General features: G+C 27.5%; 51 protein-coding genes, 1 tRNA gene, 1 pseudogene and 1 other annotated feature (1 of these 54 running past the window's edge). Of the genes and pseudogenes, 13 read left to right on the top strand and 40 right to left on the bottom strand.

The window, feature by feature from the left end; all coding sequences use genetic code 11:
- The 3 genes from GSH19_RS05585 to GSH19_RS05575 form a co-directional block, all read right to left on the bottom strand.
- Positions 1 to 33, bottom strand: partial view of a hypothetical protein gene (locus GSH19_RS05585; protein WP_237027120.1) — the start only. Its footprint begins 402 nt before the window's first position; 33 of the gene's 435 nt are visible here — the first part of the coding sequence; the start codon lies at positions 31 to 33; its stop codon lies beyond the left edge, outside the window.
- 135 nt (positions 34 to 168) lie between these two features.
- On the bottom strand, positions 169 to 822 hold the full coding sequence (locus GSH19_RS05580; RefSeq protein ID WP_237027119.1) for an NAD(P)-binding oxidoreductase: 654 nt from the start codon (positions 820 to 822) through the stop codon (positions 169 to 171).
- Positions 823 to 889: 67 nt separating this feature from the next.
- The gene (locus GSH19_RS05575) at positions 890 to 1,537 is read right to left on the bottom strand and encodes an HAD family phosphatase (RefSeq protein WP_237027118.1); all 648 of its coding nucleotides are present in this window, start codon (positions 1,535 to 1,537) and stop codon (positions 890 to 892) included.
- 258 nt (positions 1,538 to 1,795) lie between these two features.
- On the opposite strand from GSH19_RS05575, the gene GSH19_RS05570 reads away from it, so the two are divergent.
- Complete coding sequence (locus GSH19_RS05570; RefSeq protein WP_237027117.1) at positions 1,796 to 2,965, top strand: amidohydrolase; 1,170 nt, start codon at positions 1,796 to 1,798, stop codon at positions 2,963 to 2,965.
- 62 nt (positions 2,966 to 3,027) lie between these two features.
- On the opposite strand, the gene GSH19_RS05565 is transcribed toward GSH19_RS05570, so the two are convergent.
- Positions 3,028 to 5,352 carry an MMPL family transporter gene (locus GSH19_RS05565; RefSeq protein ID WP_237027116.1) on the bottom strand — a complete coding sequence of 775 codons (2,325 nt, stop codon included), beginning with the start codon at positions 5,350 to 5,352 and terminating at the stop codon, positions 3,028 to 3,030.
- 121 nt (positions 5,353 to 5,473) lie between these two features.
- Here GSH19_RS05565 and GSH19_RS05560 point away from each other — a divergent pair, with 121 nt between their 5' ends.
- Positions 5,474 to 5,977, top strand: coding sequence for a hypothetical protein (locus GSH19_RS05560; protein ID WP_237027115.1), 504 nt, complete (start codon positions 5,474 to 5,476; stop codon positions 5,975 to 5,977).
- 23 nt (positions 5,978 to 6,000) lie between these two features.
- Here GSH19_RS05560 and GSH19_RS05555 read toward each other — a convergent pair whose 3' ends face one another.
- From GSH19_RS05555 to GSH19_RS05470, 18 genes are all read right to left on the bottom strand, one after another.
- Positions 6,001 to 7,323: a uracil-xanthine permease family protein gene (locus GSH19_RS05555; protein ID WP_237027114.1), complete on the bottom strand. Its 1,323-nt coding sequence runs from the start codon at positions 7,321 to 7,323 to the stop codon at positions 6,001 to 6,003.
- Between the two features lie 7 nt (positions 7,324 to 7,330).
- A complete protein-coding gene (locus GSH19_RS05550) occupies positions 7,331 to 8,467 on the bottom strand; it encodes an amidohydrolase family protein (RefSeq protein WP_237027113.1) in 1,137 nt (378 codons plus the stop codon).
- A gap of 35 nt (positions 8,468 to 8,502) precedes the next feature.
- On the bottom strand, positions 8,503 to 8,664 hold the full coding sequence (locus GSH19_RS05545; protein ID WP_237027112.1) for a hypothetical protein: 162 nt from the start codon (positions 8,662 to 8,664) through the stop codon (positions 8,503 to 8,505).
- 140 nt (positions 8,665 to 8,804) lie between these two features.
- The gene (locus tag GSH19_RS05540; protein ID WP_237027111.1) at positions 8,805 to 12,149 is read right to left on the bottom strand and encodes a pectate lyase-like adhesive domain-containing protein; all 3,345 of its coding nucleotides are present in this window, start codon (positions 12,147 to 12,149) and stop codon (positions 8,805 to 8,807) included.
- Positions 12,150 to 12,174: 25 nt separating this feature from the next.
- Positions 12,175 to 13,104 carry a WxL protein peptidoglycan domain-containing protein gene (locus GSH19_RS05535; RefSeq protein ID WP_237027110.1) on the bottom strand — a complete coding sequence of 310 codons (930 nt, stop codon included), beginning with the start codon at positions 13,102 to 13,104 and terminating at the stop codon, positions 12,175 to 12,177.
- A gap of 148 nt (positions 13,105 to 13,252) precedes the next feature.
- The gene (locus GSH19_RS05530; protein ID WP_237027109.1) at positions 13,253 to 15,286 is read right to left on the bottom strand and encodes a DUF5776 domain-containing protein; all 2,034 of its coding nucleotides are present in this window, start codon (positions 15,284 to 15,286) and stop codon (positions 13,253 to 13,255) included.
- A gap of 5 nt (positions 15,287 to 15,291) precedes the next feature.
- On the bottom strand, positions 15,292 to 15,528 hold the full coding sequence (locus tag GSH19_RS05525) for a hypothetical protein (RefSeq protein WP_237027108.1): 237 nt from the start codon (positions 15,526 to 15,528) through the stop codon (positions 15,292 to 15,294).
- A 259-nt stretch (positions 15,529 to 15,787) separates the two neighbouring features.
- Positions 15,788 to 15,958, bottom strand: a complete 171-nt coding sequence (locus GSH19_RS05520; RefSeq protein WP_237027107.1) for a hypothetical protein — start codon at positions 15,956 to 15,958, stop codon at positions 15,788 to 15,790.
- Between the two features lie 36 nt (positions 15,959 to 15,994).
- Positions 15,995 to 16,687: an ABC transporter permease subunit gene (locus tag GSH19_RS05515; protein ID WP_237027106.1), complete on the bottom strand. Its 693-nt coding sequence runs from the start codon at positions 16,685 to 16,687 to the stop codon at positions 15,995 to 15,997.
- 6 nt (positions 16,688 to 16,693) lie between these two features.
- On the bottom strand, positions 16,694 to 17,275 hold the full coding sequence (locus GSH19_RS05510) for a transporter substrate-binding domain-containing protein (protein WP_237027105.1): 582 nt from the start codon (positions 17,273 to 17,275) through the stop codon (positions 16,694 to 16,696).
- Positions 17,276 to 17,677: 402 nt separating this feature from the next.
- On the bottom strand, positions 17,678 to 18,418 hold the full coding sequence (locus tag GSH19_RS05505; RefSeq protein ID WP_237027104.1) for an amino acid ABC transporter ATP-binding protein: 741 nt from the start codon (positions 18,416 to 18,418) through the stop codon (positions 17,678 to 17,680).
- Entirely contained in the window at positions 18,411 to 19,901 is a 1,491-nt protein-coding gene (locus GSH19_RS05500) for an ABC transporter substrate-binding protein/permease (protein WP_237027103.1), read from the bottom strand. Before GSH19_RS05500 ends, GSH19_RS05505 begins: the two co-directional genes overlap by 8 nt.
- 493 nt (positions 19,902 to 20,394) lie before the next feature.
- Positions 20,395 to 23,502: a pectate lyase-like adhesive domain-containing protein gene (locus tag GSH19_RS05495; RefSeq protein ID WP_237027102.1), complete on the bottom strand. Its 3,108-nt coding sequence runs from the start codon at positions 23,500 to 23,502 to the stop codon at positions 20,395 to 20,397.
- 116 nt (positions 23,503 to 23,618) lie between these two features.
- Positions 23,619 to 24,452 (bottom strand): WxL protein peptidoglycan domain-containing protein, encoded by an 834-nt coding sequence (locus GSH19_RS05490; RefSeq protein WP_237027101.1) that lies wholly within the window; start codon positions 24,450 to 24,452, stop codon positions 23,619 to 23,621.
- A 589-nt stretch (positions 24,453 to 25,041) separates the two neighbouring features.
- Positions 25,042 to 26,058 carry a DUF3324 domain-containing protein gene (locus GSH19_RS05485; RefSeq protein WP_237027100.1) on the bottom strand — a complete coding sequence of 339 codons (1,017 nt, stop codon included), beginning with the start codon at positions 26,056 to 26,058 and terminating at the stop codon, positions 25,042 to 25,044.
- 80 nt (positions 26,059 to 26,138) lie between these two features.
- A complete protein-coding gene (locus GSH19_RS05480; protein ID WP_237027099.1) occupies positions 26,139 to 26,975 on the bottom strand; it encodes a WxL domain-containing protein in 837 nt (278 codons plus the stop codon).
- A 168-nt stretch (positions 26,976 to 27,143) separates the two neighbouring features.
- On the bottom strand, positions 27,144 to 27,431 hold the full coding sequence (locus GSH19_RS05475; protein ID WP_237027098.1) for a hypothetical protein: 288 nt from the start codon (positions 27,429 to 27,431) through the stop codon (positions 27,144 to 27,146).
- A gap of 179 nt (positions 27,432 to 27,610) precedes the next feature.
- Complete coding sequence (locus GSH19_RS05470) at positions 27,611 to 28,504, bottom strand: hypothetical protein (protein WP_237027097.1); 894 nt, start codon at positions 28,502 to 28,504, stop codon at positions 27,611 to 27,613.
- A 158-nt stretch (positions 28,505 to 28,662) separates the two neighbouring features.
- Here GSH19_RS05470 and GSH19_RS05465 point away from each other — a divergent pair, with 158 nt between their 5' ends.
- Positions 28,663 to 29,169, top strand: a complete 507-nt coding sequence (locus GSH19_RS05465; protein WP_237027096.1) for a hypothetical protein — start codon at positions 28,663 to 28,665, stop codon at positions 29,167 to 29,169.
- A gap of 39 nt (positions 29,170 to 29,208) precedes the next feature.
- On the opposite strand, the gene GSH19_RS05460 is transcribed toward GSH19_RS05465, so the two are convergent.
- Positions 29,209 to 29,703 (bottom strand): GNAT family N-acetyltransferase, encoded by a 495-nt coding sequence (locus tag GSH19_RS05460; RefSeq protein WP_237027095.1) that lies wholly within the window; start codon positions 29,701 to 29,703, stop codon positions 29,209 to 29,211.
- A gap of 116 nt (positions 29,704 to 29,819) precedes the next feature.
- On the opposite strand from GSH19_RS05460, the gene GSH19_RS05455 reads away from it, so the two are divergent.
- Complete coding sequence (locus GSH19_RS05455) at positions 29,820 to 30,326, top strand: hypothetical protein (RefSeq protein ID WP_237027094.1); 507 nt, start codon at positions 29,820 to 29,822, stop codon at positions 30,324 to 30,326.
- Between the two features lie 28 nt (positions 30,327 to 30,354).
- On the opposite strand, the gene GSH19_RS05450 is transcribed toward GSH19_RS05455, so the two are convergent.
- The gene (locus tag GSH19_RS05450; RefSeq protein ID WP_237027093.1) at positions 30,355 to 31,155 is read right to left on the bottom strand and encodes a helix-turn-helix domain-containing protein; all 801 of its coding nucleotides are present in this window, start codon (positions 31,153 to 31,155) and stop codon (positions 30,355 to 30,357) included.
- A 169-nt stretch (positions 31,156 to 31,324) separates the two neighbouring features.
- Here GSH19_RS05450 and GSH19_RS05445 point away from each other — a divergent pair, with 169 nt between their 5' ends.
- The 5 genes from GSH19_RS05445 to GSH19_RS05425 all read left to right on the top strand — a co-directional run bounded on the left by GSH19_RS05445 (position 31,325) and on the right by GSH19_RS05425 (position 36,225).
- Complete coding sequence (locus tag GSH19_RS05445; RefSeq protein ID WP_237027092.1) at positions 31,325 to 32,155, top strand: aldo/keto reductase; 831 nt, start codon at positions 31,325 to 31,327, stop codon at positions 32,153 to 32,155.
- Between the two features lie 143 nt (positions 32,156 to 32,298).
- The gene (locus GSH19_RS05440; protein WP_237027091.1) at positions 32,299 to 33,264 is read left to right on the top strand and encodes an FUSC family protein; all 966 of its coding nucleotides are present in this window, start codon (positions 32,299 to 32,301) and stop codon (positions 33,262 to 33,264) included.
- A 74-nt stretch (positions 33,265 to 33,338) separates the two neighbouring features.
- Entirely contained in the window at positions 33,339 to 35,198 is a 1,860-nt protein-coding gene (locus GSH19_RS05435) for a heavy metal translocating P-type ATPase (RefSeq protein WP_237027090.1), read from the top strand.
- 68 nt (positions 35,199 to 35,266) lie between these two features.
- Entirely contained in the window at positions 35,267 to 35,482 is a 216-nt protein-coding gene (locus GSH19_RS05430; protein ID WP_237027089.1) for a heavy-metal-associated domain-containing protein, read from the top strand.
- Positions 35,483 to 35,553: 71 nt separating this feature from the next.
- Complete coding sequence (locus GSH19_RS05425) at positions 35,554 to 36,225, top strand: Crp/Fnr family transcriptional regulator (RefSeq protein ID WP_237027088.1); 672 nt, start codon at positions 35,554 to 35,556, stop codon at positions 36,223 to 36,225.
- A gap of 457 nt (positions 36,226 to 36,682) precedes the next feature.
- On the opposite strand, the gene GSH19_RS05420 is transcribed toward GSH19_RS05425, so the two are convergent.
- From GSH19_RS05420 to yycF, 6 genes are all read right to left on the bottom strand, one after another.
- Positions 36,683 to 37,945, bottom strand: coding sequence for a S1C family serine protease (locus GSH19_RS05420; protein ID WP_237027087.1), 1,263 nt, complete (start codon positions 37,943 to 37,945; stop codon positions 36,683 to 36,685).
- Between the two features lie 70 nt (positions 37,946 to 38,015).
- Complete coding sequence (locus GSH19_RS05415; protein WP_237027125.1) at positions 38,016 to 38,807, bottom strand: MBL fold metallo-hydrolase; 792 nt, start codon at positions 38,805 to 38,807, stop codon at positions 38,016 to 38,018.
- 39 nt (positions 38,808 to 38,846) lie between these two features.
- Positions 38,847 to 39,644, bottom strand: a complete 798-nt coding sequence (locus GSH19_RS05410; RefSeq protein WP_237027086.1) for a two-component system regulatory protein YycI — start codon at positions 39,642 to 39,644, stop codon at positions 38,847 to 38,849.
- Positions 39,634 to 40,953, bottom strand: coding sequence for a YycH family regulatory protein (locus tag GSH19_RS05405; RefSeq protein WP_237027085.1), 1,320 nt, complete (start codon positions 40,951 to 40,953; stop codon positions 39,634 to 39,636). The genes GSH19_RS05410 and GSH19_RS05405 overlap by 11 nt, the downstream gene beginning before the upstream one ends.
- Positions 40,937 to 42,790 (bottom strand): cell wall metabolism sensor histidine kinase WalK, encoded by a 1,854-nt coding sequence (walK, locus tag GSH19_RS05400; protein ID WP_237027084.1) that lies wholly within the window; start codon positions 42,788 to 42,790, stop codon positions 40,937 to 40,939. The genes GSH19_RS05405 and walK overlap by 17 nt, the downstream gene beginning before the upstream one ends.
- 32 nt (positions 42,791 to 42,822) lie before the next feature.
- Entirely contained in the window at positions 42,823 to 43,533 is a 711-nt protein-coding gene (gene yycF / locus GSH19_RS05395) for a response regulator YycF (RefSeq protein WP_237027083.1), read from the bottom strand.
- A 220-nt stretch (positions 43,534 to 43,753) separates the two neighbouring features.
- Between yycF and GSH19_RS05390 the strand changes: the two genes are divergently transcribed.
- Both GSH19_RS05390 and GSH19_RS05385 read left to right on the top strand, forming a co-directional pair.
- Positions 43,754 to 43,826 (top strand) — tRNA-Lys (locus GSH19_RS05390).
- A 131-nt stretch (positions 43,827 to 43,957) separates the two neighbouring features.
- Positions 43,958 to 44,329 carry a TM2 domain-containing protein gene (locus GSH19_RS05385; protein WP_237027082.1) on the top strand — a complete coding sequence of 124 codons (372 nt, stop codon included), beginning with the start codon at positions 43,958 to 43,960 and terminating at the stop codon, positions 44,327 to 44,329.
- A 39-nt stretch (positions 44,330 to 44,368) separates the two neighbouring features.
- Here the strand turns inward: GSH19_RS05385 and asnA are convergent, their stop codons facing one another.
- Entirely contained in the window at positions 44,369 to 45,379 is a 1,011-nt protein-coding gene (gene asnA, locus GSH19_RS05380; RefSeq protein WP_237027081.1) for an aspartate--ammonia ligase, read from the bottom strand.
- 411 nt (positions 45,380 to 45,790) lie between these two features.
- Positions 45,791 to 46,027 (top strand) — a binding site (T-box leader).
- Positions 46,028 to 46,112: 85 nt separating this feature from the next.
- On the opposite strand from asnA, the gene GSH19_RS05375 reads away from it, so the two are divergent.
- On the top strand, positions 46,113 to 47,459 hold the full coding sequence (locus GSH19_RS05375; RefSeq protein ID WP_237027124.1) for an amino acid permease: 1,347 nt from the start codon (positions 46,113 to 46,115) through the stop codon (positions 47,457 to 47,459).
- On the top strand, positions 47,440 to 48,381 hold the full coding sequence (gene mmuM, locus GSH19_RS05370; RefSeq protein WP_237027080.1) for a homocysteine S-methyltransferase: 942 nt from the start codon (positions 47,440 to 47,442) through the stop codon (positions 48,379 to 48,381). Before GSH19_RS05375 ends, mmuM begins: the two co-directional genes overlap by 20 nt.
- Here the strand turns inward: mmuM and GSH19_RS05365 are convergent.
- From GSH19_RS05365 to GSH19_RS05325, 9 genes and pseudogenes are all read right to left on the bottom strand, one after another.
- Positions 48,378 to 49,352: a biotin--[acetyl-CoA-carboxylase] ligase gene (locus tag GSH19_RS05365; protein ID WP_237027079.1), complete on the bottom strand. Its 975-nt coding sequence runs from the start codon at positions 49,350 to 49,352 to the stop codon at positions 48,378 to 48,380. The two genes, mmuM and GSH19_RS05365, sit on opposite strands and share 4 nt — an antisense overlap.
- A gap of 12 nt (positions 49,353 to 49,364) precedes the next feature.
- Positions 49,365 to 49,910, bottom strand: coding sequence for a biotin transporter BioY (locus GSH19_RS05360; protein ID WP_237027078.1), 546 nt, complete (start codon positions 49,908 to 49,910; stop codon positions 49,365 to 49,367).
- Between the two features lie 142 nt (positions 49,911 to 50,052).
- Positions 50,053 to 50,268, bottom strand: a complete 216-nt coding sequence (locus GSH19_RS05355; protein WP_237027077.1) for a hypothetical protein — start codon at positions 50,266 to 50,268, stop codon at positions 50,053 to 50,055.
- Positions 50,269 to 50,663: 395 nt separating this feature from the next.
- A complete protein-coding gene (locus GSH19_RS05350) occupies positions 50,664 to 52,025 on the bottom strand; it encodes an FAD-dependent oxidoreductase (protein ID WP_237027076.1) in 1,362 nt (453 codons plus the stop codon).
- 148 nt (positions 52,026 to 52,173) lie between these two features.
- Positions 52,174 to 53,145, bottom strand: coding sequence for a GMP reductase (locus GSH19_RS05345; protein ID WP_237027075.1), 972 nt, complete (start codon positions 53,143 to 53,145; stop codon positions 52,174 to 52,176).
- A 162-nt stretch (positions 53,146 to 53,307) separates the two neighbouring features.
- A complete protein-coding gene (gene dnaB, locus GSH19_RS05340) occupies positions 53,308 to 54,681 on the bottom strand; it encodes a replicative DNA helicase (RefSeq protein WP_237027074.1) in 1,374 nt (457 codons plus the stop codon).
- A 56-nt stretch (positions 54,682 to 54,737) separates the two neighbouring features.
- A complete protein-coding gene (gene rplI / locus GSH19_RS05335; RefSeq protein WP_237027073.1) occupies positions 54,738 to 55,190 on the bottom strand; it encodes a 50S ribosomal protein L9 in 453 nt (150 codons plus the stop codon).
- Between the two features lie 25 nt (positions 55,191 to 55,215).
- Positions 55,216 to 57,252: a DHH family phosphoesterase gene (locus GSH19_RS05330; protein ID WP_237027072.1), complete on the bottom strand. Its 2,037-nt coding sequence runs from the start codon at positions 57,250 to 57,252 to the stop codon at positions 55,216 to 55,218.
- 202 nt (positions 57,253 to 57,454) lie between these two features.
- Positions 57,455 to 57,671 (bottom strand): annotated as a pseudogene (locus GSH19_RS05325) (hypothetical protein); the annotation flags it as partial.

Below are 57,671 nucleotides of genomic sequence, written 5' to 3'. Positions count from 1 at the left end.
AACAGCAAAACGATTAATCTTTAAAGTTTTCATAGTAAAATCTCCTTTAATAAATACTATTCAAATGTTACGTAAATGTAACATTTGTAATATTTTGTAATACGATTATATAACATACTTTTTTGTTTTACAACAAAAATAACTCAATTTATAAAAATATAATTATCTTTATAAATTATTAAGTTCTTCTTGAATTGTAGACTTCCCAGAATGCATTGTAATTACCTTATTTGAATCATTTTTATTATTAATAACTTCTTTTAATACTTCTGCTACATCAGTAATAGAATTTTCACCTGGAGTTTCAATATTAAATTGTACTTTACCAGTTCCTGATGTTTCAGTTAGTGTACTAGGTTGTAAAATTGTATAGTCTAAATCAGTATTATGAATCAACCAATAATCGGCAATATATTTTGCTGCTTGATAAGCTTGTAAATTTCCATAATGTGGATTATTAATCCATTTGTCAGGTTGCAATGCAAATGCAGAACTTAACATAACGTACTTTGTAACTCCAGCTTTTTCAGCTGCTTGCATAGTCTTAATTGCACCAAAACTTTCTGTTTGAACTAAATCTTCGTTACGTGAACCAGCAACAAAGTAAACTACGTCAAATCCATTGAATAATTCTGTAATATCACTAACTAATAATTCAGCTAAGTTAAATTTAACCAACTTAACATTTTCAAAAATATGATCATTTTGATATTTTCCCGGTGATCTTGTTGTAACTGATAATTCTGTTTCCTTATCTTGCTTTAAAAATTTAACTAACTCTTTACCAACTCTTCCAGTTCCACCAATAATCATAATTTTCATAAATAACACCTCGATTTGTTTTTTGTACGAACATAGTCTAACAAATCGATAATGGTTTTACTAGTAATTAGTAAGCCAATAAATCTTTAACTTCATTTAAATTGTGACAAACTTTATAAGTCATTGCTTGATGCTTATCACTAGGCATTTTCATATCTGGAATTCCAATCACTTTTACTCCAGCTTCATGGGCAGCTGTAATTCCATTTTCACTATCTTCTAATATAACTGTATCTTCCTTAGGTACACTAGTTTTATTAACACTCGTCAAAAATATTTCTGGATTAGGTTTTCCGTTTTTAACTTCATTTCCATATGTTTTAAATTCAAAATAATCAAAAATACCATTTCTTTGTAAAATACCATCTGCAATTTGATTATTATTTGAAGTTGCTAACGAGATTATATAATTATTTTCTTTTAAATATACCAATAATTCTTTAGCTCCTAGTTTCAAATCAAAATCATCTGCAGCTAATTTTTCACCTTCATCATTGAAATATTTCAAAACTTCTTTTTTATCTGCTGGTAAATCGTACCAATCAATTAAATTAGATACATTTTCGGAAAATGTTCTTCCACTAAATAATTTTACATAATCGTCCAAAGTTATATTTTTACCATATTTATTCAATACACTTTCAAATAAATTATAATAGACTTTTTCTGAATCAATTAATAAACCATCCATATCAAAAATTACTGATTTAATCATTTTTAAAATCCTCATTTCTTATCTACTTAATAATCTAATCTTAAATGAGTTAACACAAATTTTCCAACAAATTATATTTTAAAAACATAGTAACTTTTTGTTGCTTTTTTTCTGCATTTATTATTTTTTACATTTATAATTAGATTACAATTATTATTTTAGCCAAAGTTTAATTTTTCAAAAGTAACATTTTTAATACTTATACTAATTCTTATAATAACTAAATTAATAAAAAATGATAATTAAGGAGAAAATACTATGAATAATTTAGAAAATGTTTTAAATAAACTTGATTTAGATGAACAAAATATAATCAATACTAGAAGATATATTCATGAAAATCCAGAAGTATCTTTTGAAGAAAAGAACACTTCTAGTTACATTAAAAATTTTTATGAAAATTTAGGAATGGACGCTAAATCTTGTGATGATGGTTATGGACTAATCGTAGATATTGATTCAGGTAATCCTGGTAAATGTATTGCTTTAAGGGCTGATTTTGATGCTTTACCAGTCCAAGAAATTAATGATTTACCATTTAAATCAAAAAAAGATGGTGTTATGCATGCTTGTGGACATGATGGACATACTGCGTATTTAATGTATGTTGCAAAAGCACTAAATGAAATTAAAACCCAATTAAATGGAAAAATAAGAATTATTCATCAACCTGCAGAAGAAAAAATGCCTGGTGGAGCTTTAAGCATGATTAAAGATGGTTGTCTCGAAGGAGTTGATCATGTTCTAGGTGCTCATGTTATGTCAAACTTAAAAGCAAATAAAATGTTTTATCATCTTGGTGAAACTCAAACTGGAAGAGCAAATTTTAAGTTGACGATTCAAGGACTAGGAGGACACGCATCAATGCCACAAATTTCAAATGATGCAATTCTGGCTGGTTCTTATTTTGTTAATGAAGTACAAAGTATTGTATCAAGAAGAGTTAATCCTAGTTCAATGGGTGTGGTTACTATTGGATCATTTGATGGAAAAGGTTCCGCAAATTCAATTAATGGATTAGTAACATTAGAAGGTGATGTAAGATATTTCGATAACGAAACTAAAGATTTGATTCAAACTAATATGGAAAATATTGTTTCCGGTATTGAAAAAGCTTTTTCTGTTAAAACCGATTTGAACTATCAAAATAACTACCCTGTTCTTTATAATAATCCGGAATTTACAAAATATGCTGTAGAAGAAATTAAAAAAGCTGGATTACCTATCGAAGAATGTGATAAACAAGATCCTTCTGAAGATTTTGCTTATTACGCTGAAAAAATTCCTAGTACATTTTTATACGTTGGATGTGATGTTAATGATGGAAAAAGTCATCCACATCATAGTTCAGAATTTCAAATGGATGAAAATTGCTTAATTGTAGTTGCTAAATCAATTGCAACTGTAACATTAAATTATTTAAAATAATAAAAAGCTCCAAATTAGACTTTTTTATATCTAATTTGGAGCTTTTTTAATATATATTATAACTATTTATTTTTTTGACCTGGGAAAACCCAATTCCATTTACCACATAATTTAATCATTGATGGTACAAAAATCAAACGAATTAAGAATGCATCAATAAATACTCCAAATGCAAGTACTAATCCTAATGATTTAATGGTTGGATCAGGAGAAAGTGCAAAACTTCCAAAGACAGCTACCATAATTAATGCAGCAGTAATAATAACTGGACCACTCATCTTCAATCCAACTAATACTGAACGTTCATTATCTTTTGTTTTTAGATATTCTTCGCGAATTCGAGATACCATAAACACTTCATAATCCATCGCAAGTCCAAATAAAACACCAATCGTGATAATTGGTAAGAATGCAAGAATTGGTGAACCAACACTGATTCCAAATAATTGTTTTAAGAAACCATCTTGAACAACTAAAGTAACAAGTCCGAATGAAGCAAATAATGATAATCCAAATCCAACCATTGCAAAGAATGGAATTACAAATGATTTGAAAACAATCATTAATAATACAAAGGCTAATACAATTACTAAGCCAGCAAAAACTGGAATTGCATTATTTAATTTTTCTGTAATATCAATATTTACTGCATTAGATCCAGTTAAGACGATATTGGCTTTATTATTCTTCTTCAAATTATTATCTGAGAATGAATTAATATTTTTAGCTAATGTTTCAGTCTTAGCAGAAGCAGGACCAGTCTTTGGAATTACAACAAACATTCCATATTTTTTATTATCACTAACTTGTACTGAAGTTAAAACTGCCTTTTTAGCTTTTGCTTCAACCTTTTTCTTATATTCTTGTGTTGCTTTTTGTGTTAACTGTTGTTGTGCTTGAGGTGATTGTGCTAATGCTGGATTCTTTTGCATTGCAGTCATAACATATTGTTTTACGTATGCTTCACCTTGTTCTTTAACTTTTGCTTGATATTGTGGAGATTTCATTTGTTTTAATGCCTTTTCATTCTTCATAGGCATAACCATATCTACATCATCAAGTTTTTTCATTTTGTTAGTTACTTTATTAATTGCTTTGTCTTTATCTGATTGACTAGCATCTTTATCGAATTTAATAACACCCACTAATTGAGAGTTACTTCCTTCACCAAATTTATCAGACATCATATCGTAAGCTTGTCGAGTAGTATTATCCTTTGGTAATGCACCATCATAAGGCATCCCTAATCTCATATGAGATGATGGAATTGCAAATAATGCAATCACAACAATACTAATTAAAGCTGAAACAATTGGATGTTTAATAATTGAATTACTAAACCAACCTGATTGCTTGATTTTAGCATCAACACTAGTTTCATCTGGTTTAATGAATTTATGAAGAACCGAAATTAATGCTGGAAGTAATGTTAAAGCTGATAAGATTGCAAAAGCAATACTTACTGCTGTTGAAATTCCCATTTGAGTTAGGAAATCAATTCCAACGATACTTAATCCAGCAACAGCAATAATAACAGTTACTCCAGCAAATAGTACTGAGGCACCAGCATTAGCAAGTGCTTCTCCCATTGCCTTTTGCTTATCTTTTTGTTCATTAAGATCCGTTCGATAACGATGAATAATGAATAAAGCATAATCAATTCCAACTGCTAAACTAAGCATTGTAGCAAGAGTTTTAGATAGATCAACAATTGTAAAGAAACTAGTTCCAATTGTTACAAGTAAAACACCAGAAGCTAATCCAACTAATGCAGTAATAATTGGAAGACCAGCTGTTACAAATGATCTAAATAAGATTAATAATAGAATGAATGCAATAATAATTCCGATAATTTCAGCTGTTACACCGAAAGTAAGGGGAGAAATATTTGCGGTTCCATTATATGCAACTTTTACCTTGTTTTGATCTTTTAGACTATTGAATTTATTTTCAATGCTTTTAATTGCATGTTTAGATACTAATTGAGCATCTTTATTAAAAGTGATACTTACATATACAGTTGATTTATCATCACTAACTAATTGATTTTCATATGGATTATCGATTGATTTAATTCCATATTTACCTTTAATATCACCAATTTTGTTATTAATTTGTTTCTTTACGTCAGATTTAGTAATTTGACCTTTTTTACCTTGAATTACAACATTCATTGTTCCTGCATCAAGGTTTTTATGAAACTCTTTCTTAATTGTTTTTTGTACATCAGTTGATGGTATTCCAGACATTTTAAGATTTTGATCAAAGTTTGATCCATAATGACCCATAAAACCTAAAAATGCTGCTAAAACTACCAACCATGCAATAATGGTTTTCCATTTGTTTTTGAAAATCCATTGTCCTTGTTTATTTAACATTTTTTTCATGGATATACCCTCCTATGTATTTATTCTTCATATTATATGATAAAATAATTATCAAAATAGTAAATGTTTATATAAGTTACATTGCATATTAAATGTGCTAATTAGGAGATTTGTTTACAAAATGAGTGATTTAAGAAAAAAAAGAACAAGACTTGCAATTTTTAATAGTTTTCAAAATCAAATGGAGCAAAAAGATTTCACTGATATTTTAGTGACTGATATTGTTAAAGATGCAATGATTCATCGAAATACTTTTTATCAACACTATGATGATAAATATGACTTACTACATGACTTTCTAGCAACTGCTTTAACTGAAAGTGAAGTTACAATTGATGAATTTAAAGAAAAACCTTTTTCAAGTATTCATAAAATTTTTAAACCACGACTCGAAAAAGTATGGCAAAAACAAATATCTAATAATGAATTTTTTAGTTTATTCCCCAAAATTTTTATTCAATCATTTGTTGAAAAAAATGAAAATGATTATAGTATTTTGTGGGATATGGGTAGACTAGTTGCTGTTTTAGCATGGACTATTACTAGTGGATCTGACTTATCTGCAGAAAATAATCCTAAGGAACTAGATAATATTTATAAACGAGGAATTTTTCCTAAAGTTTAAAAAAGACCTTTAAAAGGTCTTTTTTAATTTAATCTTTTAGGCATAATTAAATTTAATATAATTGATACAATTGCAGCCACTGCAATTGGAGAACCTAACAAATATTGTATTATTTGTGGAGTTTCTTTAATCACAGAACCAGGAATCAAAATCATAGCCATTGTTAAAACAATTGGCATTCCAACAACATATAAATCTCTTTCAGATGTATTAAGTCCTTTAATAACTTTTAATCCATTTAGCATAATGGTTACACAAATAACCGAAAATACACCACCAATTACTGGACTTGGAATTGCTGATAAAAATGCGGAAATTTTACCTAAAAATCCGAGTGCTACAAAAGTAAAACCAGCTGAAATAAATACTTTTTTACTTGCTACTCCAGTAATTGAAATTACTCCTGCATTAGTTGAATAACTTGTCACTGGAGTACTTCCAATTATTGAAGCAATCAAACAACTAATTCCTTCACCGATAATTCCTCGATTCCATTGTTTATCGTCAATTTTTTCACCGGTCGTCGCACTCATCGCAAACCAAGTTCCAGCTGTTTCAGTTGTCAAAATTGCATATATAATTACGAAAGTAAAAATAGCTGAAGGAGAAAATTTAATTCCATAACTAATCGCATTAAATTTTGGAATTGTTATCCAACTAGCATCCTTGATTACACTTAAATCGAGTAATCCCATAAAATATGCAACTAAACTTCCAACTAATAACGCTAAAATAATCGATCCTACTTTAAAAATATGTTTAGCTTTAGGAAAATATAAACCTAAAAAAATAGAAAATATTAAAATAAAACAGGTAATTGAAGCCAACAGAATATTTTGATTAACATTACCTGGAGCTTTAAAAATATTATCATTTAAAGCTGATGGCATTAGTGATAAACCTACACATGAAATTATTGTTCCTCCAACAATTGAAGGTACCAAATAATTAATCACTTTTTGAAAAAACCCTGATAATCCTAATAAAATAAGTAAAATTGAGCCAATAATAAATGATCCAATAACCGTTGCCATTCTATTATTTCCAGCGCCATTTGTAAAATAAACTCCTGCAATTGCACTAATTGGAATAAATGAGGGACCTGCTGAAATTGGCATCTTCATAAAATACTTAGTTTGTAAAATTGTTCCTATTCCAGCTGCTAAAAATGTTGCTTGAATTAGACTGGTCTTTTGAGCAACTCCCATTGCTAATAATCCCGCAATTATTACTGGTGGTACATAAACATCCATTGCTAAAACATGTTGTAATCCTAAAAAAAACGATTGTGAATTTGATATTTTATCATCTGGACCATACATTAATGAATTATCTTTTTCTGACATAATTTTTTTATCCTCTCTTAGCTAAATATCCTTGAACATATACTTTTTTGATATCATTTGCACGTGTGTGATAAATCAAATTATCCAGAATATCTTGTTTGTCATTTTTCTGAAATGGGTTTGGTTGATTTTCAACTATTTGTAAATCGGCCAAATATCCTTCTTTTAATTTACCAGTTTTCAAATTCACTACTTTAGCTCCACCAACTGTAGCTAAGTAAAATGCTTGTTTTGAAGTTATTTTACTATTAGTTACTCCTCTAATTTCTGATACAACACTATTATCAACCCCATTTTGCAAATGTTGGGAAGATAAAATTGCATCTTTCATATTATCGTATAAACTTGGAGAAAATCCTCCAGAAACATCACTTCCTAATCCTAAATTAACATTTTTTCTTAATGCATCATTAACTGGAAAAATAGCATTCCCAAAATAAGCATTTGAAATTGGGCAATGTGAAACTGTAGTTCCTGTTTTATGAAAAATATTAAAATCAGAATTATTCAATAAAGTTCCATGAGCCATGATACTTTTGCTTGTTAATAAATTATTTTCATATAAAAGCTGTGCATCTCTTTTTCCATATTTATTAATTGAATAACTATTTTCCCAATCACTTTCTGAACAATGAGATTGAATTGGAAGATTATATTTTTTTGCCAATTCACCTAATCCTTTGAGCGATTCTAATGAACAACTTGGAGAAAATCTTGGTGTAATAACTGGGGTTTGCTTAATTGAATATTTCTCATTTGACTTCAACAATTTATTAATAAAACTTTCATATTTATTAAGACTATCTTGTGCAGATTTATCACGATAATATTCGGGATTATTGTCTTTATCGTCCATTGAAACATGTCCGATAAATCCTCTTTGATGTTTTTCATTACAAATATCAGCTAACAATAAATTTGAATCTTGATAAATTGATCCAAAATAAACTGATGTAGTAGTTCCATTATTGATTAAATTAGTAACTAAATCTTCATAAACTTTTTTGGAAAAATCTAAATCTTTATATTTTGACTCAAGTGGAAAAGTATAAGTATTTAACCAATCTTGTAATGGCAAATCTAACCCTAATCCAGCATTAGGCCACTGGGGAGCGTGAATATGTGTATCAATAAAACCTGGCAATATGTACTGAGTATCAGATAACTCTTCTAATATATCTAATTTTTTCCTTTATTTATTAATTCTTCATATTTTTTATCACTTGAATTAATAATTTTTTCAATGTATCCATCTGTAACAATAAGCAAAACATTTTCTAAAAATTCAATTTTGTTTGGATTTTCAGACGTAAAACCGGAACCTTTAATTATTTTATCCAATATATACACCTCATTGCTTAAATATAACTAATTATTTTCATTTAATTGTTCGTTTTTAATTATACTTTAACAACCATTTTTTGTAAATTAAGCCAAACAAAAAGTTCAAAATAGAATATAAAATCTATTTTGAACTTTTTTTATTCACCTGGTCCATTTTGAATTGTCCAAGTTAATCCTGGATTATTTTTATCATTATCTCCATTTTGATAATCACCATGAAAGTTATAATTATTGTCTAACTTCAACTTAATTTGCTTGTTTCTATTCCAATATAAATCAGTTAGCTCATTATCTGCGTTTGATTGTTCAACTTCCACATTATGATCTAATAATGAAGTCATATTAGAACCATCGATATAGAACAATTCTCCTTTAAAACTATCACCGAGTCCATCTCCATTTTTACTAAATGTATCATTATTTTGATGAACGTATAGGCCAATTGGTGTTTTTTCTTTTCGTTGATCATCTACAGTAGCACCTAAATGTTGATTAGTTGATAAAAATAGATTAGTTGCATTTTGGCTATTAGCACCATAATATAAATCTTGCGGATCAACTTTAACTCTACTTAACCCTTTAAAATTAATACTCATATCTGGGCCTTTAACTACGTCATCATAACGAGTTTCCAGCTGTGAATTAAAATCCATTTGTTTATCTGTAATTGGATTCTTTAAAGTTACCTTTAAATCAATTTGTTTAGTTGTTCCTGGATTACTTTCACCAGGTTTAGCATTAGTCCGTGGTAAAGAAATATTATTTAATTTTATAATTTTATAATTATCTTCTGTTTCCACTGTACAGTCATTTGGATCTAACTTTTTAAATCCATCACCATCTTTAATTTCTAACGTATCTAAATTGGCAGATAAAGGAACCGGTTGTTCATAACTCAACTCTTTAAAATCAATGTGTCGAGATGTATTTCTCAAAGTACTATCAAACTCTAGTGTATCACCATCTTCATCTGTATCACCTTGATTAACTTCGTTTAACTTATTATCGCTATTACTTTCATTATCATTAGTTAAATCTTTCATTTTATTTTCTACATCTAATTGTAATGGTTCATTTAATTTAATATTAAACTTATCACTATCAATAAAATTATAGGTTGCATAAACTGATAAATCCTTCTTAGCATCACCAACATCTTCCCAAGTTTTTTCTGGAACATTAAAATGGAAATTACCATTTTCATCAGTTAAAGCCATATAAGGTCGAGGCTTTTGTATTACTGTTGAATATTTATTAAAGTCATCATTTAATAAACTAGAGAAAATATTAGTATCAAAGAAATTATCATTTTGAAAGTCATCGGTCTTTATAAGCTGTTTACTGTTAAAAGTACTTCCACTTAAATAACTAGTACTAGTTGGAAAATCTTTTTTGTATTTATTATATAAAATTTTATTTGATTTTATAATTGTTTTTGCTAAATCATTTTTATCCTTACCAGTATTATCTGAATCATAATAATAAGTCCGATTGTCACTATCCTGACTATCATCTTTAGTATCATCTTTTCTAATATAAATTTTTACATAAGCATTTTTTAAATTATTTCCATTTTCATCTTTCACATTACCATGAATATATTTATTATTATCATTAGATATCCCACTGGAAACAGTTATTTTCGGAATAGTTAATTGAGTAAAATGCATCATAGCATATTGATTTCCCCCTGCATCATTAACACTATCTGCAACTTTTTTAGAATCAAAATAATCTCCTGAAATTCTCATATAATTTGTATCAATATCTTGACTCCACCAAGAACCACTAAAAGGCAATAAAAATCTACTAATTGGAACAGGAGGAGTAATACTTGTATTCTGTCCATTTTTACCTTGCCCAATTGTTTCAAGTGATGCATCAGTAGCATTAATAAAACTGTAATCTCCGATATGAATTAAAGTAGAATTAGACAAACTTCTATTATAGTTAGAACTATTAGATGAATTAATCATATCAACCTGATTTTGATCATTCCAATAAACCGATTTTGGATTAAGTAAATTTATTGTTGTGGCACCAGAAGTATATAAAATATAATTATAATCATTATTAACATCATGCATATTTGAATCAATATTAAATGTTCCCCCAGAATTAATATTAATTTGTCCTCCACTAATGCTAACAACTCCATCATTTGTATAACCACTATAGTCTTTATCTTTATTAAAATTGTTAATAAATGAAGCACCTTTATCAACCGTAAGTTTTAACTTTCCTAATTGCATTAGTGCATCACTTGCACCCCCTTCAGAACTATGTGCAACCATGCCAGCACCTTGAGATTCTAGAGTAGAATTCTCATGCATATTAACTTGAGAACTACTAGCTCCATAAACAGCTGTAGAAATCCATTTACTACTTGAATCTGGATTACCAATTTTTTCACCACTATTTGTTTTAATCGGGTCTGTATTACAAATTATTTTTATTTGCGCATTATCATAAGCATCCAATTGTGAATTACCTAAAAATACAATTCCAGAACTATTACTACCGTAGCTATCTTCAGTGGATCCAAATTTATGTGGATGTAATTCTATTTTTGCACCTTCATCAGCATTCAAATTACCTGTCAACTCTAAAACATTACCACCATAAGTTTCACCATAATAATGTGAATTTTTATGAAATTCTACATCTCCAACTTGCATATTTTGCTCATCTTGAGGACCACTATTACTATCAGCTTTATATTTTGTCCCATCAAAAGATTTATACCAAGGAACTGAATGTACATCAACATCACCAATAACATTAATCTTACAACCATTACCACCTTGACTATGAATTAATTGAGGACCGTAATATGAAACATTATCATAAGTAACAGTACAATTTGGATCATTTATACTTAATGGTCCATAAAAAGATTGCCCATATATTTTTATATCTTTAAAAGTCCAATTTGCACCATCATTTTGTTGTAATGCCATATTATTATAACCATAATCAATCGTTTTACCATTTCCATCAATAGTAACAGCACCATTATGACGCACCATAGTATTAGCCCAATCCCATATATCGCCAGATTGACCATTAATTTTATTTCCATCTGGACCACCATATCTACTTCTATGCATATAATATCTTCCATAAGAAGAAGTTGTTAAATCAATATCATTAGCTAATTTAATATTTGTTATATTAGAAGTTCCTCCATTTTTATTAGAATCTCTAGTATCTGAATTAGCATAAAAATTTTCGCTAACAGTTGAAACCCCTGCATCATTATTTCGATTATCATAAACATAAGTTGATTTAATACATGCATCAATAAATTCATCCGCATTATGTACTACAACCGAAGTATCATTAGGATTTATTTTACTAGCGCCTGTTTTAGTTAAAGGACCTGGATCCCTATCAGCAGCTTTACTATTAACTGTTCCAAAACACAAAAAGCCAAAAATAATTAAGGTAAATATTAAAATAAATTTCTTTATATTTTTCATAGCATTAGACTTCTTTCTTACTTAATTAAATTTTATTTCTTATCTTTTCAATCATTTTTATCGATATAAAATAGATAATTGCTAGGAGTACAGCAATTATTATTGCAATTAAATAAGTTTGCTTAATATTCTTCTTTTTGGTATGTTTTCCTCCATTAATTGAAAAATATTTATTTATTCTTTTAAAATGTCCATCATTATCTTTTATTGTTAATTTTAAATAATAAAATCCAGCATTCAGATCTCCAAAAGAAAAACTCATTTTATTCTGAGAACTAGGAACCATATTATAATGATTATTATCATTATTTAAAATTTTTCGATTTTGATTATATAGTTTCATATTTAATTTATATTTAGATAATATAACCGGCTGATTATTAACAATATTAAGATTAACTTTATAGCGATTAGGTTTAATATTGTTAATAAAAATCTTATTTATATTAGCCTTTTTTGGTTTTCCTTCTAATAAGATTGCATTAGAGAAACTAAATTTATTCTTATTCTCACTTTTATAACTATTGACTCCACCCAAAACTTGTCCATTTATTCCACTTTCTGGAATTTTTATTTTCACAGTTAAAACTTTATTTCCATGTGGTTTTAAAGTAACACTTTTATTATTTTTATCAACTAACATCGAAGTAAAAGTTGGATTATCAAGATGATAACTATCTTTTACTTCGCTACTATAAGTAATTAACCCATTATCATTATGGGCATCATTAAAAAGATTATGAACTATAACTTTTTTATTCTCATAATTATGTAATTTAAATTTAATTTTTAAAGTCTGATTGTTTTTTACTTTTATATTGTAGTATCCTAATTTTTTATTTTGTTGACTTAAAATTGGATCAACAGAATAGTCAAAAGATTCTCCTCTAACATTTTCTCCTAGTATCAAAAAAAAGCTAAAAGAAGTAATTAATGTTAATAATAATTTTTTCATAATATATAGACCTATTTTTATTAATAAATAATTATATAGTTATTATAAACATACCATAATACCTTAAGACAATAAATTAAAAAGGCCTTCATTATTATATTTAATAAAAAACCATAGTTAAATTTAACTATGGTTTTTATTAATATTTTTATTTAATCACTTTAATAAACTTTTTGTTAGCAGTTATATACCCACCACTAATACGATAACGTTTAGTTCCTTTAAGTTTCATATTGTTTTCTTTAGAGTAATCAAAACCTCTAACATTAATATACTTATTTTTGCTTATTTTTTTAATTTTATGCTTCAATTCATTATCTTTATATAGATAAATTGAATGTTTTGTTTTAATTTTCTTAACTTGTTTTCTGTTATGCATAATTACAAGTTTACGATTCCCCGTAATATATCTACCATTATTTAAAACATATCGAGTAGTTAAATTATATTTAACAATCTTCTTAACCTTTAATACTGTACCTTGTTTATAATTTTTTACTTTCTTAGTTAAGTTTTTATTTTTATATGAATTAACTCCATTAGGATTAATTACAGTAAATTTTTTATGCATACCTTGGTAATAAGCTAATCTTGTGTAAGGATAATTATTAGTAATGTATCCACGTTTGTTATAAGTTTTTGAATGATGGTTAACATCACGAACTAAATATCTAACTCTTTGCTTATTAGAAACTGCTGTTCCATAAACAACGAACATTGGTCGTTTAATTCTTGGCTTATTATGATAATCGGCAATTCTTTCATTTCTTTTGAAAGTCTTATTTTTATACATGTAAATATGTTTCATAGCATATATTGCAAAAGGCTTAAAATGTTTAGGCTTTGGTAATGGATTCCAGTTATTACCTCCATTATTGGTATTACCACCATTAGAAGAATTTCCATTACTTCCGTTATCGTTACCATTACCTCCATTATTATCATGAATAATATTATAACGATAAGTTACATCAATATCTTCAGCAGTAAATTTTCCTTTTTCATTTCCTTCTACTCGTTCCAAATAATAACCTGGAATATTTTTAGAATGGGTTTCATAATCACTACCAATTTTACCAGTTAGTTGTTCATCTTCACTAATTTTGTTACCATAAATATCCTTATAGTGAACATTAACAGTTCCGTGATCAACAAAATTATAAGGTATAACAATAAAATTCTCGTTAGATATTCCACCCTTAACAATCATATAATTTTTGTAAGGAAGTTTTATATTTTTAAAACCAGGTGCAGTTATAGTTTTATCTGGATTATATTCTTGATTTTTTAAATTAACAAAATTAATTCCAGTTTTTTCTCCATCCATCCTTTGAACTGAATTTGCTCCATTAACATATGGCCATAGATGTCTATCACCTAATTTATTTTGCTTCAACAAAAGATAGTTCTGTGGACTAACTCCTATTGGATTAACTACATTAGGTAATTTAACAAACTTATTAAAATCAAATTGATAATTAGGATTATTTTTGTCAACTTTGACTGCTCTAGTTACTATATTTTGATCATAATAGGCCGGATTATTCATATGAATAACGTTATAGGAAAATATATCATAATTATTAGCCGGAATATCATCATTATTATATTTACTTAAATCTAATTTTGAAAAATCAGAAATTGAATTATTAATGATATCTAAATACTTTAAAGAACCATTATTTTGTAAATTAATAATTGGGTCAATATTAGTAATTCGATTTCCATATAAAGATACATATTCTAATTTTAGTAAATCTTTGATAGGGCTAACATCAGTTATATCACCAACATAAGCACCTTTACCATAATTTAAATTACTAGATAATTGTAATTCATTTAAATTTTTAGCATACTGAATTCCTTCAATAGAATATGAATCAATTCCAGACTTATTTCCACCAGCTAATAAATCATCATGAAAAATATGGCCGTTCTTATCACGAAATGTATTTCTAAGGTAATGCAATTTATTCATTTTTGACTTAGTTATATCCTTAGTTGAATCCACATCAATCTTTTGATCTTTCATATTATTTAAAACTAAATTTTGAAAGTCTTTATTTGGCATCCATGAATCAACATCATCACTAGCATTAATTGGATTATTTCCTAAAAATAATAAAAAAATCGGCAATACAAATATTAATAATTTTAAATTTAAAAATTGTTTTTTTTTCATATAAGCTATTCTCCTGGGTTAAAAGACATTGATTTATCATTTAAAACAACATATCTTTTACTTGCAGAAAAATGAGCATCAGATTTCTGTTGATTTTTTTCATGAGTATTATTTTTTTCTACCTGATTATTATATGAAGAGGTATTGTTATTATCAGCTTTAACATTTATAAATGTCATACCTAACAATACTGATAAAATTATAAAAAACATAATAACAATATACCTTTTTGTTTTTTGCATTAATATCACTCTCCTTAAAATATAAGATATAAAATAATTTAAACTCATTTAACACCTTATAAATTGATTTTATCATAACAAATCAATAAATCTATTAATTTGTATTAAAATCAAGTGAAAAGTTACACCAATAGATTATTTAAGAACTTCTTAGCATTTTCAGTTTTAGGATTAGCAAAAGAATTATTTTGTTAGTTAATAAAATAATGTTAATTACACTATTATTCAAATTAATAATCTTATATATTTTTATAGTTTATTATTCGTTTAACATCTTTCTTTCAATAATTTTCATAATAATTGAAACAGTAAAAGTCATTATAAAATATAAAATCATTGCAATAAAAATTGGCATCACTCCGCGGTATGTATTAGATTGCACAATTTTAAGTTGGTAAATTAAATCAGTTACTCCAATTAATTGAAACAATTGAACTTTCTTTAATTAATGAAATAAATTCATTCCCTAATGCTGGCCAAATATTTTTAAAGGCTTGAGGTAAAATGATAAATTGCATTGTCGTTTTTTCGAAATACCAAGAGATCTCGCAGCTTCTTTTTGTCCAACATCTATTGAATTAATTCCTCCTCTAATAATTTCTGCAATATAAGATCCTGAATTAATAGAAATGGCTATAATTCCAGCAATTATAGCAGAAATATTAACAAAAATTCCTAATCCAAAATAAACAAACATAATTTGAACCATTAAAGGAGTTCCTCTAATAAATTCAATAAAACTAATTACAATTCCTTTAATTATTTTACTTTTAAACATTCTAACAATTACTAATAGCATTCCAAAAATAAAACCAAACAAGATTGAATTTAATGAAATTAGAATTGTATACATCATTCCTGAAATAAAATATCTTTTATAATTCCACATTGAATTTTCTTCATTGCTTTTTTTAATTAATTTTAATTTCCCTTGATCTGATTTATTATCATTTAAAATATTAATTGAAGTTGTCATGTATTTATTATCATATAATTTTTCATCATTTACTTTTCTTATAATCTTATTAACCTTTTTAGTTAATGTATTTGCTTTTTTTGGAAAAGCTGCAGCCATCTTTGTTCCATTTTCAAATTCTAATTTACTTAATTTTAATGAATTATCATTTTGAACAAACATTTTAGCTCTTGTTTTATCCATAACTGCTCAATCAATTTTTTTGCTTTTTAATGCCAAAATAATGTTATTATTAGTTTCAAATCCAGTTAATTTATCAATATTTTTTTGTTTTTTAGCTAAATTATATTGCATACTTCCAGTTTGTGCTCCTAATAAAACACCTTTTAAATTTGTTTTATTATTAATATTTTTTCCATCACTTGTGGTTACAATTATATTTGGATCATCATAATAATCAATTGAAAAATTAACATTTCTAGGTATTTCTGGCGTAGTATCCATTCCAGCTAAAATCATATCTATCTTTCCAGTTTGCATACCAACAATCAAAGAATCAAACGGCATTGTTTTAATTTTTAACTTAACTCCCAGGTTTTTCGCAATTCTTTGACCCAACATTACATCAGTACCATACATCTTTGTTGTACTATTAATTGTTTTCTTAAACTCAAAAGGAGGATAATCAGCAGCCGTTCCCATCACAATTTCACCTTTTTGCTGTACTTTTTGAAGCGATGTATCAGAATTCGCACTAACTGTTTGATATGTACCAATAAACCCCATCATCAGCAAAATAATTCCAATTATTTTAAAATTAAATTTTTTCATTCTTTTCTCCTCTTTTCTAAATAATAAAAAATCCGAATTAATTACAGATTCTCTTGGAAAATGTAATCAATTCGGATTTCTTTATTCAATTGCAAACTATGACAAACTGGTATCAATGTGGATTACTTTAATTTAGGTAATAAAAAAGAATCATTAATAGCGACGGATTTCTCCCAGCTTGCCAAGATTAAAAGCAATTGATCAATTCCGCTAGCTATTTAATGATTCTCTTATTAATTTTAAGAGAAACCATTCAACAATGCTATTCTTGATACTTTTACCATGTTAGAATCTCGGCGATTATTTGAAAGTACTCATCGGATTCGTCGCAATGCAGTAAAAGATTGGTTACCTATTACTGACAGATATTGAATAGCAATTGTTTTCATAATTTACACCTTTCTATACTAATAGATTATTTAAGAACTTCTTAGCATTTTCAGTTTTAGGATTAGCAAAGAATTCTTTGGGATCAGCTTTTTCTTCAATTTGATGATCTGACATAAACCAGACTTGGTTAGCAACATTTTTAGCAAAATTCATCTCATGAGTAACTACAATCATAGTCATCCCATTATCAGCCAATTGGTTCATAACTTGTAAAACTTCTCCTACCATTTCTGGATCAAGTGCTGAAGTCGGTTCATCAAATAGCATTAATTTAGGTTCCATTGCAAGTGCTCTTGCAATCGCAATTCTTTGAGCTTGTCCACCAGATAAACTTTTAGGATATACATTAGCTTTATCTGATAATCCCACCATCTTTAATAATTCATAAGCTTTATTGGAAGCTTCATCTTCAGATTTATTTTTTACTTTCATTGGAGCTAATTTAATATTTTCTAAAACTGTTAAATGAGGAAATAAATTAAATTGTTGAAATACCATCCCCATTTCCGTTCTAATTTGATCTAATTGATTATCATGATAACTAATAATATTTTCACCATCAAAACTTACAATTCCATCAGTTGGCTTTTCTAATAAATTGAGACAACGTAATAAAGTACTTTTTCCAGCTCCAGATGGACCAATTAAAGTAATCACATCACCAGAATTAACTTCTGCATTAATTTGATTTAAAACAGGAACTTCTTTGTATTTTTTAGTTAAATTTTCAATTTTTAATAATTGATTAGTCATGTGACATCTTCCTTTCGATAACTTTCATAATAGTTGAAGCAGTAAAGGTCATAACAAAGTATAAAATCATAGATACAAAAATTGGCATTACTCCACGATAAGTATCTGATTGAACAATTTTAAGTTGGTAAATTAAATCAGTTACTCCAATAATAGAAACAATGGAACTTTCCTTAATTAATGAAACAAATTCATTTCCTAGTGCTGGCCAAATATTCTTTAATGCTTGAGGTAAAATAATGAATCTCATAGTATTCTTTTTAGACATTCCAAGTGAACGTGAGGCTTCAGTTTGCCCTGTATCAATTGAATCAATTCCACTTCTGATAATTTCCGCTACATACGCTCCTGAATTAATTGAAATTGCAATAATTCCGGCAAAGACAGCTGGGATATTAACAAAAACTCCAATCCCAAAATATACAAACATAATTTGAATCATCAATGGGGTTCCACGAATAAATTCAACAAAACCAATTACAGTTCCCTTAATCAATTTATTTTTAACCATTCTAAGCAATGCCAGAGCAGTTCCAATAATAAATCCAAAGAAGGTTGCAATTAATGAAATAACAATTGTATAAATCATTCCTGAAATAAAGTAACCTTTATAATTCCACATTGAATTAGGATTTCCTTGATTATGTTTTGGTCCATGTGGTCCTTTTCCTTTTTTTGGACCATTTAAGACTGCTCCAGCAGCTGGAAGAAATTCTTTATTATATAAGTCATGTTTATTTACATTATTAACTGTTTTATTGACCGCATTTGTTAAACTATTTGAATGTTTTTGCATTGCAATTGCCATTTTAGAACCTGAATCTAAAAATTTAGATTCATCAATCTTTAAAGCATCATTATTTTGAATAAAAGCTTGTGCGGTTGCTTTATCAAGTACAATTGCATCAACTTTATGAGATTGTAAAGCTATAATTAAATCATTGTTACTTTCCATGCCCATTACTTTTTTTACTTGTTTTTGTTTTTTAATTAAATTAAATGGAATACTTCCAGTTTGTGCTCCAACTACTTTTCCAGTTAAATCCTTTTTATTCTTATAATGTGGTGTTTCTTTCAAAGAAATTAAAACATTTGGATCATCATAATAATCTTTAGAAAAATTAACACTCTTTTTTCTCTCTGGAGTATTGCCCATTCCAGCTAAGACCATGTCTACTTTTCCAGTTTGTAATCCAACTAATAATGAATCAAAAGACATTGGTTTAACTGACAATTTAACGCCTAAATCTTTCGCAATCTTTTGTCCTAATAAAATATCAGCTCCATAAATTCCAGATTTACCATTAATATTTTTAGTAAATTCAAAAGGAGGATAATCAGCAGCCGTTCCCATCACAATTTCACCTTTTTGCTGTACTTTTTGAAGCGATGTATCAGAATTCGCACTAACTGTTTGATATGTACCAATAACCCCCATCATCAGCAAAATAATTCCAATTATTTTAAAATTAAATTTTTTCATTCTTTTCTCCTCTTTTCTAAATAATAAAAAATCCGAATTAATTACAGATTCTCTTGGAAAATGTAATCAATTCGGATTTTTTTATTCAATTGCAGCCTATGACAAACTGGTATCAATGAGGATTAATTTAAATTAGTTAATAAAAAAGAATCATTAATAGAGACAGATTTCTCCCAGCTTGCCAAGACAATAAGCAATTGATCAATTCCACTAGCTATTAATGATTCTCTTGGATAAACTTTAAGAGAAATCATTCAACAATGCTATACTTGATACTTTTACCATATTATAGTCTCGACGATTATTTAAAATTACTCGTCGGTTTCGTCGCAATATAGTAAAGATTTGATTATTTACTACTGACATACCACTAATAGCGATTGTTTTCATGATTACACCCCTTTTCATAAATTATTTAACTAAATATAACTTTTATTTAAAATTTTGTCAATAAAAAATTTAATACATGATTTTATTAATTCAATTATATCTTTTAATATCCACTGATAACTGTCCAGGTTAATCCTGGACTTTCCTTATTCCCATTACTGTAATTACCAGGTGTACTAAAATTAGTTTTTGGAGATAAAGCAATTTGTTTATTATTTTTCCAATAAACATTACTTAAAGATTGGCCTGATGATGAAGAAGCAATCTCTACTGGATTATTAAAAATTGATACGTATTGATTATTTTTCTTATAAAATAGTTCTCCTTCAAAACTACTACTTGAATTACTATCCGAAGTAAACTTTTTCGTATTTTGTTGTAAAGTTAATTTTAATGAGGGTCTATTTGATCTTTTATCCTTCACAGCAACAGCTAAATTACTTCCAGAAGCATAATATAATCCGTTTTCAAATAAATGACTACCATTAAAAATGATATCATTAGGAGAAATTTTTAACCCATCTGGATCAATAAATGAAATTGAACTATCGGGTCCTTGCATCGTATTTCCGCCATCAGTCACAACGCTCGGATTGAATTCTATACTATCCGAACTATATTTCTTATTTTTATTATCTAATTTACCTTTAATTTTTATATTTTTAATAGTTGGATTATCATCTTTTTTTCGATTTACTTGTATTTTCTTTAGGATTAAAGTTTTATATTCATTACCTTTTTTCACTTCATAATCATAAGAACTGTCTTTAAGACTTTTATAACTGCCATCATCATTAACTTTTATTGAACTTTCATCAATTGACAAAGGAATTGGCTGCTCATAATTAAATTTGTAATCAATATGCTTAGAAAAATTAGTAAAATCAGTACTAAACTCTAGTTCATCACCAATTCCTTCTTCACCTTGATTTACATCTACTAATTTGTGATCTCCTTGATTCGAATCAGAATTAGATAAGTTCTTAATAGAGTTACTTAAATTCAATTGCATTGGTGAATTTAATTTAATTTTAAACTTATTACTATCAACAAAGTTATAAGTAGCTACTACTTGCATATCTAAATTATCAGAACCGATTAGTTCCCACAGACTTTGGGGAATATCAAATTTAAAATTACCATTGTCATCAGTCAATGCATAATAAGGCTTTGATTTCTCATAAAGTTCAGAACTATTATTAAAATCGGTAAATGGAGAAATATAATTTTCAAAAATATCTTGGTTATTACTATTTTCACTTATAAAATCACTTGAATGTAGCGTATTATTTTTGAAAGAATCTCCCGATTTATAAGAAGAAGTTGTTGGAAAGTCTTTTTTCTTTTTATTAAATAAAACTTGATTTGCATTAATTAATTCAAAAACATTATTAATGCCAAAATTTCTTGAAAAATAATTATCTTTATTATTTTTATTTACATATATTTTTATATAAGCGTTTTTTAAATTATTACCATCATCATCTTTTACGTTCCCATTTATACTTTCATCAGAATCATTTATGTTAGAATGATCTAGTGTTAAAACTGGCGTAGGCATTCTTGTAAAACTAATCTCTCTATACTGCTTACTATTCATTTTATTTAAAGAATCATAAAATTCCTTTGTATACTCATAACTACCTAGAACTCTTATATAATTATTATCTACTGAATTACCAGATATCGGATACAACAATCTATGAATAGGAATTTTTGAGTTTTCCAAAATTGATGTATCTTCACCTTTTGCATCTTCTCCTTTAGCAGAGAATGCAAAATCAGTTGCATTTATATAGTTATTATTACTAGAATACATTATATAATTCTTACTTAAATTACTATGAGTATTAAAATTAACTAACTTAGGATTATCAAAATTAATTACTGATGATCCATCCGTATCAATTAAATATGAATTGTTTGAATTTTTTGAATTTTTTAGATAAGAATCAATGTTCATACTACCGTTAGGAGAAATATTAAAATTCCCCCCTTTCAAATAAACCAATCCATCATTTGTATATGCATTATTATTATCAGACTTCTGATTTATATAAAATTCTGAATTTTTTCCAATATTTATATCAGCAGAATTTAATTGTATAAGAGGATCTGAAGAATCACCTTGTGTATCAACAGTTCCATCACTATCTATATTTATTCTAGCACCATCATTTACATTCATTTTTGAACCACCATAAGCAAAAATAGCACTAGATATGTTCCCTTTATAATTTGAAGGAACATCTATTTTTGAACCATCATTTATAGTAATACTATCACTATTATTATAAATATTTAGATTAGCATTTTTATTGATATTCACGACTGATGAACTAGAAAAATAAATTGCAGAAGAATTGTTATAAAGCGTCCATGGAGGAGTATGTTCTGTATTACCCCAATTATGCGGATGTAAATTAACTGTTGCACCATCATCTACAGTTAAATTTCCAGAAAGCTCAAATATATTATCTTTGTAAGATGTTCCTGTATAAGTAGCGTTAGGCATTATTTCAACATCTCTAACTTCCAAATTTTGTTGACTGCTACTATCTGTTGAAACAGTTCTATCTTTATTTAAACCTGAATAATTTTTTTTACCCAGAGCCTTATAATAAGGAACAGAATTTATATTGCAGTCTCCTTTTATTTTAACTTTGTCACCGTCTATTGTCGTATGAATTAACTGTGAACCATAATAAGTAAAATTATTATAAGTAACGGTTTCATTTTTATCATTTAAACTTAAGGGACCATAAAAGCTTGTACCTAAAATCTTTATATCTTTAAACTCCCAATTATGACCTTGCATACTACTACCATTAGGAGCAATATTAGATCTACCAAAATCTACAGTATGGCCTTGTCCATCAAAAGTTAAACTACCATTATGATTTACACTCATCCAATACCAATTTATGCCACCAGTATAATGATCATTATATCTACTGTAGCTGGAATCGTTCAAATTAATATCATTATCGACAATTATTTTTTGAATGTTTGAATTACCACTTTGATCAGAATTAGGATTATAACTTTTATCATAAGGTTTTAAATAGGCATCTATAAATTCATCAGCAGTTTTTACATGAACTGTTGTTTGATTTGGATCAATATCCGTGGCTGCTTTAACTTCATTATTAGAACTATAAAAGCATATAAAAAGAAAACTAAATATTAACAAAGTGATATATTTTTTCATTTATTTTCCCTCCTAATAAATAATAACGTCATTAAAATAATTAATACCACATAAAATTTAATAATTGTGAAATTACTTATATTATTATATACCTTTATAAACCAATCTATAATTCTTTACAATTTATATTTCCTTTTAACAAAACTAACTGAGAGAAAATATAAAATTGTAATTATAATAACTAAAATTATAATAAGAAAATGATTTACTTTAGTATATGATTGCTTTTTAAAATCACCAATAGTGAACGTTTTCTTAATTTGTTTATAATTATTTTTATTATAAATTGTAACTAATAATTTATACATTCCAGGTTTTAAATTAATATTATTTAATACGTAATTACTGAAAGAATTAGGTACCATACTATAATTTTCTTGTTGATGAATAATTCTTTTTTGCGAGCTATCAAATAATTCAACTTTCAAGTTAGAATTAGATAAAATAAAGGATTGATTATTTACTAAATTAAATTTAACCCTTTTATTGTTAGTTTTCAATCCATTTATAAAAAAATTATCTAGACTTTTGTTATCAGCTTTTAAATTGTTTTTAAGAACAATACTCGTAGAAAACATGGTTTTATTTTTGGCTCCATAATTCTCGCTATTAATACCTCCTAAAATAACTCCTGAAACACCACTTTCTGGAATTTTAATTACAAAAGAAACGTTCTTAATTTCATGAGGTTTTAAAGTAGTGACTATATTACTCCTACCTACAATCATCGACTTTAATGAAGGATTACTTCTTTTATAATTATCATTAATTTTACTATAATTATAATTTATAATTCCATTACTGTTATGTGAATCATTAATAAAAGTATTTATTTTTATTTTATGATTGGTATAATTTTTTAATTTGACTTCAATTTTTTTTTTCTGAAATGGTAAAACATCATACTGGAAAAAACCTTTATTAACTATTTTTTTTGATAATATTGGCACAGTTGAAAATTCATTAGAATTAGCCTTTATACTTATTGTGAGAAAAATAAAAAATGAAAAAAAAATGAAAAAAATTATATATATATACTTGTATGTTTTCATTTGCTATTCCTTATATAAAATATTTTGTTTTATCAATAATATCATATTAAAACTAATTGAATATAATATATGTTTAAACGATATGGTAATTTAAAAAAATCTAAATAATATTTTGTCGTTTGGTAATGAAAACATTTATTTTAATAAATAAAGTTTCCTTTACAATCTTTTTTTAACATAATTTAATTATATCTTTAGATAATTGATAATAAATAAAATATAAATATTTTTGCTATTTAATTTCATTTTAATAATATTTGTATGAATTTTTGTTATTTTAATTAATAATTTGATTCAAATTAATATTTTGATATTTAAATATCAAAATATTAATTACTAGAACTTTAAATAGTTGGAATCAAAAAATTCTATCAGTATTCCTAATTTATAATTTTCATTTTCTATTAAATTTAGAAAAAAAAACATAAAAATTGAACTTTGCCAAATTTTTATGGTTTTTCGAATTATTTAAAATTTAAAAGATATTTTAACTATTTAATTCTTTCTTTTCTTGGTTCTTTTTATATTTACGATAGATTAAGTAAGCAATTAATAATAATAATAATAGAATTAAAATAATAATTAAGTAAATTAACCATGAGTTAGCTTGTAAATACGAACCCATGTATTGAGTATTACTAATAGTAAAATCTTTTTCTAAAACCCACTTACCTTGATCAGAATTTGCAACAATTCGAATATGATATTTACCGGGTTTTAAAGTATCAGTATTAGCAAGATTTTGCATTGTAAAGTGAGTACTAGGAGCAACTGAAGTCATTTGAACTCTTTGATTTACAACTTGTTTTTTATCTTCATTTGTAACCTTAGTATTTACATCCATATTATTAATTAGACCCGGTTTTTTGTTGTAAATAGTAGCATTAACTTGCGGTCTAGTAAAAATATTTTTACCATTAACTTCACCTAAAGTTAACTTAGGTTTAACGATTTTATCAACTTCTTTTATACCAACAGGCATAACATAAGTATATTTATTATTAATTAAAGTACTACCTTGTTGAGTTTTCAAAGATAAATTATTATCAATATAGAAACCACCTAATAATAATCCTTTAAATCCTTGTTTTGGAATTTTAGCATTGAAAGTTATTTTTGTAGGTTTATTAGGACTAACATTTTTAATAATCACAGACTTATCAAATAACTGATTAAAATTATTTTGTTTCTTATTATCATTTAAGAATTTGTGATCACTATAATCAATTGCCGGGGTTCCAACCGTTTTAGCAGTATTAGCACTTATTCTGACTTTTTGTGTTTTATTTGAAAAATTTATTATATTAAAAGATAATTTTTGAGTTGTTCCAGGTTTTACTAAAGGATTTAAATAACCATTTTCTATGATTTGATTACTTGGATAAATAGGTTTTAAAGCAAGTCCTTTTACTACTTGTGCTTTAGTGTTAACACTTACAAATAATAAGCATGTTATAATTAGTGACAAAACAATGCTTAAAGTTGATATTCTACTTTTTTTCAAAACTAATCCTCCAAAAATATTATGTAAAATAATAGAAAGAACATCAGTATTCTTTCTATTAAAAATCAGATAATTACCTATTAATTAGATACTGCGTCTTGAGCAGTAGGAGTTAATGTCCAAGTAATACTTGCAGCATAATTACCAGCGGTTAATCCTTCTGGTATATATAAACTTCCAGTATTAAATGTCATAGTTGAATCACCAGAATTTGCTTTTTTCGTGCTCAATACACTTCCATTAGTAGTTCCATCTGATCTTAAAGAGAAATTATCATTTGCACTAATATCTTTTTTATCACTACTACTTTCAATTTGAGGATTTTTAAGATTTAAAATAAATTGTTTTGATTTTGCGTCAGCATTATCACCAGTAAGTGCGTCTGTACCACCAGCATTATTTATTTTACCAAACGGAGCCATTGAAGCAGTAACAGTGTAACCACCTAATGAATCTGAACCCTTAATTGCAGGTCTACTATCTGTAACACTTAGTTGGTTAGATGAAGCCTTACCATTTAGTGAGTCATCTTTTAAAACAGAATCATTATCAGTTATTGTTCTTAATGTTCTACCATTATTAACATCACCATTTTTATCATCTGTTTGTTTTCTAGTAGCAGAATCTGCTGATGCACCAAAACCAAAACTTGGAACAGTATTAAGAGTTAAATATCCAGCAGTTAATCTTACATGGGCATTAGATTTACCAACAATTGCAGAAGCACCATCTTTTTGGTGTCCTTCCGCATCATAAAAGTTTTGTTTCTTACCTGTATCATCAGCGTTTTTAGCACTACCGATAACATTTGTAGGTGCGTTTGAATCAGTATCAGCAGCTGAAGCACTAACACTTAATCCACCTAACACTAAGGCACTTGCAGTTAAAGCTAAAATATTTTTTTTACTAAATAACATAATTATACCTCCATATATATATATAAATTTTCATTTGCTTAAAAGATTAACTTTTAAAGTAACTTTTAAACAAAAAGCTGGATAAATATTAATAAATTTATATTTATTAGCTCTAAAAACATAATATAAAACTTTCTTAACTTTTTCAATTAAAACATATCTAAAAAATTAAATTTTTTTAATTTTTATTTCATTTTTTTCAATGACTGGAACAAAAAATTCATTACGATATTTTTGAATAACTTTAAAATTAGTTGTTTCACCTTTTTGTAATTCAGTTGATTTGATTGAAAAAGCCATGTCGTCTTTTCTCTTATCAATGAATCTACTATCATAGTAGTAATTAATTTTAGCCTTATCTTTTAGACTTAAATTTAAAGGCCTCGGATAATTATTTGAAGTATTGACAACCGATTTTTGATTAATTGTAACAGGATTAACTGTAATAAGCCACATAATAATTAATCCAGTTAAAGAGATAAATAGAGCTGTGAAAATTCCACTATACTCATTTTTTATACGCCTAATCTTTGAAATTAGCAATCCTAGCAAACAGAAAATTCCAATAAAAACCATCACAGATCCAATGACGCTGATAGTATTATAGAAAATAATCATGGAACTTTCCCCCTTTATTAATTGATATTAGGAACTAACTTTCTATAGCAAACTACACTAATTAAAAAAAAGCTCGAAGCTAGAAAAGATGAAACTGGCAAAATCATTAACATTGATTTAGGTAAAACAATTGCTAATATTGGAAAAGCATATGCTGCCGGAACTTTTACCTTAATTAATTGTAATAGTAAAAATACCAAAGGTAAACTAACAAGACTTATTATTAACCATGATTTAAAATTTAAATAAACTAAAAATCCAATTGTCGCTGACCCCGTCAAAGCAATAATCTGTTTGATTGCTAAATTAAAATGATACTTAGGTTTTTGGAGAACTTCATACAAAACAACCAATACTGGTGGAATACCTATCATTTGTGGAACTTGAAATACAATAACAACTAATGCCCAAATTAAAATTAATCCTGTATAAACCGCCATATTACGATATAGCATAGCAGAACCCTTATGCAACTTTCGATGAGATCCGCGAATATGAACACTAATCATTAAAATAAACGTAAAACTTAAAGTAGCAACAATGAAGGAAACATGATTAGCGTTAACAATAATAGGTAATAATCCCGTTGCAAAAGATGGAGCTAATGCACAACTCAATAATTTAAGAAAAATAATTACAAACAATAATACTAACAATATCTTTGAAACATAATTCATCGATAATAAATTAATTAAAAAACCAACAATTGCTGTTATCGAAGGAGCTAAAAATATTTTAGTAGGTTCGCAAATCCAATTAGAATCTTGATAAATAAAAATTCCCGTTGTTAATGCGGCTATTTCAGGTAAAATAATTTCAATATCTTTAAATAAAGTTGCTATTAGTATCATTAATATAACGAATAAATATCCAATTAGATAATCTCTAATTTCTAATTTACTTAATCTCAAAACAAAAAATCCCTTCTTAATTAAAAACTTAATCTAAAACAACTAAACTAGTTTATCATAATTAATTTTTAATATTAATATTAAAAATCACTTTGATAGCTTTATTTTTATAAAAGTGTTATTATGCCATAGTATAAAAGTTAGAATCGAGGATTATAATGAATTATAAAATATTTAATAAATTAATTTTGTTAATAATAGCAAGTTGTTCGCTCTTAATATTTAGTAATCAGACAGTAAATGCAAGTAAAACCACTGTTTCAAATTACTATATTTCGATTAATGGAAAAGAATTCCTAAAATCATTAAAATCTAATTACCCAAAAAGTTATAAAAGAATTTCCAAAACTGATTATCGACATCTTAATAATAAAAAAAAGGCAGTTAAGCTTTCTAAAGTGAATTCAAATTACCGTATGGTCTTAAATTATAAAGTAGGAAATTTAATTTCTAAAATAAATATGGTGGCAATTTCTGGATCTGTATCTGATGGTTTAATGCACTTCAACAAATTAAAAAAAGAATGGTCGGCACCAGTCAATTTTGGTACTGCATTCAGTGTAATCCATGCTAATGACGTTAACTTAAATAATAAAAATATTGCAGTAAGTTATAAAGCAATTCCAAAACATAAAAGTAGTTATGTAATTACTAGTTTTAAATAAAAAAACTTAAGAGATAATCTCTTAAGTTTTTTTATGCAATTAATCAAAATGACGTCCTAAAATATCTAAACTATATAAATTGCTATCCATTATAGCAACATCAGGCAAATGTCCCCATTGTTCAAAATTATTATTTTGGAACAATTTTTGACTTGGTAAATTATGTGAAAAAATATTTGCAACAATTACATTAATCTTTAATTCATCCAATTTACTAAAAACAAAATCAAGTGATTTTTGTCCTAAACCTTTCTTTTGATAACTTTGACTAATATAAATACTGATCTCAGCTGTTTTTTGATAAGCTGGTCGTCCATAAAATGGTTCTAATGCAACCCATCCCGCTATCTTATTTTTATCTTTTATAACCCAAATAGGAAAATCTTCATTATAAGAATCAAACCACTCTTGTTTTTCAGCAACACTTACTAGTTCTGTATCAGCAGTTGCAATTCTGGTTGGAATTGACTGATTATAAATAGTAACAATTTCCGGTAAATCTTTTTGTTGTGCTATTTCAAAATTAAATTCCATAATGTAATCCTCCATATAATTTTTTATTTATTATACACGTTAATTAAAAAAATTATACTTATTTAAAGTATATGATGTTATCATTAATATTAACTCTTATAAAGCGAGGAAGCATAATGAATCTAAACTCTATTAAACAATTTTCATTCCTTGTTATTGCATGCTTTACATTATTATTAATCAGCAATAATGTTAGCGATGCAAAGCAAGTAAATATTTCAACACAGTACGTTTCAATTAGTGGTAAAGAATTTTTAGAATATCTAAAGCAAGATTATCCTAATAGTTATAAAAATCTATCAAAAGTTGAAAAAAAAGGATTAAATAATCAAAAATCAGCTGCTAAACTTTCAAAAACAAACTCAAATTACAAAATGATTTTAAGTTCAAATATTAATATTTTAATTCCTAAACTAAGTATGGTCGCAACTTCTGGAACTATTTCTGATAGTTTAACAGAATGTAATAATTTAGAAAAAAGTTGGTCAAACGCAGTTAATTTTGGTACTGCATTTACTATTATTTATGCAAATGACATCCAATTTAATAATCAAAATATTTCAGTTAGCTACAAATCCATTCCAAAACATCAAAATAGTTACGTAGTAACTAGCTTTAAATAAAAGCAGGACTAATTAATTAGTCCTGTTTTTATTTACTAATCTTCATCAGATTAGAATCATCATAATGCTGAATTTGATTAAATCGAAGTTTTTGTTTATTTTTCTTAATATAATTCTTATCTTGTGATTCAAGTGAACTATCAAATGATTGATAAGAATTTTTATTTCCAATCACATATCTAATATTTGCAGGAATTTCATTTCGATTAATTAATCGTGCTTCTTTAACATATGAACCTTTATGCATAACTAGAGCATAATTATCTTGTTCTTTAGGGATTTCTCCAATTTGAAACTTAATCCATTCCCCATTACCGAATGCATCATGCACTACAAATGCATCAACCGGTTGAGGTTGATCAACTGTTTGCATTTTACTTTTACCATGCATATCAACAACTTCTTCTTTAACCTTTTTCATAGGAGTTTTTTTAGGTAATAAAGCATAATCATATTGATACTTCATAAATGGATTAGCTCGATTGACCATATCATTTTGTGCATATCTTCCCCACGAAAAAACTCCCATCATCACCCAAAAAATTAGTGCAATTATTATAATTAAAAGTAAGATTATTTTATACCATTTTTTCTTTTTAACATCCCTACTAATATGAGTAACCGTCTCTAAATCATCATCTCGCAATAATTGATCTAAAGAAATATTTAATTCATCACTTAATTGAACTAGAGTATCTAAATTTGGGACAGTTTTACCAGTTTCCCAACGCGAAATTGTTTGACGAGTAAGATGTAATCGATTGGCTAATTCATTTTGACTAAGCCCTTTTTCTTCTCGTTTATTTTTTAACTGTTCAGCTAAAATCATATTATCACTCCTTTATTAATTTTAGATTAACTAATCTTTATGTGATCAACAAGCAACCATCTTGTTACATACGTTATTTTTTTAAAATTAATTTATAGCCAAACAAAATTCTCAACAAATTCCATCTAAAAGTTTAAAATATATTTATAAACATTAGGAGGTTATACAGATGGAAAACTATCTTTTAAGAAATGGCTTAGAACTTCCAAAAATTGGTTTTGGAACTTATAAACTAAATGGATTTACTGGTGCTAAAACAATTAGCACTGCAATTAAAAATGGATATCGTCTTTTAGATACAGCTTATAATTATGAAAATGAAGGAGCAGTTGGTCGTGGAATTGCTGATTCAGGAATTGACCGTAGTGATTTAATTGTAACTACTAAAATTCCAGGACGTTACTATCAACATGATCAACTAATTCAAACTTTACAAGAATCTCTTTACCGTGCACATCTTGATTACTTTGATATTGTCCTATTACATTGGCCAAATCCAAAAGATGATCACTATGTAGAAGCATTTAAAGCATTAATTGAAGCAAAAAAATGGGGATTAGTTCGCACAATTGGAGTATGTAATTTCTTACCTGAGCATTTAGACCGTCTTGAAAAAGAAACTGGTGAACTTCCTGAAATCAACCAAATTGAACTTCATCCAAGCTTTAATCAAGTAGATCAAAGAAAATACAATGAAGAACATCAAATTTTAACTGAAGCTTGGAGTCCACTAGGACGTGCCAGCGAAGTATTACAAGATCCAACTTTAACAAAAATCGCAAATAAATATCAAAAAAATGTTGGTCAAATTATTTTACGTTGGGAAGTTCAATTAAATGTCTTACCAATTCCCAAATCATCAACTCCAACTCGTCAACGTGGCAACAAAGATGTCTTTGATTTTGAATTAACTGATGAAGAAATGGAAATCATCAATCAAATGACAAAACCAGATGGTCGAATCGCCAACCAAGACCCTGCCGTATATCAAGAATTTTAAATTCAAAAACATCCAAAAACGCTTTAAAGATAAGTAATCTTTAAAGCGTTTTTATTTAAAATTTTTTTCAAAAAATACGTTATAGAAAAACCATATTGATTGTGGTATATTGCTCAATGCTATTTTAATTGGAGGTATTTACAATGACTAAATTAACAAAGAAAAATATAACAACAAACTTTATTCAAATTATAGTAATCTTTATCTACATAAACTTATTAACTAGCTTATTTGGCATGCAAGAATCTTTAACTGGAGTTGCTTTAATTACTGCACTGCTAATGTTCATAAATATTCCACTACAACTTAGTCCAAAAAAAGCATCCCTAATGGTTTCAACCTCATTTTTATTATATGGGACAATTGCCACTTTAAATTTAATTGTTCCTTTTTATCTAATGATTCCAATCAATTTAATTTCAATTTATACATTGATGTGTGCATATTCAAATAATTTTAAGTATAAAATATTTATGCCCTTTATATTATTATATATTTTTGATTCAACTACTGACATGAACAACTTTAATTTGAAAAATAGATTTTTATGTTTATTACTAACATCTGTTTTATTAGGAATTGTATATTTTATCAAGAATAAAAATGATGCAAATAATGTTCAATCTCCTCATGTAAAGCTTGAATCACATTATGTTTCCATACTCATGAGTGTTGGAATTTCATTATCCTTAATCATCATAAACTGCTTCCACTTAAGTAAAGGCATGTGGATTTGTATGACGGTTATGTCACTTACACAAATTTCAGTAAACACAACAAAACAAAGATTACTAAGAAGAATTATGGGTACTATTACAGGAATCTTAATTTATTTTGTTATCTTTAGTATTTTAATTCCCGTTCAATATCATCTTTATTTAATTCTAATTTTAGCGTTTGTATTTTCATTTATTAAAAATTATTTTGTTCAAATCATTTTTATCACATTTAATGTAATGTACTCTACTGAAAATCTTTTCAGCTTGAATCAAGCAATTCTACAAAGAATTAGTTTTATTATCTTAGGTTGTCTGATTGTGACAGTAATTACTTATCTCATTAAAAATATTTTTGCATATCAATATAAAAAATATTCACTTAGTAAATAATCATAATTATTGATTAATATCAATTTTTTATTGCATCTTTTTTTATATCATATTGACTATAAGGAGGGATAATCATGTTTAAAATTCAAAAATTTTATAAACAAAATCAGAAACTAGTCATCTTAACAATGACCATTTTGATTATATTAGCTGAATTATCACTGCATATTTTTAATTCAAACTATCTATATCAATTAATAATGTTTATCACTGCAATAATTGGTATCATCCCAATCTTCATCAATGCTTTTTCAGCATTAAAATTCAAAATGATTTCAATTGAATTATTAATTACTCTAGCCACTTTTGGTGCTTTTATTATCCATGAATTTAATGAAGCTGCTTTTGTTACTTTCTTATTTCTACTAGGAAATTTATTAGAGTCATTCACTTTAAAAAAGACCCGCTCAGAAATTAAAAAATTAACTGAAATGGCACCTAAAAAAGCAATTATTATTGATAAAGATCAAAAACAAACTGAAGTTGCAATCAATAAGCTAAAAATAAATGATCAAATTATCGTAAAACCAGGTTCTCAAATTCCAGTTGATGGTTCAATTATTAGTGGGTCCGGATTAATCAATGAAGCTAATATAACTGGAGAAGCTAAACTAGTTAAAAAATATAATTCAGATGAAGTTTACTCTGGAACTAACTTAGAAGATGGAAGTTTAATCATTCAAGTTAATAAAACTGGTCGTGATACCACATTTGGAAAAATTATTAATTTAGTTGAAGAATCTCAAGATAAAAAATCAAATAGTCAAAAATTTATTGATCGCTTTGCAAAATACTATACGCCAATTGTCTTAATTCTTTCATTATTAGTTGGTTTAATTTCCATGAATTTAAAGATAGCCATTACCATGATGGTGCTTGGTTGTCCTGGTGCTTTAATAATCGGAGTACCTGTATCTAATGTTGCTGGAATTGGTGCTGGTGCTAAAAAACACATCTTATTCAAAGGAGGACAAGCAATCGCCAATCTAAATCAGATTGACACAGTCCTTTTTGATAAAACTGGAACTTTAACCACTGGAAATCCTGAAGTTGAAGATTTTATTTTACTTCAAGGTTCCAAAAAAAATATTCAACAAATATTACAAGCCGCTGAAAGTGAATCAAATCATCCACTAGCAAAAGCTATTTTAAAATTTACTAATTCTAAATCAAAAATTAAATTGAATCAATCAACCACAATCAAAGGAAAAGGACTTAAAGTAAATGTATCTGGAACAAATTATTTTATTGGTAATCAAACTTTAATTAATGAAAATATTAATCAAAAAAATAACTTAGCATCTACTATTAGACCACTTGAACAACAACACAAAACAATCGTAATTATTAGTAACTACGACCAAAGTGAATTAGCTATTTTAGCAATTCGTGACCATCTTCGTCCTGAAGAAAATCAAGCTCTTACTAAACTAAAAGAACAAGGAATTAAAAATCTCACAATTTTATCTGGTGATTCAAAAACCTCTGTTAATGCCTTAGTTAATGAATTACCTATTGATCAAGGATTTGGTAACTTATTACCTGAAGATAAAGCTCAGTATATTAAAGAGCTACAAGCCAACAATCATAAAGTTATGTTTGTTGGTGATGGAATTAATGACAGTCCTGCAATTTCAAATGCAGATATTGGCATTGCAATGGGAAGTGGGACTGATGTTTCAATTGATATTTCAGATATCGTTTTAATTAATTCTAATTTAAATGATTTATCTACTGCTAAAGATATTGCCAATAAAACTTATCAAAACATGAATCAAAATATTTTCATTAGTATTTTTACTGTTGTCATTTTATTAATTGGCGTTTTCTTTAATGTAATTCAGATGGGAAATGGAATGTTCTTCCATGAAATTAGTATTTTAATTGTTATTTTAAATGCAATTCGTTTATCACACTTTTTTAATAAAAATTGATTTATATCAATTATTTATTAAAGAGAACAAACTATATTAAAGTCATACAAATCAAGGAGGAATTTATTATGAAAAATTACAGTTTACAATTAGAAACCATTACCTGCCCTTCATGTTTACAAAAAATTGAAAAGACAGTTAGTGATCAAGCTGGTGTATCAGATGCTGAAGTATTATTTAATGCTAGTAAAGTTAATTTAAAACTAGATGAAACTAAAAATTCAGTTGATCAAATTAAAGCAGCAATTCAAAAATTAGGTTTTGAAGTTCAATCTGTTGCCTAACTAAATCAGATTTAATAAACGTGTTATTATCATATTAATGATAACAACGCGTTTTTATTTAAGGAGAAATTATGAATAATCATTTATGTGTTGATAACGTCCCACTTTTTAAAGATTTAGCTTTAGAAGACAAAATTAAAATTGAAAAATTGATTCAGTATCAACATTTAAATAAAAATGAAATTATCTTTCAACCATATGAAAATGAAAAAAAGTTAATTATTTTGGCTACTGGTTTGATGAAAATTTACCAATTAACTGATGACGGTAAAGAACAAATTATTCGTATTATTAATGATGGTGAATATGAAGGTGAGAATTGGTTATTTGGCCAGGATAATTTTAACCTATATGGTGAAATAACTGATAAAAGTGAAATTTGTATTATTAAAGAAACTGACTTTAATCAACTATTAAATCAATATCCAAAATTAGCTTTAAATTTATTAAAAATCAATTTACAAAAAACACATGAATTAGAGAAACAGAATAAGTATTTAATTATTCAAAAAATTGAAAAAAGAATTGCAACTTATTTATTAGAGACATATCATTTAAAAAATAAAGTAACTTTCAAATTACCATTGAAAATGAAAGATTTAGCTAATTATATCGGAACCACTCCAGAAACGTTAACTAGAAAATTTAAATTATTAGAACAAGAACAAATTATAAAAAAAGAAAAATCAAATATCGAAATATTAAATTTAAATCAATTAATTAAAACAGCTGATAATAATTAAAAATTATCAGCTGTTTTTGTTAATAACATTTTTAAACACTTTATGCACAAAGTTATCCACAGACAAATTCACAATATCTTTGTTTTAGGAAAAAAATACATACCTGTTATTTTCTACAATTTGTCAATGTTATTTTTTTAAAAGTAATTAATCCACAGTTAAACATATGTTCGTTAACACAATACAAACGTTGCTAAATCAATGTTTATGACGTTAAAAAAGCATTAATAAAAAAGTTACACACACACCCTGTGGATAACTTTAATAATAACTTTTAACAGCTGTAATAATTGGTAATAAAGGAATTATAATTTCACAAATCATTAATCCACAGACTTATCCACAACATTTGATATTGTGAATAAGTTCTTTATAAAAAGCCAATCATTTACATTATTTTTAAATTTTAATATTCGTAAATAAAAAAATAAGCCTCATTAACTGAGGCTTATTTTTATTAACTAGCTTGATTTAATTTAATTGTTGAAGTTTGTAATTTACCATCACGATAATATTCAACTGAGATTTTATCTCCAACCTTATGTTGATATAAGATTGATTGTAATTTACCTTGATCAGTAATTGCTTGACCATCTAACTTAGTAATTACATCATATTGTTTTAATCCAGCCTTTTTAGCAGGTGAATTCTTAACTGATTGCATTACTACTACCCCTTTAGAAACTTTAGAAGGTAATTTTAATTTAGATTTTTGATCACTTGCTGCAATATTAGATAAGTCGATATATTTAATTCCTAATTTTGGTCTAGTTACTTTACCATCTTTAACTAATTGATTAATAATTTTAGTTACTTCATTACTTGGAATTGCAAATCCCATTCCTTCAACACTTGTACCAGAACTATCTGTTGATAATTTCATTGAATTAATTCCAATTACTTGTCCAGCAAGGTTTAGAAGTGGTCCACCAGAATTACCTGGGTTAATTGCGGCATCAGTTTGAATTACAGTTGCATATCCAGCTGATGTATTGCTGCTTCCTGAAGCTGCTTGTTGTACTTGACGTTTCTTAGCTGAAATAACTCCTTGAGTTAATGAAGATGCATAATCTGAACCTAATGGTGATCCAATTGCTAATGCAGTTTCACCAACATTAATATTATTAGAATTACCAAAGTTAGCAACCTTATCAATTGAAGAACCATTAATTTTTAGAACTGCTAAGTCAGTTACTGAATCACTACCGACTAATTTAGCAGATAATTTTTTACCATTACTTAATAGTACTTCAAGTGATGAAGAACCAGCAACCACGTGGTTATTAGTTACGATATAAGCAGCATTGTCGGATTTACGATAAATAACTCCTGATCCTTCACTAACTTTTTCAAGTGATGAATCATCACTTGAACCACTGTTACCATTAGAGTTCCCGGAATTACCATTATTTCCACCAAAAAGATCACCAAATAATGAAGATGCATCACTACTATTATTTTTTGAAGTCTTTTCTTTATTGATAACTGAAACAACGCTATCTTTGTTATTATTATAAACATTAGTAGCTTGAGTTTGAACATTTGTTTTCTTATTGTCGACTTTAGCTGTTCCACCTTTACTAGAACCGCTTGGAACAGACTCAGTTACATCAGTTGAATTATTTAATAGAGAAACTCCTCCATAAACAGCTCCTCCACCAATGACACCTGATATAAAAGCAACTAAAGCAATTTTTGTAAATAACTTACCACTTTTCATTTGTCATCATCCTTTATTTAATTTGTAATCAATTCTAGCAGTAAAACATAAAAAAATCATTAATTTAACTTTAAAGAGTAATTAATCCAGAAACTTGTTCAACATCAGTATCTAATAAATTAAATGCATCACCAAGTCCAAAATCATGCTCATCTAAAATACTTGATACGGTTAAATGAGCTAATGATTTCATATTATTATGATGACTACGATGACCAATAAAGATATTATCAGTTTGCTCACCGATAATATCCATCATTGCCTTGGCACCATCTTCATTCGATAAATGTCCTCTATCTGACATAATTCGTTGCTTCGTATCCCATGTGTAATCACCATATCGCAACATTTCGATATCATGATTACATTCCATAACATATGCATTTGCATTTTTAATAATTCCAGCGATTCTTTCAGAAACATAACCTGTATCAGTTAAGACTACAAAACTTTTACCTTGATGATGAAAATTATAAAATTGCGCATTTGCAGCATCATGTGAAACTGAAAAACTCTCAACATCTAAATCACCAAATAATTGGGTTGTATTTGGTAAAAATAAATTTTTTTGTGTTTCTGGGAAATCACCAATATGAGGTGCCATTGCATCCCATGTTTCTTGATTTGCATAAACATTAATACTTGGATATTTTCTTGCTAAAATTCCGACTGCTTTTGCATGATCAGTATGTTCATGACTAACAAATAACAAATCAACATCGTTTAAATCACGATTAATTTGATCCATTAAATTTTTAATTTTCTTTCCACTAAGCCCTGCATCTAGCAAAACCTTATGTTGATTAGTTTCAATATAAGTTACATTTCCAGAACTTCCACTAGATAAAACACTTACTTTCATTGGATCATCATTATTCAATTAAAATCCTACTTTCATAAATTAACTCTGATAATTATCATCAACTACTTCTGTATTAACAACTGAACCATCAAAAGCATTGATTTTCTTATATTCAACTTGGTTATCTTTCTTTAGTGCAATCAACCAGGTTGGAATGTATACTCCACTATTTTGAATCTTCAAACTCTTAGTGTATGTCAATCTTGACCAAAGAATGGAAGAATCATCTTGAATTCCATTATATTGATATAAAAGCGTTATTGCTTTTTCAGCAGAAATTGTCGGTGCTTTTTCCTTTAAAACTTTTACATCAATTAAATTATTTTGAACATAGCTAGTTACTTGATTATCTTTTACATTAAATATTATTTTTGATCCAAAAAAATCCAATCCATATGATTTTTGCGTATAAACAATCTGGCTTTTACTAGACAAATCTTGATTATATTTATATGATGTTCCATCCAAAATAAAATTATTTCGTTTTAACAATTGATCAATTGATTCTGATGGATCATTTGGATTAATTGAAATTGGTTGATTTAAAGTTGAATGAATTTCATATTTTGAAGTCTTAATTTGTTGATTATTTAACTTATTTACTTGCTTAGCTAAATTTGTATTTTTAACTGCCGATAAATAATAACCATTACTGGTCTTATTCGAAGGATTATCAAAATTAATTTTAACTCTTCTCATTTCTTTTAAAACAGTTTCATTACTTGTTTGCGTATTATCTGATTGAATGTTGGAATTTTGTTGATACATTACAAATAAGAACATATCAATCAAAATGAAGGCAACTAAAAAGATTTGCTGAATCTTTTTAAAATCCATTAGAATCACCTCCATTATTTAAACTAAGTAATTGATTATAGTTATACCAATTATTTTGATAATTAATAAACCAAGTTGGAACTAATGAAACTAATAAATTATTCTTCTTGTTAAATTTAGTTTGATATCCAATTTTTATATCACTAACATCACGAATATTAATTCCAACTTTTGCAATTTCAGACAATACTTCATTTGTATTAGGTAACTTTACATTATTTTTATTTGAAGGAATTGGAACTTGGAAATTTTCATCAGAAAATTGATAATTTTTTGATGATTTTGTTGAATGATAAGTATATGTTCCAATTCTTTTTTGACTGAAAATAGGATAACTTTCAATTAAGTTTCTAAAATTAACGGTGTCATTCTTTTTATCATAACCATAAAAAACACTATTATCGATTGGAACACCAATGTTAATTGCGCCATAATAAGCTGATTTTAGCTCCTGTTCATAATTACTATCTTTATCATCAACTCGATAGTCATTATAACGAATATCATTATCATTAAACGTTAAAATTTGATTTTGATTACTGTAAATAGTTCTATTTTGTCTTCTCTTAACATTTTCATCGTTAGAATTACCAAAAACATTACTAGTATAAAAACTTTGTGTTTGTTGCTTCAATAAATATGCATAAACTTTCATTGAAGTTGGCTTCTGATAATAAACAAATGGTTTATTATTTAATCGATTAATTTGAACTTGTTGTCGCTTAATATTTTTATTTAAAATTTGATATATTCTGTCATAATTTAATGATTTAACCCTTAATTCATAGACTTTTTTATTATCATCATTTAATAAATAATAACGATTTTTATTATTCAATGGAACAATAATTCGGTTGAATTCAACTTTTTTAGCCTTACTTTTTTGTGTTTTATTAACTGAAATATCAGTTAAATTAAATGGAATTTTTGATTCGTAATTTAACATAATCTGATTAGGGTTCTTTAAAAATTCAAAATAATCATTATTATCAAGACTATTTTTGGCAGTAATTCTTTCAATTGAATTACTTTTAATTTCATTAAAAAAATCATTAATCACATTAGATGTTTCACTTGTTAAAGTGTATTGTTGTCCATTAGACCAATTTTGAATCACTTGAGTTGGGGCATACAAATCATGAATTTTAGTATCACTATTTTCATTTCTTAGTTCTGTCGATTCATTTTGGTTATTTGCATTACTATAATTAGATGGGTTAATTAAAATAAATGCTGATAATACCAAACTAATACCGATTACAATTGCTAGTAATAGTGGTAATATTTTCCCTCTAATCTTCTTTAGCATCCCAAAGGTCCTCCTCTACTGATTCATAAGGTAATGAAATATAGAATGTTGAGCCTTGTCCTTCAACACTATTTGCCCAAATTCTTCCATTTAAGGCTTCAATGACTTCTTTTGAAATTGCAAGACCTAAACCACTACCACCTTGAGCTCTAGAACGAGCCTTATCAACTCGATAAAATCGATTGAAAATCTGATTAATTGCTGACTTAGGCATTCCAAGTCCTTGATCGGAAATACTTAAAATAACACGATTATGATTTACATATAAGCGACAAGTAATAACTCCACCGTCTGGTGAATATTTAATTGCATTATTCATAATATTATCAATAACTTGTGTAAATCGATCAGTATCAATTTCAACCCACAAATCTTCTTTACTAAAGATTCGTTTAATTGAATAATTTTTTTCTACTTTATCGTCATCACTTTGAATAATCATATCAAAACGATCCAAAATATAATTATATAAACGATTAATATTAACTAATTCCGTTTCAAATTTTTGAGTTCCTGAATCCATTCGAGAAAGTGTCAATAAATCATTAATCATTCGAGTCATTCGATCAGTTTCATCTTTTGCAACATTCAAAAATTTAGGTGCTAATTCTGGATCTTCCATTGCACCATCAGAAAGAGCTTCGATGTAAGAATGGACACTGGTTAATGGCGTTCTTAATTCATGTGAAACATTTGAAACAAATTGTTTTCGATCTTCATCAAGCTTTTGTTGTGCCGTTACATCATGTAAAACACAAGCTAGTCCATTAACAAATCCAGATTCTCTTTGAATTAATGAAAAATGAGCTGTTACAATTAATTTTCTTTCTTCATTAGAGTAATCAACAAAAACACGTTCTGGCTTTTCCATTAATTCCTTAAAAGTAAAGCGATCTTCAAGCCCTAAAACATCTAAAATTGATTGTCCAATAACTTTATCCTTATCAATATCTAAAAAGTTTAACGCTTCATCATTAATAATGATAACTTTACCTCTTCGATCAGTTGAAACAACTCCATCAGTCATATTATCTAAAACTGAATCTAGTCTTCTTCTTTCAGATTCAGAAGCCTCCTGCGATTCTTCAATTCTAAAAGACAAATTATTAATTTCATTAGCTAATTGATCTAACTCATCATTTCCATAAATATCAACATGTCCTGAATAGTCACCTTGAGAAATTTTAAGTGTTTGTCTTCTCATGGCATCAATTGGTTTAGTAATTGCTCTTGAAATTAATAAAGTTAATAATAGAATGGCAAGAATGGCAATCAAAGAAGCAAACAAGTAAATAACTGTTACACTATTTATATTTTGATAAACTGAATTTAAATTGGCCTTTATGTAAACAACACCTAAACTTGTGTTGTTATTTTTTCGACTATTATAAATTGGACTAATCTTTGTATAATAACGGTTATCTCCATTTGAAGTATTTTGCTCAAATGCTTCTAAACGATTTAATGCGTATTTGATATTAGTATTTTGTGTTTTTTGACCTACTAAATATTGATAACTATTTTGATTAGTTCCTCGAATATTCCCTTTTGCATCAACTACTTGAATTTCATTTGAACTATCTGTATCAATATTTTCTAAAATACTTTTAATTTGTCGATTAGCTTCATCCTGATTTTTATTTTCTAGCTGCTTTCTGATTGAAGTAACTACATATGGTTTTACTTGAACAGAATTTTTGAAAGTCTCTAAATTTTGACTTTCTAATTGTTTAACAAAAACAGCTCCGACCACTTCTAAGGTAATCAGCATCATTAATGAAAAAACTAAAGCCATTTTAAAATAAATTGAATGAAAAAATTTACGATTATTTCTCATTTATTTTTAAAATCCCTTCATTATTATTGTAATTAATCTTCTTCAGTAGCTTCACGAATATAATAACCAACTCCACGTCTAGTAACTAACCAATTAGGATGACTCGGATTGTCTTCAACTTTTTCACGGAGTCGACGAATTGTAACATCAACGGTTCTAACATCACCAAAATAATCATAGCCCCATACTGTTTGTAATAAATGTTCTCGGGTCATTACTTGTCCAATATGTTGAGCAAGATAATATAACAATTCAAATTCACGGTGAGTTAAATCAACTGCTTTTCCATCTTTAGTTACTGAATAAGCATCTGGATGAATTACTAAATCACCAATTTCAATATCTTCATTTTTTCCATCTTCTGCTGGACTATCTGGAATATTTTCTTGTCTTCTCAAATTAGCTTTTACTCTCGCAACTAATTCACGATTTGAAAATGGTTTTGTAACATAATCATCAGCTCCCAGTTCTAGCCCAAGAACTTTATCTAATTCTGAATCTTTAGCAGTTACCATAATAATTGGAGTATTGTTTTCTTTTCTAACTTCTTTAGCAACTTCAAGTCCATCAACTTTTGGTAACATAAGATCTAAAATAATTAGATCTGGTTTTTCATCAGCAAATTTTTGTAGTGCTTCTTCACCATCATAAGCTACTACTACTTCAAATCCTTCCTTTGAAAGACTGAATTTTTCAATATCTGTAATTGTTTTTTCATCATCGACTACTAAGATCTTTTTCATAAATTTTTTATCTCCTTGTATCTAATTTTTATTAATACAATTGATTTTTATTTTAATAAAAAGCTACCATATATGTAGCTAACTAGTGTAAATTATATCACAAGCAAAACCCACAATCATGTAACTAGCAATTAACAATCTGATTACTAATTCAATTAATTTATTAATTTGGTTGCATGAGCTTTTACCATGTGATAATATAGTATTCGTACTTTGAAACGGGCAGTTAGCTCAGCTGGCAGAGCAACGGACTCTTAATCCGTGGGTCCAGGGTTCGAACCCCTGACTGCCCATGATATTTTTATAATATTCAACAACCACTAAATGACAATCACGCTGCTATAAAGCCGTGATTGTTATTTTTTATCCATACGGTATATAATATATAGTATAATATACTATATTAATATAAGGAGACGATATCATGGATATAACATATGAAAAAGAAAAGATTAAACAATTAGAATCTGAATTAACAACCGAAGAACAATTATTAGTTGAAACTAGAGTTCAAAACGAGACTAGAGAGCCTTTAATTGCTTGGTTACTTTGGTTCTTCTTAGGAAGATTCGGTGCACATCGTTTTTATATGAAAAAACCATATGCTGGTTTAATGCTTGGTTTAGAAATTGCTGGATGGATAACTTCAATTATTTTAATTGGATTTGTTATCATATTCGCAATGACTATTTGGTGGATTATAGATGCTTTTAATATGATTCAATGGATTAATGAAGAAAAAATTCATACAAGAAAAGTTATTTTAGAAAGCTTTATTGCAAATAAAAATAATTAATAAAAAAACTTTGAGAATTTTCTCAAAGTTTTTTTATTTTTATAGTAATTTAATACCTGCTGCTTCACATTGCTCAATCATTTCATCTGGCCAAACACTAGCTTGAACCTCACCTACATGAGCTTTACCAAGTAATAACATACAGATTCTTGATTGACCAATTCCACCACCAATTGTATATGGTAATTTTTGGTTCATAATATCTTGATGATATTTATATTTTAATCGATCAGTAGCATTAGCTTTCTTCAATTGTGAGTCAAGGGCATCTTCATCAACTCTAATTCCCATACTTGAAACTTCTAATGCATGTTGTAATGGTTCAAACCAGAATAAGATATCCCCATTTAAGCTCCAATCATCATAATCAGGTGCTCTGCCATCATGACGTTTTCCACCCTTTAATTGATCTCCAATTTGCATTACAAAGACTGCACCATATTCTTTACAAATTGCATCTTCACGTTCTTTTGGAGTTAACTCAGAAAAACGATCTTCTAATTCTTGAGTTGTTACAAAATGAATTTCGTCTGGTAAATGATAAGAAGCTTCTGGATATTTATACCAAACTTCATGTTCCATATGCTTAATTACTTTAAAAATTGACTTTACTGTATCTTTTAAAGTTTCAACATTACGCTCTGATTTTTCAATAACTTTTTCCCAGTCCCATTGATCAACATAGATAGAGTGAATGTTATCAAGATCTTCTTCATCTTTACGAATGGCATTCATGTTAGTGTAAATTCCAGTATGTGGTTTAAATCCAAATTCACCCAAAGCATTTCTTTTCCATTTCGCAAGTGATTGAACAATCTCAATTTCTTTATCAGGCATTTCTTTTGCTTTAAAAGCAACTGGTCCTTCAACACCGTTCAAATTATCATTTAATCCGGTACTCTTTTCAACAAACATTGGAGCAGATAGTCTAGATAGATTTAATTGATCACTCAATTCTTTTTGAAAAATATCTCTGATAAATTGAATTGCTTGTTGTGTAGTTTTACGTGACATTTTTGCGTCGTATGATTCCGGTATAATTAAATGCATAATAAGTTCCCCTTTTATATTTAAATTTAATAATTAATAATAAAAAACAAAAAATCCTTCATCCCAAATCAAGGGACGAAAGATTTCGCGATACCACCCAAGTTGTCCACATAATCGTGAACCACCTCTAAAGTATATTCATTTTTATTATCTAAATATTAAATTACGGGCCCGTAATTGATTAATTTAGAAACGGAGAAAGTGTTATTCAAAAAAATCAGGGTCTGCTGAGTTCTCACTATCCTCAACTTACTGGAAGAATGATTATTTTTACTCGTCTTTCTTTTGGTTATTATTAATTGTTTAGTATAGTAGCACGTAAAAAAAATTAAGTAAAGGATTTTAGTTGAAATTATTTTTAATTTGACATTTTAGCCAATAATGAATATGATACATAACAATTAAATATTTCTAAAAGCGGATAAGTTGAGTACTTATAATTAATTTTTAAGAGAATTCTTGGTTGGTGTAAAAGAATAAATTAATTATTAGGAATATGGACTTGGAGCAAATCATTAGTGAATTATTAACTAATGGCGGGTTTGTAACTGTTATAATTACAAAGCTATACTTTAAAAAGTGCAGCTTATCTAAGAAATGTATAAATATACATAAATTAAGGTGGTACCACGAGCATTCGTCCTTTGTCAGGACGGATGCTTTTTTATTTTAAGGAGTGATAAAAGTGAAACAAAAAAATCTTAATCGAGAAATATCAAAAAGAAATATGCTAATGATTTCTCTTGGTGGTGTGATTGGAACTGGTCTATTTTTAAGTTCTGGATATACGATTCATGAAGCTGGTCCTTTAGGAACTATTATTGCATATATAGTTGGAGCATTTTTAGTCTATTTAGTTATGTTATGTCTAGGTGAATTATCAGTAGCAATGCCTTACACTGGTGCATTTCATGTTTATGCTACTAAATACATTGGACCTGGAACTGGATTCACTGTTGCCATTTTATACTGGCTAACTTGGACAATTGCACTTGGATCTGAATTTACAGCTTCTGGTTTAATAATGCAAAAATGGTTCCCAAATATTGCAACTTGGAAATGGAGTTTATTTTTTATTATTTTAATTTTCTTATTAAACGCTATTTCTGTTAAATGGTTTGCAAAGGCTGAATTTTGGTTTTCTAGCATCAAGGTTATTACTGTTATTATTTTTATTATCTTAGGCTTATTAGCAATCTTTGGTGTCATTAAATATGGTAATCAAAAACATGCAATTGGTTTAAAACATATTTATGATCATGGATTATTTCCAAATGGTTTTTCAGGTGTTTTTACAACTATGCTAACAGTAAACTTTGCCTTTTCTGGAACTGAATTAATCGGTGTCACTGCTGGTGAAGCAAAAAACCCAAGTAAAACTATTCCAAAAGCAATTCATGCGACAATTTGGCGATTAATAATTTTTTTCATCGGTAGTATTTTTATAATTTCAACTTTAATTCCTTATCAAGAATCTGGTGTAACACAAAGTCCATTTGTCACTGTTTTTAATAATATTGGAATTCCATATACATCAGATATTATGAATTTTGTGATTTTAACTGCAATTATCTCAGCTGCAAACTCTGGACTTTATGCTTCTACTAGAATGCTTTGGTCTTTATCAAATGAAGGCTCAATTCCAAAATTTATTGCTAAAACTAATCGAGAAAATGTTCCAATTATTGCTTTAATTTTTAGTATGATTGGTGGAATACTCTCACTTTTTTCAAGCATTTATGCAGCCGGTTCTGTTTATTTAGTTTTAGTTTCAATCTCTGGTTTAGCAGTAGTTTTTGTCTGGATGGCAATTGCATTATCACAATTTAATTTCAGAAAAGATTTCATAAAAAAAGGTGGAAAAATAAATGAATTAGGATATAAAACACCATTTTATCCATTAACTCCAATTCTAGCTTTTAGTATGAGTTTATTATCTTGTATTTTAATTTGGTTTGATCCAAATCAAAGAATTGCTTTATATTACACCATTCCTTTTGTCATTGTTTGCTTTAGCTTTTATAAAATAAAAATTTACTTATCAAAAAGAGGTTATCAAAATGGAAAAAATATCAATTAACAATTATTTAAAAAATAATCTAGTAACTTTAGATGGTGCAATGGGGACAGAATTAGAAAAATATGATGTAAAAACAAATGACTCACTTTGGTCTGCTAATGCATTAATTAATCATTTAGACAAAATCAAACAAGTTCATCAATCTTATTTTAATGCAGGAGCAGACATTACAATTACGGATACTTATCAAGCTAATATAGAGGCTTTTGAAAATCGCGGTTATTCTCATGTACAAGCACTCGAATTTATTCAAAATGGAATAAATGTCGCAAAAGAAGCAAGAAATAAAACTAATATTAATGGACTAGTAGCTGGTTGCATTGGACCATATGGCGCGTATCTTGCTGATGGAAGTGAATATACTGGTAATTATCAATTATCGGATAAATCATATTTTAATTTTCACTATGAAAAAATCAAAACTATTATTGAAACTGGAGTTGATTTAATTTCAATTGACACGATTCCTAATTTTAAAGAAATTAAATTTTTAGGAAAATTAATGGATCAAAAATTTCCTAACACTCCATATTGGATTAGTTTAAGTATTAAAAATCCAGCTTATTTAGCTGATGGAACACCAATTAGTCAAGTAGTAAATTGGATTAATAAACAAACTACTGCATCTGGTATCGGAATAAATTGCACTCCTATTCCAAATATCACACCAGCATTAAAAAATATTAATCCACTAACTAACTTGCCATTAATTGTTTATCCAAATCCTGGTGATAAATATAATCCAACTACTAAAACTTGGACTACCAGTAATCATAATTATTCTTTTGAAAAACTAGTTCCAGAATGGATTACTCTTGGTGCTAAAGTAATTGGTGGATGTTGTCGTACAACTCCTGCTGATATCAAATTAATTCATAAAATTATTCAAACAAAAAAGGTCCCTTTAAAAGGACTTTTTTAAAAATGAACTTTAGTAACTTCACCACTATTAAAATGCCTAATTTTATTATTATCTAGTTTCATAACTAATTGTCCATCTTCATCAACATTTAAAACTTTTCCTGTAAAATCTTGATTCCCAACATTTAATAATACTGTTCGATTCATTAATAATAATTTCTCTCGATATTCAGGTAAAAAAATATTTTTGGGATTTTCAGTCAAAATTTGATCAATTTCATCAATTATTTTTGCAGCTAATCGATTCCGATCAACATTAAAATTTTGATCAATTGATTGAACTTTATTTTTAATTTCAGTTGGAAAATCAATTGTCGACAAATTAATTCCTACTCCAATAACTAATGCTCTTGAAGTATTAGATTCTAATTCAGTAATTGCTTCAGTTAAAATTCCCGCAATTTTTTTATTGTTTAAATAAATATCATTAACCCATTTTAATTGAAAATTTTTTTCAGGATAAAAATACGTTAAAGCTCTTACAACAGCCATTGAAATTCCTGTCATTAATAATCCTAATTGATTTAAATTTTTAAAATCGTTTTTTAATATCAAACTAAAATACAAACCTGTTTTTGCTGGTGAAAAAAATGAACGTCCTCTGCGCCCATATCCATTAACTTGTTTTTCTGCAAAAACAATTTTATTTTGATTCAAATTAATAGATTGATTAACAATATTTTTCGCATAAATTTGAGTTGAATTAACTTCATCTAAAACTTCAATATCATTTACTAAATCACTATTTTGGTAGTGTTTAATTAATTGAGAACTTAATTTTTCAGTTCCTAAGTAATGATATCCATAACTTCTTTTACTTTCGATTTGATGTCCTTGCTTTTTTAGCGCATTAATTGCTTTCCAAATTGTTTCTCGACTAACATCAAATTCTTTGGACAATGAATCACCAGAAATCCATTGAGTATTATTTTTCATAAAAAAATTTAAAACTTTTTCTTTAGTTGAAAGCATTTCAAATCTCCTTTAAATTTTTATTTTATTAAATCGCTTTAAGATTAAGGTAACAATTAAAACTTTAATTAAATCAGCTGGTAAATAAAAAGCATTTGTTGATAAGGCTGCCAAATAACTAATATTAGGTTGCACAATATGTAACCCCAAAGCTCCTAATAAGTACATCACAAAAACTCCAAAAATTAAAATAATTAAATAATTAATTACCGTATTTTTTTTAGGATTTAAATATTTAATTGCATTTCCTAAAATAAAAGGCAATAAAATCCAAGCAATTAAATAACCAAAAGTCGGTCCTAAAAATACGGAAATTCCTCCATGTCCACCTGTTAAAAATGGAAATCCAATAATTACAAATAGAAAAAATACTCCAATTGAAAGAAATCCATAAATTGGACTTAATAATGATGCAGCTAATAGAATCCCTAAATTTTGCAAAACAATTGGAACTGGACTAATTGGCATAAAAAAACCAGGTATAAAACATAATACAATAATAATCGCTGTCATAATTGAAGCTAATACAATTTTCTTTGTTGAATTTATCTGATACATAATAAAAACCATCCCTTTACTTGATGAAATTTATTATATAGCCATAGTAACCCATTTGTAAATAAAAAGGTTACAATAAGATAAAAAAAACTCCGATTAAATTAATCAGAGTTAATAATATTTATTTTATAATTAACAGACTTTAATCTAGATTGTCTTTTCTTTCATCAATCAAATCAATGAATTCATCAAGATCTTCTTTATTCGCAAACTTACGAATAAAGGTTCTTGCTCTTGAACGATCACTAAGATATTTTGCACGTTCTTTATGTTTTTCTTGCCATTTCTTATTAGCTTGGGTTTGTTTATTAATTTTTACCATAATCATCTTACCTTTATTACTAAATAAATTCATCATCAAAATTTTTTAAATAGAAATTATAAATTGATATAATTATATCACAAAATATCATATTATTTTAAACTTTATAATGATACAATAAAAAGCAGGTGAGCCCACACCTGCTTTTTAACTTCAAGTATTAACTTGAAATTAACTATTTAACAAATTTTTTAGTATTGTAAGTCCAAAAACAAAACTAAAATAATTTGTTTTTTTTTGAAAAATAATATGCATAATAACTATTTACTAAGCGTAGTATTAAGTTTTCAAAAAAATAAGCAAAGCTGTACTAAGCGTAGTATTAAAAGTCCAAAAAAAATACTTCGTAAAAACAACAAAGCCAGGTATCTCTACCGTGGCTTTATGATACTTTATTTTCTTTTTTTTGTAAATAATTTTGCTTTATTTTTTTAAAATTTATATTCACCTAATGCATTTTGCGCTGCTAAATTCAATAAACTCCACTGACGATCAAATCCAGGTTGAAAGAAAAAGTCAGTATCAGCTAAATCTTCTAATGTCATCTTATTTGAGATAGCTAATGACAAGGTATTACCATGTGCTGTTACATCACCTTTAGATAAAACGGTGCCACCAACAATTTGATGAGTTTGAGGTAAATAATTTAATTCAACATAAACTTCTTGATTATTTTCTGATTCAGCTACATAACTTGGGCGTAGTTTTCCTTTGTAAAAATTACTATTAATTTTTTGATTGATTTTATTTGCACTAATTTCATTAATTCCAGTTGTTGCAAAGTGATAATCAAATACACTTAATGCTGAGGAACCATTAACCCCTTTAAATGATTCTGTAGGTAATTTTTCAAATAAATGTTTAACCACATAACGTGCCTGTCTTCTTGCAACTGTTGCAAGAGCGATGGGCATTTTTTCTTGAGCTGGAATTGAATATACTAAGGTTGCATCTCCAACTGCATAAACATCTGGTACATTAGTTCTTAAATATTCATCAGTTTCAATAAATCCATGATTATCTAAATTAATTATGCCTTTAAGCCATTCAGTATTTGGTTTAATTCCTGCAGCTTGAATAACTAAATCACTAGGAATTTCTTTATCACTTATCTTAACTGATTCAACGCTTCCATTTCCATTAAATGCTTCAACATTAGCTGATAATTCTAAATTAATTCCATTGGAAATTAATTCATCTTTAATTAAATCAGATAATTCATAATCTAAATATGTTCCTAAAACATGTTCATTATGATCAATAATTGTTACATTTTTACCATATTTTTTACTTACTTCAGCAGCTTCAATCCCAATATATCCGGCACCGATAATAGTAACATTCTTAATCGATTCATCTTCTAATTGAGATTTTATTTTGGTTGCCCAATCTTTACCACGCATTAAGAATACATTATCTAAATCAGCTCCTGGGACTGGTAATGTATTTGGAGTTACACCTGAACTTAAAATTAATTTATCATAAGAAACATCTTTACTTTTTCCATCATTTTCAACAGTAACTGTTTTTTGATCAGAATTAATTTTTGTAACTAAATGATTACTCAAAACATGGACATTTTTTTCTTTAAATGTATCTTCAGAAAAGTTTCTCACATCATCAACGTCAGTTACTTTATTTTCTAAATAAAGTTGCATTCCACAAGACATAAATGAAATAAAATCACCAGCCTCAAATAAAGTAACATCAACATCTTCATATCGATTTAAACTTTCAATGATAGCTTGATGTCCTCCATGAGATGCACCAACTATTACAATTTTCTTAGTCAAATAAATCACTCCTTATTTATAATCATTACAATCTAATTGTAACTATAATCTATTAAAATTCAACCTATTATATTGAATATATATATTTAATAATAAAAAAAGGATTTACGTCCAATTAATTAGATGTAAATCCTTTTTTATTTAATTTTTAGTCACCATTGTAAATTGAATTTTTAACAACTACATAATCAACCGTTCTAATTGCTGATAAATCACGACCACCAGCATATGAGATTGAAGATTGTAAGTCTTCTCTCATTTCATTTAAGGTATTATAAATTGTTCCTTTAGAAGAAACTAATAACTTTTTACCTTCAACATTTTTATAAGCACCCTTTTGAAATTCTGATGCTGAACCAAAGTATTCTTTGTAAACTTCACCATCTTTTTCAACTTTGTCACCAGGTGATTCTTCATGTCCAGCAAGCATTGAACCAATCATAACCATTGTGGCACCAAAACGTACTGATTTAGCAATATCTCCATCAGTTCTAATTCCACCATCTGCAATGATTGGTTTTTGAGCTGCTTTAGAACAGTATCTAAGTGCAGATAATTGCCAACCACCAGTTCCAAATCCAGTCTTAACTTTAGTAATACATGCTTTACCAGGACCAATTCCCACTTTAGTTGCATCCGCTCCAGCATTTTCAAGTGCTCTTACACCTTCAGGAGTTCCAACATTTCCAGCAATTAGGAAAGTTTCTGGCATTTTATTTTTAATATATTTAATCATTTCAATTAATGTATCAGAATAACCATGTGCAATATCAATGGTTGTATATTCTGGAATATTTTTTTCAGCGACTAATTGATCGATAAAGTTATATTCATCAGGCTTTACTCCAACACTAATTGAAGCAAATACACAATTTTTATGCATAGTTTTAATAAAGTCTGAACGCTTTTCAGGATGAAAACGATGCATTACATAAAAATATCCATTCTTAGCTAAATCAATTGCTAATTCTTCATTGATAACTGTTTGCATATTAGCAGGTACAACTGGAATCTTAAAAGTACGTTCACCCAATTTCACCTCTGTATTACATTCACTTCTTGAATTAACCACACATTTATTAGGGATTAATTGAATATCTTCATAATCAAAAACTTGCATAATTGGCACCTCATTAAAATATTTCATCGAATAACCGCTAACTTTCATTCAATGTCCACGGATAATATTACCTTATTTACGAAATATAGTCAAATTAAATAATAATTTATTCGTAAAACACGAACTTTAAAACAAAAAAATAAGAGTGAAATCTAATCACTCTTATTCATTAGCATACGAAATTGACGAAAATTTATTATAAGATTTAACAAATAATAATTTTACTGTTCCTCTTGGACCTGAACGGTTTTTCTCTATAATTACTTCAACTTCACCAATATTTTCATCTTCTGGATCTGGTTTATCATCCCCATCACCATCTTCACGTTCATAATAATCATCACGATATAAAAATGCAACAATATCAGCATCTTGTTCAATTGATCCAGATTCACGAATATCAGATAAAACAGGTCTTTTATCTTGTCTTTGTTCAACTCCACGAGAAAGTTGAGATAAAGCAATTACTGGAACTCCAAGCTCATTAGCTAGTTTTTTTAATTGCCTTGAAATATCTGAAACTTCTTGTTGTCGGTTTTCTTTATTAGTACCTTCAATTAATTGAAGGTAATCAACCACAACTAAACCTAAATTTTTATTTTCTTTTGCAAGTCGACGACATTTAGCACGCATTTCAGGAATTTTACTTCCAGGAGTATCATCAATATAAATTTGTGTCTTAGATAAACTTCCCATCGCAACAAATAAATTATTCCATTCTTCTTCACTTAATTGTCCTGTACGTAAATGATTAGCATCAATACTACCTTCAGCACATAACATTCTGTTAACCAGCGATTCAGCACTCATTTCAAGTGAAAATATAGCAACTGACTTATCAGTTTTAGTTCCAACATTTTGTGCAATATTTAATGCAAATGCTGTTTTACCCACTGCTGGACGTGCAGCTAAAATAACTAATTCACCTGGATGTAATCCAGTTGTCATTTTATCTAAATATGGATATCCAGTAGGTAATCCAGTGATTTCATCTGTATTTTCAGCCATTTGATCAATATTATCAAGTGAAGTATTCAAAACATCTTTAATGTTTTTAAAACCAGTCGTGTTTCGACCTTCAGAAACAGACATAATTGATTGTTCAGCATTATCTAATAAAGTCTCAACATCAATATCTTGATCATAAGCATCTTGAATTAACTGAGTATTAGTATTAATTAAACGGCGAAGTGATGATTTATTTTTTACAATTTTAGCATAGTATGAAACATTGGCTGCGGTTGGTACTGCAGTTGCCAATTCTGCCAAATAGGGTGATCCACCAATGTCTTCAAATTGATCATGAGATTTTAATTGTTCAGAAATAGTTAAAACATCAATTTGCTCTTCTTTTTCATTTAACTCAACCATTGATTGAAAAATCATTTGATGCGCATGCTTATAAAAATCTTTTGGATTCAACATTTCTAAAGCTTGGATAATAGAATCGGTACTTAGAAAAATTGAACCTAAAACTGCCTTTTCCGCCTCAATATTTTGTGGCGGAGTATGATCATTCAAAATATCATTATTCATAATAAAATCCCTTTTTAAGTACGAAAAATCTCGTTCTAAATTAGAAAGAGATTTTTTTATTTTTCAGAAATATGAACTCGAATTGTTCCTTCTACTTTTGGATGAAGTTTTACAGGAGCATTAACATAGCCCATCGTTTTAATTGATTCATTTAATTCAATTTTTCTTTTATCAATTTTAATTTTGTATTGATCCAAAAGTGCTTGAGCAATTTGTTTACTAGTAATTGAACCAAATAACTTTCCATCAGCACCCGATTTAGCTTTTAATTCAACCACTGTATCATCGTTTTCTAACTTAGATTTTAATTCCTTTGCAGCGTCTAATTCTTCTTGAGCATTTTGTGCTTCTACTTTTTGTTCTGCTTTTAAAGTTCCTATTGCGGAATTAGTAGCTAGTTTAGCCATTCCTTTTTTGATTAAAAAGTTTTGCGCATAACCATCTGGCATGTCTTTTATTTCTCCACGTTTACCTTTGCCTTTAACATCTTGTAAAAAGATTACTTTCATTTCAATTCACTCCTTGAGATTAATATTAAGATTCATCGGTATCATTATCGGTATCAGATTCCTCTTTTTGATCTTCATTAATAATTGATAATAAGGTTTGTCTTACTTCTGCAATTGGGGTTTCTTTAATTTGAGTAGCACCACTTGAAAGATGGCCACCACCACCCATTTTTTCCATAACTAATTGTACATTTACTTCACCGTTACTTCTTGCAGAAATTCCAACAACCCCATCTCCTCGTTCAGTAATTGAATATGATGATTTAATTCCATCAACATTCAACATTGAATCAGCTGCTTGAGCTGCAATTACTGGATCATAAGTTTTATCTTCTTCTCCAGTAATAATGCCAACATCTTCATTAATAATTTCCATCATTGAAACTAAATGATTTCTTGACATATAGTCATTATAATTTTCTTTCAAATACATTTGCAATTCATCTGAATCAGCTCCAGCTGAACGTAAATAACTAGCAGCATCAAATGTTCTTGTCCCAGTTCTAATACTAAATGATTGTGTATCAACGGCAATTCCAGCAAGCATTGCCGTTGCTTCTAAACTATTAATTGATTCAGAATCTTGAGATTGATATTCAAACATTTCAGTAATTAATTCACTAGTTGAAGAAGCATAAGGTTCAATATAAACCAAAATTGGATTAGAAGGAAAGTTTTCGCCTCGACGATGGTGATCAACGACTAATAAACGATTTTCCATTCGATCATACAATTCTCTTGAAATTCCCATGTCTGGATTTGAATGGTCAACTAATACAAGTAAACTTTCATCAGTCGCTTTTTTCAAAGCTTCATCCGGAGTAATAATTGAATCTTTAATTGCGTCATCTTCGACCATTTCATCTTTTAATCTCTGAACATCAGAATGAAGATGCTCGTCATCTAAAATAATCCAACATTTTTTATTATTCATTTGGGCAATTCTTCTAATACCAAGTGCTGCACCTAAAGAGTCCATATCAGGTCTTTTATGTCCTTGAACAAATATTTGATCAGCATCCTTAAAAATTTCACGTAAAGCTTGTGAAATCATTCGAGCACGGACTCTTGTTCTTTTTTCCATTGGGTTAGTACTTCCACCATAGAAACGTGCATCTTGATCAGTTGCTTTAACTACAACTTGATCTCCACCACGGCCTAAAGCTAAATCCAAATTAGCCTGAGCTTGTTTTGATAAATCATTTAAAGTTTGATCACCATAGGCAATCCCAATACTTAAAGTTAATGGATAATTTAATTTAGAAGTAGTTTCTCTTATTTTATCTAAAATTTGAAATTTATTATCTTCAATTTTATCTAATGAATCAGCATAAATCATACTTAAATAGCTATCTTCATCTAATTGTTTTAAATAAATCCCATATTCTTTAGCCCATGAAGTTAATTCATTTGTAACATAATTAGATAAATTAGAAACAGATTGGTCAGTCATTGTTTGTGTAACTTCTGTATAGTTATCTAAAAATATTTGTCCAATTGCAACTTTTTCACTTTCATATTTTTCTTGAATATCAGTGTAATAAGTTATATCAGTCATATAAACAGAATTATATTCTTTTTGAACCAACAAATTAAAATGATGATCTTTCCATACAATTTCAACTGATTTTTCTTCATCTTGATTAGCTTGAATAATTTTAAATAAATCTGGAGCAACATCTTCAAGATTTTTATTAAGTATATCTTGATCTCCAAAATAAGGTTGTAAAAAAGGGTTCACCCAGTCTATTTTAAAATCATCTTGATATAAAATTACTCCAATTGGCATTTCAAGTAATGACTCACGTTCTCCACGCTTGATTCGATAAGTTAAATCATTGATGTATTCTTCTTGTTCATCACCAATTTTATTCATCATATCAAATGCATAAATAATTCCAATACATGCAAAAAGCATTAATATAGAACCAATAATAATATTATAAAGAAAAGAAATTACCAAACCAAAAATAACAGTTAATGAAACAAAAACTGCCACTCCTCTTAACTTACTGTTAATCAGGACTGGTGGTAAGCTTAATTTTTTTAATAAACTTTTCATTGTATCTCCTCTTTTATTAAGTATTAAATTAAATATTCAATTTAATACATCTATTTTATCATATTTGAAAAAATAAATTAGAATGAACCAAAATACAAACTTAAAAAAGTTTTTTATATCATAACAAATAAAGTAAATTTAAGCTTTGATTTAAACTCATAAAAAAAGAACTAGTTCAAACGAACTAGTTCTAATAAATAAATTAACCTTCAAATACGAAATGTAATAATGCCATAATTGTTACACATTTTACAGCTGCAGTTAATTTACGTTGGTTTTTAGCTGATGTTCCTGTAACATGACGAGTTAAAATCAATATTACGGCAACGTTTTTCGCCACTTCCTTTATTGAGGCATTGATTGTTTTCATTATTTTTAATTTGAAAACGTTCTTAACGTTATATCCTCTATGCTCAAAA

It is taken from the genome of Lactobacillus sp. S2-2, assembly GCF_021698855.1.
In the GTDB taxonomy this organism is placed as follows: Bacteria; Bacillota; Bacilli; order Lactobacillales; family Lactobacillaceae; genus Fructilactobacillus.
Note: the sequence above shows the minus strand (reverse complement) of the source record. Positions and strands in the feature narration are given on the sequence as shown.

Coding starts and splice junctions, on each gene's coding strand:
- GSH19_RS05530 (WP_237027109.1), bottom strand. CDS start 15,286: ATGAAAAAAAAACAATTTTTAAATTTAAAATTATTAATATTTGTATTG.
- GSH19_RS05510 (WP_237027105.1), bottom strand. CDS start 17,275: ATGAAAAAATTTAATTTTAAAATAATTGGAATTATTTTGCTGATGATG.
- GSH19_RS05360 (WP_237027078.1), bottom strand. CDS start 49,910: ATGTATCAGATAAATTCAACAAAGAAAATTGTATTAGCTTCAATTATG.
- GSH19_RS05440 (WP_237027091.1), top strand. CDS start 32,299: ATGACTAAATTAACAAAGAAAAATATAACAACAAACTTTATTCAAATT.
- GSH19_RS05435 (WP_237027090.1), top strand. CDS start 33,339: ATGTTTAAAATTCAAAAATTTTATAAACAAAATCAGAAACTAGTCATC.
- GSH19_RS05375 (WP_237027124.1), top strand. CDS start 46,113: ATGATTTCTCTTGGTGGTGTGATTGGAACTGGTCTATTTTTAAGTTCT.
- GSH19_RS05555 (WP_237027114.1), bottom strand. CDS start 7,323: ATGTCAGAAAAAGATAATTCATTAATGTATGGTCCAGATGATAAAATA.
- GSH19_RS05475 (WP_237027098.1), bottom strand. CDS start 27,431: ATGTGGCTTATTACAGTTAATCCTGTTACAATTAATCAAAAATCGGTT.
- GSH19_RS05540 (WP_237027111.1), bottom strand. CDS start 12,149: ATGAAAAATATAAAGAAATTTATTTTAATATTTACCTTAATTATTTTT.
- GSH19_RS05345 (WP_237027075.1), bottom strand. CDS start 53,145: ATGCAAGTTTTTGATTATGAAGATATTCAATTAATCCCTAATAAATGT.
- GSH19_RS05500 (WP_237027103.1), bottom strand. CDS start 19,901: ATGAAAAAATTTAATTTTAAAATAATTGGAATTATTTTGCTGATGATG.
- GSH19_RS05535 (WP_237027110.1), bottom strand. CDS start 13,104: ATGAAAAAATTATTATTAACATTAATTACTTCTTTTAGCTTTTTTTTG.
- GSH19_RS05515 (WP_237027106.1), bottom strand. CDS start 16,687: ATGGATAAAACAAGAGCTAAAATGTTTGTTCAAAATGATAATTCATTA.
- GSH19_RS05565 (WP_237027116.1), bottom strand. CDS start 5,352: ATGAAAAAAATGTTAAATAAACAAGGACAATGGATTTTCAAAAACAAA.
- GSH19_RS05430 (WP_237027089.1), top strand. CDS start 35,267: ATGAAAAATTACAGTTTACAATTAGAAACCATTACCTGCCCTTCATGT.
- GSH19_RS05465 (WP_237027096.1), top strand. CDS start 28,663: ATGAATTATAAAATATTTAATAAATTAATTTTGTTAATAATAGCAAGT.
- GSH19_RS05505 (WP_237027104.1), bottom strand. CDS start 18,418: ATGACTAATCAATTATTAAAAATTGAAAATTTAACTAAAAAATACAAA.
- GSH19_RS05425 (WP_237027088.1), top strand. CDS start 35,554: ATGAATAATCATTTATGTGTTGATAACGTCCCACTTTTTAAAGATTTA.
- GSH19_RS05415 (WP_237027125.1), bottom strand. CDS start 38,807: ATGAAAGTAAGTGTTTTATCTAGTGGAAGTTCTGGAAATGTAACTTAT.
- GSH19_RS05405 (WP_237027085.1), bottom strand. CDS start 40,953: ATGCTAAAGAAGATTAGAGGGAAAATATTACCACTATTACTAGCAATT.
- GSH19_RS05420 (WP_237027087.1), bottom strand. CDS start 37,945: ATGAAAAGTGGTAAGTTATTTACAAAAATTGCTTTAGTTGCTTTTATA.
- GSH19_RS05355 (WP_237027077.1), bottom strand. CDS start 50,268: ATGATGAATTTATTTAGTAATAAAGGTAAGATGATTATGGTAAAAATT.
- dnaB (WP_237027074.1), bottom strand. CDS start 54,681: ATGAATAATGATATTTTGAATGATCATACTCCGCCACAAAATATTGAG.
- GSH19_RS05580 (WP_237027119.1), bottom strand. CDS start 822: ATGAAAATTATGATTATTGGTGGAACTGGAAGAGTTGGTAAAGAGTTA.
- GSH19_RS05560 (WP_237027115.1), top strand. CDS start 5,474: ATGAGTGATTTAAGAAAAAAAAGAACAAGACTTGCAATTTTTAATAGT.
- rplI (WP_237027073.1), bottom strand. CDS start 55,190: ATGAAAGTAATCTTTTTACAAGATGTTAAAGGCAAAGGTAAACGTGGA.
- GSH19_RS05455 (WP_237027094.1), top strand. CDS start 29,820: ATGAATCTAAACTCTATTAAACAATTTTCATTCCTTGTTATTGCATGC.
- walK (WP_237027084.1), bottom strand. CDS start 42,790: ATGAGAAATAATCGTAAATTTTTTCATTCAATTTATTTTAAAATGGCT.
- GSH19_RS05570 (WP_237027117.1), top strand. CDS start 1,796: ATGAATAATTTAGAAAATGTTTTAAATAAACTTGATTTAGATGAACAA.
- GSH19_RS05495 (WP_237027102.1), bottom strand. CDS start 23,502: ATGAAAAAATATATCACTTTGTTAATATTTAGTTTTCTTTTTATATGC.
- GSH19_RS05460 (WP_237027095.1), bottom strand. CDS start 29,703: ATGGAATTTAATTTTGAAATAGCACAACAAAAAGATTTACCGGAAATT.
- yycF (WP_237027083.1), bottom strand. CDS start 43,533: ATGAAAAAGATCTTAGTAGTCGATGATGAAAAAACAATTACAGATATT.
- GSH19_RS05410 (WP_237027086.1), bottom strand. CDS start 39,644: ATGGATTTTAAAAAGATTCAGCAAATCTTTTTAGTTGCCTTCATTTTG.
- GSH19_RS05480 (WP_237027099.1), bottom strand. CDS start 26,975: ATGTTATTTAGTAAAAAAAATATTTTAGCTTTAACTGCAAGTGCCTTA.
- GSH19_RS05445 (WP_237027092.1), top strand. CDS start 31,325: ATGGAAAACTATCTTTTAAGAAATGGCTTAGAACTTCCAAAAATTGGT.
- GSH19_RS05365 (WP_237027079.1), bottom strand. CDS start 49,352: ATGCTTTCAACTAAAGAAAAAGTTTTAAATTTTTTTATGAAAAATAAT.
- asnA (WP_237027081.1), bottom strand. CDS start 45,379: ATGCATTTAATTATACCGGAATCATACGACGCAAAAATGTCACGTAAA.
- GSH19_RS05330 (WP_237027072.1), bottom strand. CDS start 57,252: ATGAAAAGTTTATTAAAAAAATTAAGCTTACCACCAGTCCTGATTAAC.
- GSH19_RS05575 (WP_237027118.1), bottom strand. CDS start 1,537: ATGATTAAATCAGTAATTTTTGATATGGATGGTTTATTAATTGATTCA.
- GSH19_RS05525 (WP_237027108.1), bottom strand. CDS start 15,528: ATGCAAAAAACAAAAAGGTATATTGTTATTATGTTTTTTATAATTTTA.
- GSH19_RS05385 (WP_237027082.1), top strand. CDS start 43,958: ATGGATATAACATATGAAAAAGAAAAGATTAAACAATTAGAATCTGAA.
- GSH19_RS05450 (WP_237027093.1), bottom strand. CDS start 31,155: ATGATTTTAGCTGAACAGTTAAAAAATAAACGAGAAGAAAAAGGGCTT.
- mmuM (WP_237027080.1), top strand. CDS start 47,440: ATGGAAAAAATATCAATTAACAATTATTTAAAAAATAATCTAGTAACT.